Source organism: Actinomycetospora sp. TBRC 11914, assembly GCF_012933465.1.
Classification (GTDB): Bacteria; Actinomycetota; Actinomycetes; order Mycobacteriales; family Pseudonocardiaceae; genus Actinomycetospora.
The window spans coordinates 57,201-113,958 of record NZ_JABBND010000006.1 but is presented as its reverse complement, the minus strand read 5'-3'; the positions used below and the strand labels follow the sequence as shown (position 1 = coordinate 113,958).

Sequence of the window (56,758 nt, the reverse complement as noted above, 5' to 3'; positions counted from 1 at the left end):
AGCGTCGTGCCGCCGCTCTGGATGGCCGGCGCCGCCCTGCTGGGCGTGGCCAAGATCCTCGAGAACATGGAGATCGGCCACAACGTCATGCACGGCCAGTGGGACTGGATGAACGACCCCGAGATCCACTCGGCCACCTGGGAGTGGGACAACGTCTGCCCCGCCGAGCAGTGGAAGCACTCGCACAACTACCTGCACCACACGTACACGAACGTCCTCGGCAAGGACAAGGACGTCGGCTACGAGATCCTGCGGGTCACCTCGGATCAGAAGTGGAACCCGGTCAACCTCGCCCAGCCGGTGTTCAACACCCTGCTGATGCTGCTCTTCCAGCACGGGGTGGCCATCCACGACCTCGACATCGACGGCCTGCTCAAGCGCGACATCTCCGACCCCGAGGAGTTCAAGGCCAAGCTCGAGCAGGTCGGCCGCAAGATGCGCCGGCAGATGGGGAAGGACTACCTCCTCTTCCCGCTCCTCACCGGTCCGTTCTTCCTCACGACGCTGACCGCGAACATGACCGCGAACCTCATCCGGAACGTCTGGTCCTACGCGATCATCTTCTGCGGGCACTTCCCCGACGGCGCCGAGGTGTTCACCGAGGAGCAGCTGGAGAACGAGACGCAGGGCGAGTGGTACCTGCGCCAGCTCCTCGGCTCGGCGAACTTCACCGGTGGCCGGCTGATGCACGTCATGTCGGGCTCGCTCGGCTATCAGATCGAGCACCACCTCTTCCCCGACCTGCCGTCGAACCGGTACCCGGAGATCGCGGAGCGGGTGAAGGAGATCTGCGCGAAGTACGACCTCCCGTACAACATCGGGCCGTTCCCGAAGCAGTTCTGGCGCTCGATCCGCACCATCTGGCGGCTCGCGCTGCCGAACCGCAAGGCGGCCGCGGAGCAGGCGGCCCACGAGGCCGAGGGGCTGCGTCGCGACGGGGCGAGCACGTCGCCGGCGGCCGAGGCCGGCCGGGTGCAGGAGCCGGTGGCGGCCTGACCGCGCCACGGAAGGGCCCGCCCCGCAGCGCGTGCGGGGCGGGCCCTTCCGCGTGCGGCCGTCCGGCCCGGTGACGGCGCATGATCACGACTTCGGTGGCGACACGCCCAACGGGCGCCAGGACGCGCCGCCGAAGTCGCGATCATGGGTGGCGGGCCCGGCCGGGAGCGGCCGACGGGCTCGGTGACGGCCCCCGATCACCCCGACCGACGCCGACTAGCGTGGCGACCGTGTCGATCTCCGCCTACGGCTCCTGGCCCACCCCGGTGACCTCCGAGCTGGTGGTCACGGCCGCGGTCCGGCTCGACGAGGTCCGCCCCGACGGGACGGGCGCCCTGATCTGGGGCGAGGGCCGGGCGAGCGAGGGCGGGCGGACCGAGCTGGTCCGCCGCGCGGTCGACGGCACCGTCACCGACCTGCTCGGCGACGGCGGCAACGCGCGCACCGCGGTCCACGAGTACGGCGGCGGCGCCTGGTGGACCTCGCCGGCCGAGCCCGGCGTGGTGTTCGTCGTCGACTGGACCGACCAGCGGCTGCGCCGCCGGGAGACCGACGGCACCGTCACCGTGCTCACCCCGGAACCGGCGGTGCGCCGCGGTGACCGCTTCGCCGACGGCGACGTCGCCCCGGACGGCACCTGGCTGGTCTGCGTCCGCGAGCACCACCCGAGCGCGGGCGGCCCGGCCACCGAGGTCGTCAACGAGGTCGTGCGCCTCGACGCCCGCGGCCCGTCCACCCCCGAGGTCCTCGTCAGCGGCCCGGACTTCGTCGCCGCCCCCCGGATCTCCCGCGACGGCGGCCGGCTGGCCTGGGTGTCGTGGGACCACCCCTCGATGCCGTGGGACGACACCGTGCTCCGGGTCCGCGACCTCGGCTCCGGTGACGAGGTCGTCGTCGCCGGCGGGCCGGGGGAGTCGGTGGGGGAGCCGGCCTGGCACCGCGACGGCACGCTCACGTTCCTGTCCGACCGCACCGGCTGGTGGAACCTCTACCGCTGGACCCCCGCCCGCGGCGTCGAGGCGCTCGTGGTCCTCGACGCCGAGATCGGGGTCCCGGCCTGGCAGCTCGGCGGGTCCCGCCACGCCGTGCTCGACGACGGCCACGTGGTGTTCGCGCGCTCGTCGGAGGGGTTCGACGCGCTCGTGGTCCGCGAGCCCGACGGCTCGCTGACGACGCTGGACACCGGCTTCACCGCCATCCGCTCGGTGCGTGCCGACGGCCCCGACGCGGTGGTGTGCGTGGCGGGCTCGCCCACCAGCGAGCCCGGGGTCCACCGGGTCACGACGGCGGGTGCGGTCACCACCCTGCGCGCCCCGCGCGACCTCGGCCTCGACCCCGCGACGATCTCGGTGCCCGAGCCGATGGTGTACGCGTCCACCGACGTCCACGGGGCCGCGCGGGAGGCGCACGCTCTGTACTACCCGCCGTCGGGCACGGGACCCGACGGCGAGCTGCCGCCGCTGCTCGTCGTCATCCACGGTGGGCCGACCGGGGCGGCGACCCCGGTGCTCGCCGTCGGGCTGCAGTACTGGACCAGCCGCGGGTTCGGGGTGGTCGACGTCGACTACGGCGGGTCCACCGGCTACGGCCGCGCCTACCGCGAGCAGCTGCAGGGCGCGTGGGGGATCGTCGACGTCGCCGACTGCCTGGCCGCGGCCCGGGCGCTCGCCGACGCCGGGCGGGTCGACCCGGCGCGGATGGCGATCCGCGGCGGCTCGGCCGGCGGCTTCACGACGCTGGCCGCGCTGGCCCGCGCCGACACCCCGTTCTCGGCCGGGGCCGACCACTTCGGGGTGGCCGACCTCGAGGCGCTCGCCCGCGACACGCACAAGTTCGAGTCGCGCTACCTCGACGGCCTCGTCGGGCCCTACCCGGCCGACCGCGACGTCTACGTCGAGCGGTCCCCGCTGCACCACGTCGAGGACTTCGCCACCCCGCTCATCGTGCTGCAGGGCGACGAGGACGCGATCGTCCCGCCGAACCAGTCGGAGATGATCGTCGACGCGCTGCGCGACCGCGGCGTCCCGGTCGCGTACCTGCTCTTCGCCGGGGAGCAGCACGGGTTCCGCAAGGCCGAGAACATCCGGCGGGCGCTCGACGCCGAGCTCGCCTTCTACGCGCGGCTCTTCGGGTTCGACCTCCCCGCCGACGAGGGCATCGCGCCGGTCGAGATTCTAGGTGGGCGGAGCCCTCGTGAGCACTAAGTGTCGCTATACCGGCACTTTCTGCTCACGAGCGCGGAGCGCACCGGAGATCGCACCCCCGACGACGAGCGTGACCACCACCCCGATCACGACGAACCACGGGAACGCCAGCGGCTGCCCGTCGATCGAGATGCCGAGGGCGGCCCAGGCGGTGACGAGCAGCGTGGCGACGAACGCGACGACGGCGGCCACGCCGTCGGCATGCGGGACGAGGAGCCCGAGCAGGAACGCCCCCAGCAGCGCGCCGTAGGCGTAGGAGGCGATCGAGAGGCCGAGCTCGACCACCGGGTCGTTCGTCGAGGTGAACACCGACGCGATCCCGACCATCACCAGCGCCCAGATCCCGGTCATCCACCGGGCGAGGGTGAGCATCGTGCCCTCGGCCGGCCGTCACCGCGTCCACGACGTCACGAGGTCGGTGAGCGTGGAGGTCGACAGCGAGTTCAGCGCGGCGGACAACGACCCCATCGTCGCGGCGAGGATCCCGGCGACGAGCAGCCCCGAGAGGCCCGTCGGCAGGTCGCGCAGGATGAACTCGCCGAACACCTGGTCGCTCGTCAGGTGCAGTGCGGACAGCGGCGCCCCGCCGTTGCGGGCCCACAGCAGCGCCCCCACCAGCGAGAACAGCGCGAACTGCACCCCGATGGCGGCCGCCGAGCCGATCATCGCCCGGCGCCCGTCGGACAGCGACCGGCAGGAGAGCACCCGCTGGGCGATGAGCTGGTCAGAGCCGTGCGAGCCCATCGTCAGCAGCGCACCCCCGACGACCGCGGTCACGAACGCGTAGGGGCTGGTCAGGACGGGCTTGGCGAAGTCGAACACGGTGAACTTGCCGGCCTCCCACGCCGCGGCCCAGCCGGCCGCACCGACCTGGGTCGCGAGCACCACGACGCAGATGACCGCGCCGACGACGTAGAGCCCCATCTGCAGGAAGTCGGTCCACACCACGGCCTTCATCCCGCCGACGTAGGTGTAGGCGACGGTGACCGCGGTGATCACCAGGACGATGACGACGTAGTTCACGTCCAGCCCGAGCTCGGCGAGCAGCAGCTTGATCGGGATGGCGCCGGCGAAGAGCCGCACCCCCTCGGCGAGCAGCCGGGTGACCAGGAACGTCAGCGACGCCAGGCCCTGGGTCGGCCGCCCGAAGCGCTGCCCGAGGTACTGGTAGGCCGACACGACGTCCCGGCGGAAGTACAGCGGGAGCAGCACGAACGCCACCAGGACCCGGCCGATCAGGTACCCGACGGCGAGCTCCACGTAGGAGAACGACCCGCCGTAGGCCACCCCGGGCACGCTGATCACGGTGAGGGTCGAGGTCTCAGTCGCGACGATCGAGAACATCACCGCCCACCACGGCAGCGAGCGCTCGCCGGTGAACCAGTCGGTGGCCGAGCGCTGCCGCCCGGAGAGCTTCAGCCCGACGACGGCGATCGCGACCAGGTAGGCGACGATCACGGCGAGGTCCACGGCGTGGGTCACGCGGCGACCTCCTTCCCGGCGAGCAGCACGGTCGTGACCTGCAGCGCGTCGTCGAGCACGACGACGTCCGCGACCCCACCGGGGCGCAGCACGCCGAGGTCGGGGTGCGGGCGCCGGGCGGGCGGGACGAGGCGCGCGGGGGTGGCGGTGGCCGCGACGAGCGACGCGGCGGGGTCGATGCCGGCCGCGACGGCGGCGCGCACGCAGCCGGCGAGCGTCGCGGCGCTGCCGGCGAGGGTGCCGTCGGGGTTGCGGACGGCGCCGTCGGCGAGGGTGAGCTCGACGTCGCCGAGGGTGAAGCTGCCCTCCGGCATCCCCGAGGCGGCCGTCGCGTCGGTGATCAGCGCCCAGCGGTCCCGCGCCGCGGCGGCGACGACGCGCAGCACGTCGGGGTCGAGGTGGTGGCCGTCGGCGATCACCGTGACCACGGTGCCGGGGTGGGCGAGCGCGGCCGTCGCGAGGCCCGGCGAGCGGTGGGCGAACCCGCTCATCGCGTTGAACAGGTGCGTCGCGCCGGAGACCCCGGTGTCGAACCCGGCGTGGGCCTGCGCGGCGGTGGCGTCGGAGTGCCCGGCCATCACGGTGACCCCGGCCGCGAGCGCCCGCCGGACGAGGGCGAGGGCGCCGTCGAGCTCCGGGGCGACGGTGGTGAGCGCGACCTCGCCGGCGTCGAGGAGGGCCGCGAGCAGCGCCGGGTCGGGGTCGCGGAGGTGCCGCGGCGGATGGGTGCCGGCGCGGGCGGGGGAGAGGAACGGCCCCTCGACGTGGGCGCCGAGCAGCCGCGCCCCCGCCGGGTCGGGGCGGGCCCGGTCGAGGTGGGCGAGCGCGCCGGTCAAGGTGTCGGGGGCCGCGGTGATGATCGTCGGGCAGAGCGCCGTGACGCCGTCGGCGACGACGGCCCGGCGCAGCGCGCCGACCTGGGCCACGGCCTCGTCGGGCTCCGCGCGGCCGAGCGCGGTGAGGTCGATCCCCGTGTAGCCGTTGCACTGCACATCGACGAGCCCGGGTACCGCGAGCGCCCCTCCCCGGGCGGCCGGCAGCCCCACGGCCTCGACCCGGCCGTCCGCGATCGCCACGTCGCCGGGGTGCAGGACCCCGCCGACGAGGGCAGCGGACACCCCCAGCCGCCGGCTCACCGGTCGTCCCCGCCGCGCGAGGGGAACCCTCGTGCGGATAGAGCGGCCGGATCGTCCCCTCGGGGAGGGCTCATCGACAGCGAGCGCACCGCGCCGACCGCGGCGTCCAGCCCCTCCACCGAGGTCCCCGAGAGCAGCCCGACGACGATCATCCGGCCTGCTCCCCGCCGCCCGGCTCGACCGCGGCCCGCACCGACCCGGCGGCGGCGAGGCGGGCGCGGGCGGCCTCGCCGTCGAGACCCGCGAGGAGCACGACGAGGGCGGTGGCGACGTCGTCGTGGGCGGCGGCGAGGGCCTCGCGGGCCCGGGCGATGTCGACCCCGGTCGCGTCGCGCACGATCCGCTCCGCGCGGCGGCGCAGCTTCGCGTTGGTGATGCGCACCCCGACCATCCACGGTCCGAACGTCGCGCCGGCCCGGACCATGGCCGCCGTCGTGAGCGTGTTGAGCGCGACCTTCTGCGCCGTGCCCGCCGCCAGCCGCGTCGAGCCCGCCAGCACCTCGGGGCCGGTGAGGAGCTCCAGCGTGATCCCGGCGACCGCGGCAGCGGGGCTGGCGGCGGCGTTCACGACGGCGACCGTCGCCGCGCCCCGCTCGCGGGCGGCCCGCAGCACGCCGAGCACGTAGGGCGTCCGCCCGGAGGCAGCGACGCCGACGACGACGTCGCCCGGCCCGACCCCGATCCGCGCCGCGTCCGCCCACCCGGCCGGCTCGTCGTCCTCGGCGTTCTCGACCGCCGCCCCCGCCGCGCCCGCACCGCCGGCGAGCAGGGCGAGCGTCCGGGACGGGTCGATGCCGAAGGTCGGCGGCAGCTCGGCGGCGTCCTGCATCGCGAGCCGGCCGGAGGTCCCCGCCCCGGCGTAGACCAGGCGCCCCCCGGCGCGGAAGGCGCACGCCAGCACGTCGACCGCCGCCCCCAGCGCTCCCGCGACGGCGGCGACGGCGACGGGTGCCGCCGCCTGCCCGTCCAGCAGGCAGGCGACCAGGTCCGCCGTCGGGAGCGCGTCGAGCTCCTCGGACCCCGCGCGCACGCCCTCGGTGGGCAGCCGGTCCACCTCCGCGGCCAGGCCCGGCTCGGTCACCGGCTCGGTCACCGGCGCCGCGGCGGGCGTTCGACGGCGGACGACGGCCGGCTCGTGCGGCGTGCTCCGGTCGTGGCGCAGCCGCAGCAGCCCCGCGAGCGCGTCGCCCTCCGGGCCACGCACCGTGAGGTCGGGCCGGGCAGCCGCCAGCCGCGGCGCGAGGGCGTCCGCCAGCCCCCCGACGACGGTGAACTCGGTCGCGGCGAGCGCGCCGCCGGCGGCGTCGACGGTGGCGACGAGCGCGGTGACCGCCTCGTCGACGACGGCCCGCGCGACCGCGTCACCCCCCTCCGCGGCGGCGAGCACGGCCGGGGCGAAGCGGGCCAGCGCGGCGGGGGAGTCGGGGCGCGTCGCGAGGGTCTGTCGAGCCGGGCCGGCGAGCGCGGTCGGCGGGCCGGCACCGTCGAGGGCGCGCAGTGCCGCGCGCAGCCCCTCCTGCCCGAGCCGCGCCCCGCCGCCCGCGTCCCCGAGCAGCAGGCCGTGGCCGTCGACGCGACGGACCCGCCCGTCGGGGGAGACGCCCAGGGCGACCGCGCCGGTCCCGACGACGAGCAGCACCTGGCTCACCGACCCCACCCTCGGGAACGCCCCGGCGTGCCAGGCGACGACGTCGGACGTCACCGTCACCGCGTCGGGATCCGGGCCCGCCCAGCCCGCCACCAGCAGGTCGGCCAGCTCGCCGGCGGCCCCGGGGTGGGTGAGGGCGCCGGGCGCGCCGACCGCGAGGCTCCACGGCGCCGCGGCGGCTCGTCGACCGCGACCCGCACCGCCGCGGCGACCGACGCCGTCCCGCCCGCGTCCCCCAGCCCGCCCCCGGCCGTCGTCGTCCACCGGGCGTCCGCGCACCCGGGCGCGTGCCGCAGCACGCGCGCCCCGGAACGCCCGAGGTCGACGGCGACACAGGTCACGGCATCCGCTCCGCGACGTCTCCCGGCCCGATGGTCGAGCTCCGCTCCGCTGCGTCTCCCGGCCCGATGGTCGAGCTCCGCTCCGCTGCGTCTCCCGGCCCGATGGTCGAGCTCCGCTCCGCGACGTCTCCCGGCGGCATGATGTCCATCTCGATCAGGTACCGGTCCCCGCGCGCCAGCGAGTCGACCCGCTCGACGACCTCCCCGTGCTGGTCGCGGGAGGTGCGCACGAAGCGCAGCGCGGCGTCGCCGGGCTCGACCCCGAGCAGCGTCGCCTCCTCGCGACCCAGCACGACCGGGGCCACCGACTGCGTGCCCGTCCGGATGCGCCGCCCGAACCGGGTCGCGAGGGTGTCGTAGTAGGACGCCGCGCCCTCGAGGTCCTCCCCGCGCAGCCCGGGGACGCGGTGGGCCGGGACGTGCAGCGTCTCCAGCGTCATCGGCTCGTCGTCGGCGAGCCGCACGCGGCACACCCGCAGCACCGGTTCCCCGCCGGGCATCTCGAGGTGGGCCGCGAGCTCGGTGTCGGCGACGACCGTGTCCGACCACAGGAGCTTCGAGGACGGGACGAGCCCGCGACGGCGCATGTCGTCGCCGAACGAGGTCGCCATGAGCGGCTGCGCCACGGCCGGGCGGCGCACGAAGGTGCCGGCGCCGTGGCGGCGCTCGACGACCCGGCGGGCCATCAGTTCCTCGAGCGCCTTGCGCACGGTCGCGCGCGACACCCCGAACCGTCCCGAGAGCTCCCGTTCGCCTGGCAACATGGCACCGGGACCGAGGTCGTCGCAGAGCGCGGCGATCCGGGCGCTCACCTCGACCGATCTGGTGGCCCGCACGGGAGAGGTATAAACCTCTGACCTCGACCGAATCAAGAGGTACGGACCTGTGCGGATCGAACGCCTCGTCGTCTCGTCGCGCCACGCCTACGAGGGGCGGCCGTGGGACGGCCCGCGGCCGGTGGACACCTGGTCACCCGACGCGATCGAGCTCCGCGCCGGCGTCGGGGTCGTGGGGGACCGCTACGCCGGGCGCGCCGCCCACCGCGACGCCGCGCTGACCATCATCGCGGCCGAGGCGCTGGAGGCGGTGGCGGCCGAGCTGGGCGTGCCGCCGTTCGACCCGGTGCTGACGCGGCGCACCGTCGTGACCCGGGGTCTCGACGTCGAGGCGCTGCGCGGCACCGACGTCCTGCTCGACTCCGGCGACGGCCCGGTGCTGCTCGGCGGCCGCCGGCCCGCCGCACCTTGCGCGTGGATGGACGCGGTCCTCGCGCCCGGCGCCCACGCCGCCCTGCGGGGCCGCGCCGGGGTGCGGTTCGCCGTGCTCGGCAGCGGCACGCTACGGGTCGGCCCGCTGGCGGTGACGTTCCCGCCGGCGGACTCGCTGCTCGACGACGGGGACGACGCGGCCCTGCTGGCCGGACGGCTCGACCCGGCCCGGGCCGCCGTCGGGACCCACCGCCGCCGCTGAGGGGTGCGGGGCGGCGCGACCGCCAGGCAGTTGGTCATGCGCCGGCGCCGGCGGCGAGCAGGACCATGGCGACCGCCACGACACCCCCGGCGGTCCACGCCGCGGTGCGGTACCAGTTGGTGCGCACGAGGCGGTCGAGGACGACGTCGTCGTAGGCGAGGGCGAGCCGCCGGTGGCAGGGCACCGAGACGCCGACCGTCACCGCCACCGTCGCGGCCCCGCAGACCCCCGCCAGGAGGGCGAGCCAGAACGGCACGCCGTCCGGCCGCCACCCCAGCAGCACCGCGCAGGTCACGCCCTGCACCGCCCACGGCCCGCTGACCGTCCGGGCCATGAGACGGGTGTGGCGGTCGTGGTGCTCGCGCCAGCCGGTCCGGTCGGCGCCGCGGAAGCCCGGGTAGACGAGCACCTGCACCACCCAGACCAGCCCGGTGCAGAACCACACCGCGGCCAGGTGGAGGACGACGAGCAGCACGGCGGGGGAGTACCCGCCCTCACGCCCGCGGCGAGGCGAGCCGCGAGGAGAGCTCGCCCGCGGCCTCCACGGTCGCCGCGGCGAGGGCGGGCAGCACCGGGCGCACGCGCGCCGCGGGGCCGGAGACGTTGACGGCGGCCACCACGCCGCCGTGGACGTCGCGCACCGGCGCCGACGCCCCGGCCAGGCGCGGGTCGAGCTCGCCGTCGACCACCGCCATCCCGTCGCCGACCACCCGCGCGGCGAGGCGCGGGTCGAGGCCGCGGGTCGCGAGCCGGCGCGCGAGCCCGGCCTCGTCGCGGAAGGCGAGCAGCACCCGGCCGGCGGAGCTGACGACGATCGGCATGTCGGAGACGTCGAACCCGGTGCGTGGGGGCGAGCCGTCCCCGGCGACGGTGAGCACGGTCGCCACGGCCTCGCCGTGCAGCCGGCAGAGGTGGGCCCCGACGCCGAGCCGGTCGGCGAGCCGGGCGAGCACCCGGCCCGCGGTGCGCACCAGGCGCGCCTCGGTGGTCCGGGCGGCGAAGGCGTAGAGCCGCCAGCCCAGGGCGTAGCGCCGACTCGCGGGGTCGCGCTCGACGAGCCCCTCCTCGGCGAGCACAGCGAGCGCCCGCGAGACCTGGCTCTCGGTGCGCCCGGTCAGCGCGGCCAGCCGCGACACCCCCAGGCCGGCCGCCTGCGCCTCGGGGGCGGAGAGGGCCGAGAGCAGGTCGACGTCGCGTCGCAATCCCGCGCCGCCCGCCACCTGTCCACCTCACCAGAGTCCTTGCGCTCACCGCAAGACGTGCTTGTCGCGGCGAGCAGCGGCGGCGTGCACTCGGGACCGTGAAGATCACCGCGATCCGGGTGACCGAGCACGGGATCGAGCTGGACCCGCCGATGCACGCGGCGTGGGACCCCGACCCGCGACGGCGCTTCGCCGCCACCGTGGTCCGCGTCGAGACCGACGAGGGCGTGACCGGCGTCGGCTCGGGCGACACCATGGCCGGCTTCGCGCCGCACGTGGAGCACTTCCTGGGCACCGACCCGCTCGCGATCGAGCCGCAGGTGCGCCGCATCGAGTCGGTCGCCTTCCACGGCGGGCGGTTCTGGCCGCTCGAGGCGGCGCTCTGGGACATCGTCGGGCAGGTCGCGGGCCTGCCCGTCTCGGTGCTGTTCGGCGGCGTCGCCGACCGGCTGCCGGTGTACGCGTCGTGGTGCTCGGTGCAGGCCCCGCAGCGGCGGGCCGACGACGCGGCCGAGCTGGTCGAGCGGGGCTTCCGCGCGGTCAAGGTCCGCGTCGACCCGCGCGACCCCGAGCCCGGCGTCGCCTCGGTCGCCGCCGTCCGCGCGGCCGTGGGGGAGCGGCTCGACGTCCTCGTCGACCTCAACCAGGCGTGGCGCATGCCCGGCGACACCCGCCCCCCGGTCGAGCTGGCCGGGATCCGGCGCCTGGTCCGCCGGCTCGCCGAGTACGCGCCGGGCTGGATCGAGGAGCCGCTGCCCTACGCCGACGTGGCCGGGCACCGGCAGCTGCGCGCGGAGAACCCCGGGATCCGGATCGCGTCGGGGGAGATGCTCGACGACGCCGCCGCGGTCCGCGCGCTCGTCGACGGCGACGCCCTCGACGTCGTGCAGACCGACGTCGTGCTCGCGCTGGGCATGTCGCGGACGCGCCACCTCGCCGAGTCGATGGCGCGGCGGCACCGCCGGTTCACCCCGCACACCTGGTCGAACGGCCTCGGCCTGCTGGCGAACCTGCACGTCGCGGCCGGGGTCGGGGCCGGCCCGTACCTCGAGTTCCCCTACGACCCGGCGGGCGGCTGGACCCCGGGGCGGCGCGACTTCCTGCTCACCGAGCCGCTCTGGCCCGCCCCCGACGGCACCCTCGCCGTCCCCCAGGCGCCCGGACTGGGCGCCGCGCTCGCCGTCTGACCATCCGATCCCCGTCGAGGAGGCCCCGCCGTGAGCACGACCCGGACCACGCCGTGAACGCCGTCCAGCCGCGCCCGGCCGCCGACGGCGGGGCTTTCCTGCCACTGGATGCAAGCAACGCCGCTCCGCGTGCACCGGCCCCGTGCGCGTGCGCCGCGACCACCCCCTTCGTCCACGAGCCCGGGCCCGCCGTCGACTCCGGGCCCGGCGCGCTCGCGCGCCTCGGCGACCACGTCCTCGACGTGCACGCCGGCGCCCGGACCGGCGGCGCGGTCGTCGTGACCGACCCCGGCCTGCGGGCGGCGGGCATCCTCGACGAGGCGCTGACCGTGCTCGCGGCGGTCGGGTGCCCGACGGTGGTGGTCGACGACGTGCCCGGCAACCCGACGGTGCCGTCGGTCGAGGCGGGCGCGACCGTCGTGGCCGGCGCGTTCCCCGGGACCCGGCCCGTCGTCGTCGCCCTCGGCGGCGGCTCCGCGCTGGACGCCGCCAAGGGCATCGCCCGGCTCGCCGCGGACCCGTCCGGTCCCGGACTGCCGCTGGTCGCGGTCCCGACGACGGCGGGCACCGGCGCCGAGACCAACGGGTTCGGCGTGCTCGAGGACCCGGTCCGGCGCTGCAAGGTCTACTGCGGCGACGCGAGCACCACCCCGCGGGTCGCCGTCCTCGACCCGGTGCTCACCCACGGCCTGCCCGCGGGCCCCACGGCGGCCACCGGCGTCGACGCGCTCGTGCACGCGGTGGAGTCGCTGGTCAGCCGCGGGCGCAGCCCCGTCTCCGAGGCGTTCGCGACCGAGGCGCTGCGCCGGGTGTGGCGGTGGCTGCCGGTCGCGGTGGCCGACGGCGCCGACGCCACCGCCCGGGCCGAGATGCTCCTGGGGGCGCACCTCGCCGGGCAGGCCCTGACCCGCAGCGGGCTCGGCCTGGTGCACGCGCTGGGACACGCGCTGACCGCGCACCACGGCGTCGTGCACGGCCGCGCGCTGGGGATGGTGCTCCCCGAGGTCGTCGCGTGGTCGCTCGAGGACGGCCTCTCCGGCGCCGACGAGGGCGCGTGGGCCCGGGTGGCCGAGACGCTCGGCGTGCCGGTGGCGACCGTCCCGGGGGCGCTCGCGGACTGGTGCGGCGCGGTCGGGGTGGCGACCGCGATCGACGGCGGCGCGCTCGGCGTGGGGCGCACCGAGGTCGACGCGCTCGCCACCACCGCCGCCGCCGACCCGGTGGGCCGCAACGCTCCGCGGGCGGCCGACCGGGGGGCGCTCGCGACGCTGCTCACGCGCTCCCTGCGGTGACCGTCCCGATCAGTGCTTGCGCACCACGGTCTCGGGCCAGCCCTCGCGCCACGTCGTGATGTCGAGGTGCCCGTCGGTGACGGTCACCGCGGACGCGCCGACGAACCCGGCGCGGTAGCAGTGCTCGAAGGGCTCCCCGCGGATGTCGAGGCCGATCTCCTCGTACACCGCCTCGGCGAACCGCCGGTGCAGGGCCTCGTCGTGGACGTCGGTGACGGTGCCCCACACCTTGGCGTCGCCGTCGGAGACGTGGGTGTCGACGGTGGCCGTGTGCAGCGTGAAGCGGGGGTCGCGGGCGAGGTCGTCGAACTTGGCGGTCCGGGGCATGCCCACGAGCCACAGTTCGCCCTCGAAGAACCGCGGTTCCATGGGGCTGACGCGCGGGAAGCCGTCAGGACGCAGCGTCCCGAGCAGGCAGAGGTTCCCGGTCGCGGCGTGCCGCCGGACGAAGACCTCGGCGATCGACGGCGCGTGTGTGCGGAACGCCTCCCAACCGGCCACGGGTCGAGGCTGGCGCGGCGCGACGCGCGTCGCAAGGGAAACCGGACGAAACGGCAGGAACGGCCACGAACTCGCCGTGGTGGCGCCATGTCGGCGGAGTTTTGTGGAGATGCAACAGAACCGGTCGCCACCTCCTCGTTTCCGGCGTAGCAGGCACGGTGACCGCGTCCCTACCGTCGGTCGTGTGATCGCACGAGCACCGGTCCCGGTCCACCGGGAGCCCGTCGGCCCGTCGGTCCCCGCCCTGATCACCGGCGTCCCGGGCTGCGAACACCCCACCGTGGGCGTCACCGCGGAGCCCGACGCCGAGGCCGCCGACACGACGGCGGCCGCCGGCGCCCCCGCCCGGCCACGGCGGGCGACCCCCACCTCGACCCCCAGAGACCACCGCTCCCCAGCGCCCAGGAGGTCCTCATGACGATCCTCGCGAACCCCGAGACCATCCCCGAGCACGTCACCCGCATCAACGAGGCCAAGACGCCCACCGGGCCGGGCCGCCCCGGGGCCAGCAGGGCGCACATCACCGCCTCCACCGCGCACCTCTCGGTGGCCGACGTCGAGCGGATCGGCGCCGAGCTCGAGGCGATCCGCGACGAGGTCATGTCCTCGCTCGGCGAGGCCGACGCCCGCTACATCCGCCGCGTCATCACGGCCCAGCGCGGCCTCGACATCGCCGGCCGCGCGCTGCTGCTCGGCGCGCTCTTCCCGCCGGCGTTCGTGCTCGGCACCGCCTCGCTCGCCGTCGCGAAGATCCTCGAGAACATGGAGATCGGGCACAACGTCCTGCACGGGCAGTGGGACTGGATGCGCGACCCGGAGATCCACTCGACGACCTGGGAGTGGGACCACGTCTCCACCGCGGCCGGGTGGCAGCAGACGCACAACTACCTGCACCACACGTACACCAACGTGCAGGGCAAGGACCGGGACATCGGCTACAACGTGCTGCGGGTCGACCCCGACCAGCCGTGGCAGCCGATCCACCTGATCCAGCCGCTGACCAACCTGGGCCTCGCGCTGATCTTCGAGTGGGGCATCGGGATGTTCGACCTCGAGCTCGACCAGGTCCAGCGCGGCGAGGCCACCTGGGCGCAGAAGATGCCCGAGATCAAGAAGATGGCCCGCAAGGCCGGCAAGCAGCTGGCCAAGGACTACCTGGTGGGCCCCGCCCTGGCCGGCCCGGGCTTCGTCCAGGCCGCGATGGGGGCGTTCCTCGCCAACACCATCCGCAACATCTGGTCGCACGCGGTGATCTTCTGCGGGCACTTCCCGGTCGAGGTGGAGACCTTCGACGAGGAGCGCCTCGAGGACGAGACGCAGGCCGAGTGGTACGTCCGCCAGATGCTCGGCTCGGCCAACATCGAGGGCTCGTCGCTGCTCCACCTGATGACGGGCAACCTCTCGCACCAGATCGAGCACCACCTGTTCCCGGACCTGCCGTCCAACCACTACGCGCGGATCGCGCCGAAGGTCCGTGACCTGTGCCGCCGCTACGGGCTGCCCTACCACTCGGGCCCGATGTGGAAGCAGTACGGCGGCGTGCTGTGGAAGATCGCGCGTCTCTCGCTGCCCGGCGGGCACGAGACGATCGAGAAGCGTCGCCGCCGGGCGCTGCCGGTCGGCCGCAAGGCGGTGGCGACGCTGCGCCGGCTGCGGGAGCGCGCTGCGCCGGTCGCGGCCTGAGCTCGCTCTCGTCCCGTCCCTGCTTCCCCGGGATGCGATGATCCGTCGCGTGGGCGGCGGGGACAGGTGGCGGGAGGAGCGGGAACGGTTCGTGAACGACGATGTGGAGGCACTCGGGCCCCTCGCCGAGGAGTTCGTGTCGCTGGGCGAGGCCCTCACGATCGGTGAGGTCGGCCTCGGCGTGATCGAGGTGCTCGAGCGCATCGTGCGGTCCGCGCAGAAGGTGGTCGGCGCGGACGTGGTCTCGGTGACCCTGCGCGACGGCTCCACCTTCACGACGCCGGTCGAGACCGACCCGATCGCGAGCAAGGCCGACGCGGTGCAGTACGAGCACACCGAGGGCCCGTGCGTCGAGGCCACCCTCGACGCGGGCCTCGGTTTCGCCGCCTCGTCCGACCTGCGCCACGACACCCGCTGGACCCGGTTCGGTCCCGCCGCCGCGGACCTCGGCCTGCACGCGGTCTTCGCCACGGGCATGTTCCCCCGTGACGCCGGCCCGCGGATGGGCGCGCTGAACTACTACTCGCGCACCCCCTACGGGCTCGACCAGGCCGACAAGGACGTCGCGCTCGTGTTCGCCACCCACGCCGCCGTGGCGCTGCGCGGCGCGAAGGCGGTGGAGGCCGCGGAGCTGCGCGCCACCCAGCTCACCGAGGCGGTGCAGTCGCGCGACGTCATCGGACAGGCCAAGGGCATCCTCATGGAGCGGCGGGGGCTGACGGCCGACCAGGCCTTCGACACGCTGCGCCGCACTTCGCAGGACCTCAACGTCAAGCTCCGCGACCTCGCGCAGACGTTGGCCGATCGGCGCGCCGAGCTCTGATAGCGTGTGGTCCCGGTCACGTTTCGTGATGTACACGATCGGTGACCCCCGGTAGACCCTCCCGCCGAGACCGCTGCGGGCTCCGTTCGAGCAGAGCGGCTTCGCGGAGGTGCTCCATGACGTCGTCAGTCCACGCCACGAGCGAACCACGGCCGACCAGGTCGTCCCGACCGGTCGCGCCACGTCCCGCCCTGACGGGGACGGTCGACCAGCGCCGTCGGCAGGCGCGGGTCGCGGCCGTCCGCCGCGGGCAGGAACACCCCGAGGCGAGCGCCGGCGTCGGCCTCTGCCGCTACGACGACGGGTGCGTCGCGCTCGCCGCCGTGGGCGCCGGCGGGCCGGCCCAGGTGCGGGCCCTGCGCTCGCTGCGCGGCCGCCTCGCCCGCGAGGCGTGGGCCGAGCTCGTCATCGACCTCTCCGGTCTCGACGGCGACTGCGGGCCCGCGCTCGTCCGCGTCCTCGGCCAGCTGCGGGTGCAGCGACTGAGCTCGGGCGCCCGCGTCGAGGTGCACGGGGCGCCGCCCGCCCTCACCGCGGAGCTCGGCGCCCGCCCGGCGACCGCGTACACGGTCCACGACGCGCCGCCGGCGCGCTGAGGGCGCCCCGGTCCCGCCGTCAGCCCTCGACGGCGGGATCGGCGAACGCGGCGCCGAAGCGCAGCGCCAGGGACACCTCGAGGCGGGCCACCGGGTCGTCGAGGGCGCCCGCGAACGACTCCTTCAGCCGGGCCAGCCGGTAGCGGACCGTCTGCGGGTGCACGTGCAGGCGGCCCGCCGTCTCGGCGATGTCGCCGTGCGCGTCCAGCCACGCCCGCAGCGTCGTCACCGCGCGGTCGCGCGCCGAGGCGGTCATCCGGCGCAGCGGCTCGAGGCGCTGGGCCACCAGGTCGGCGGTCACCGAGACGTCGGCGTGCAGCAGCAGCGCGAGCAGGTGGTCGTCCGCGCGCACCAGGCCCGACGCGGGGCGCGCGTCGCGGGGCCGGTCGTCGTCGGGCTCCGGCCGGATGTCGCCGGACGTGACCAGCGGCCACGCCGCCCGCGCCCGCTCCACCGTCCGCGCCACCTGGTCGACCGGCACCGTCGGGCCGACCACCGCGGTGACGCCCGCGGTCGCCTCGAGCAGGGCGTCCGCGCGGCCGGGACCGTCGGGGTCGGGCACCACGAGCACCCCGAGCCCGTCGACCCGTGACCCGAGCACGTCGGCGGGCAGGCGCCGGCAGACGGCCTGCGTGGCGTCCTCGTCGCACACCACGACGGCGAGCGAGCGCGGCAGCGCCCACTCCGCCTCGCGGGCGAGCCGCTCCAGCTCGGGACCCTCCGGCGGGGGCGTACGCAGGAACGCCGCGACCAGCGTGTGCCGGCGGGCGTGCCGGGAGCCCGCCGTGAGGCTCTGTTCGTGCGCGTAGCCCGCGACCGAGGCCGCGGCGAGCTGCTCGGTGTACTCGAACAGCGCCTCGGCGAGCCGGAAGATGCCGTCGGGACCCAGCCCGTAGGCGTCGCTGCCCGCCGAGATGCGCCGCCACATCACGCGCGAGCCCACCCGGTAGGCGCTCTGCAGCGCGTCCATGGTGCGGCCGTGGCGGTGCTCGACGCGCCCGAGCTCGAAGTAGACGCGGGTGTCGGGGAGGTCGTCGTCGGTGCCGAGGAGCTGCAGGAACTGCTCCAGGGCCACCGACACGCCCTGCCGGATGTTCTGGCCGAACACGCCGTCCATCGACAGCGCGTACTCGGCGACCTCGCCCCGGACCTGCTCGATGATGTCGTCCCCGGTGTCGAGGACGACCGAGCGCATGCGGTCGGCCGCCTCGGCCGGCACGTCGGCCCAGGGGTGGCGCCGCGGGGCGGTGTCGGGGTCCCCGACGGCGCGCAGGCTCGCCCGGCCCACGCCGACCGGGCACCCCGGGGGAGCCTTCTCGGCCCTCACTCCGTCCGCCACGACCCTCATTGTGACCCACCCGGGCGCCGCCGTGGGGTCGGTCGCGATCCGCGCCACGCCCACGACGCGAAACCGCGCGTGTCGTGCGCGACGCGCAGGAGGCGGGCACAGTGCGCTCACAGCCGGGAGCGGCATGCTCACGGGGGGTCGGCGCCCGGGATCGGGCACCGGGGGCCGGGTCGGCGGCGGAGGTGGCGGGGTGACGGGCGAGGCGCCGGCGAGCGGTGCGGGCGGCCGACCGCGGGCGCGGGGCGTGCCGTGGGCCGCGACGCTGGCCGCGATGGCCACCGGCGCCGGCGCCTCGCTCGTCGCCGCGGCCGGGTTCCGGCCCCTGACCCGGCGCTGGCCCGAGGCGATCGGCGCCTCGCTGCTCGCGGCGTTCGCCACGGAGCTCCCGCGCCCCACCGCCGCGCTGACGGCGGCGACGGCCGTGACGGCGGTGCGCCGGGGCGCGGCCCGGACCGTGCCGGGGCGGCTGGGGCTCGGGCTCGCGACGGCCGCCGTCGTCGCCCTGCTGACGCTCGACCGCCGCGCCCGGGCCACCGGGCAGGTCCTCGCCGAGGCGCTCGGGTCCCGCAGGCCCGTCGCGGAGCCGCCGGCGTGGCTCCCGCCCCGCGCGGTCACCGCGCCCCGGCGCTTCCGCGCCGCCGGGGCCCGGGACGTCGCCTACGGCCCGCACGGGCGGGAGAACCTCCTCGACGTGTGGCGCCACCCGGACCTGTCCCGCGACGCCGGCGCCCCCGTCCTCGTCGAGATCCACGGTGGGGCGTGGTCCTCGGGCCGCAAGGAGGGCGACGCCAACCCGCTGATGAGCCACCTCGTCGAGCGCGGCTGGGTGTGCGTGACGGTGAACTACCGTCTCGGCCCCGGGGCGCGCTGGCCCGCGATGATCGACGACGTGCGCGCGGCGCTGCGGTGGGTGCACGCGAACGTCGACGCGCACGGGGGCGACCCCGGCTTCGTCGCGGTGACCGGCGGCTCCGCGGGGGCGCACCTGTCGGCGCTCGCCGCGCTGACCGGGGAGGGCGACACCCGGGTCGACGCCGCGGTCACGCTCTACGGCATCTACGACCTCACCGAGGACGACGGCAGCGGCACCCTCGACCTGCTGCTCGCCGAGACGATGATGCCGGGGACGCTGACCGACGACGGGGAGGCGTGGCTCGCGGCCTCACCCGCCCACCGCGTGCACGCCGACGCGCCCCCGTTCTTCGTGCTGCACGGCACCGGCGACGCCATCGTGGTCCCCGAGCAGAGCCGCGCCTTCGTGCGCGCGCTGCGGGCGGTCTCGGCCCACCCGGTGGCGTACGCCGAGCTCCCGCACGCCCAGCACGGGTTCGACCTGCTGCCCACGCCGCGGACGCTGCAGGTGGTGCGGGCGGTGGAGGCGTTCCTGGTCGACGTGCTCGGCCGCCGCCCCGCGCGCCCCGGGGCGTCAGGTGCCCGGTGACCCCGCATCGGCGTGATCAGCGGGACCTCATCGCCGCGGGGCGCTACCGCGGACGGCAATGACGTCCCGGTGGTCGCCCGGCACCGACCCCGGCCGCCCACCGCCACCGCACGACCGAGTCACGACGACCCGGTCGCTCCGCACCACGTCGACCTCCCGCCGCCGTCCCTCACCCGCAGCGCGCCCTGCGAACCCGGTCGCCGCCGATCGATAGGCTGGACGCACGAGGCGGAGACCCTCCGCCCACCCACACCCCGCACGATCCAGGAGTAGCGCCGTGTCCTCGCTCGCAGCCCCCGCGCCCGCCGCCACCGTCCGGGTCGGCGCGGGCACGACGGCGGGCGAGGCGGTCCGGGAGGCGGGGCTCTCCGGCAGCGGCCCGAGCACCGTCGTCGTCGTCCGCGCCCCCGACGGCGCCCTCAAGGACCTCGCCTGGCGCCCCGAGCAGGACGTCGACGTCGAGCCCGTGCGGGCCGACACCGAGGACGGCCGCGCGGTGATCCGCCACAGCGCCGCCCACGTCCTCGCGCAGGCCGTCCAGCAGCAGTTCCCGGAGGCCAAGCTCGGCATCGGGCCGCCGGTGACCGACGGCTTCTACTACGACTTCGCCGTCGACCGGCCGTTCACCCCCGAGGACCTCGAGTCGCTCGAGAAGGCCATGCGCAAGATCGTCAAGGCGAAGCAGCGGTTCGCGCGCCGCGAGTACGAGTCGCTCGACGCCGCCCGCGAGGAGCTCGCGGGCGAGCCGTTCAAGCTCGAGCTCGTGGACCTCAAGGGCACCGCGGACGAGGACGACAGCGAGATCATGGAGGTCGGGGCGGGGAACCTCACCGCCTACGACAACATCCACGCCCACACCGGCGAGCGGGTCTGGGGCGACCTCTGCCGCGGCCCGCACATCCCGACGACCGGCTACATCCCGGCCTTCAGGATCACCCGGTCCGCGGCCGCCTACTGGCGCGGCGACCAGCGCAACGCCCAGCTGCAGCGGATCTACGGGACCGCATGGGAGTCGCAGGAGGCCCAGGACGCCTACCTCGAGCGGCTCGCGGAGGCCGAGCGCCGCGACCACCGCCGTCTCGGGGCCGAGCTGGACCTGTTCAGCTTCCCCGACGAGATCGGCTCCGGCCTCGCGGTCTTCCACCCCAAGGGCGGGATCATCCGCAAGGAGCTCGAGGACTACAGCCGGCAGCGGCACTCCGAGGCCGGCTACGAGTTCGTCAACACCCCGCACGCCACCAAGGGGACGCTCTTCGAGCTGTCCGGCCACCTGCAGTGGTACGCGGAGGGCATGTACCCGCCCATGCAGCTCGACGCCGAGTACGACGAGGACGGCGAGCTCAAGCGGGCGCCCATCGACTACTACCTCAAGCCGATGAACTGCCCGATGCACAACCTCATCTACCGGTCGCGCGGGCGGTCGTACCGGGAGCTGCCGCTGCGGCTCTTCGAGTTCGGGACGGTCTACCGGTACGAGAAGTCGGGCGTGGTGCACGGCCTGACCCGCGCGCGGGGGTTCACCCAGGACGACGCGCACATCTACTGCACCCGCGAGCAGATGGCGGACGAGATCACCTCGCTGCTGACCTTCGTGCTCGGCCTGCTGCGCGACTACGGGCTCGACGACTTCTACCTCGAGCTCTCCACCCGCAACCCGGAGAAGTCGATCGGCACCGACGAGGAGTGGGAGGAGGCCACCCGGGCGCTGCGGGACGCCGCGTCGACCTTCGGCCTCGACCTCGTCGACGACCCGGGCGGCGCCGCCTTCTACGCCCCGAAGATCAGCGTGCAGGCCAAGGACGCCATCGGGCGCTACTGGCAGATGTCGACGATCCAGGTCGACCTCATGCTGCCCGACCGCTTCGAGCTGGAGTACACCGCCGCCGACGGGTCCCGGCAGCGCCCGGTGATGATCCACCGGGCGCTGTTCGGGTCCATCGAGCGCTTCTTCGGGGTGCTCCTCGAGCACTACGCGGGCGCGTTCCCGGCGTGGCTGGCGCCGGTGCAGGCGGTCGCGATCCCGGTGTCGGGGGACCAGGCCGACTACGTGGACGGCATCGTCGGGAAGCTCCGGGCCCGGGGGCTCCGGGTCGAGGCCGACCACTCCGACGACCGCATGCAGAAGAAGATCCGCACCCACACCCTGCAGAAGGTGCCGTTCCTGCTGCTCGCGGGCGGTAAGGACGCCGACGCGCACGCCGTGTCGTTCCGGTTCCGCGACGGCAGCCAGGTCAACGGGGTGCCGGTGGACGACGCGGTGGCGGCCCTGGCCGACTGGGTCGCGCGGCGCGAGAACGCGTCCCCGGACGAGGCGACCTTCGGCCCGCTCGTGACGCGTGCCTGACCCGACGAGCACGATGGGTCCGCGATGAACGACGACGGGGTCACCAGCGAGCAGGTACCGGGGACGGCGTCGCCCGGCCTGCCGGCCCAGCCCGGTCGGCCCGAGTCCGGGGTGCCCCTCGAGCACCCGCCGGAGGCCGACGAGCTCGAGGGGGCCGGCACCCCGGACGGCTTCCGCCGGCTCTGGGCGCCGCACCGGATGGCCTACATCGCCGGGGAGGCCGGGACCGGGGAGGTCGACGGCGGGTGCCCGCTGTGCGCGATCCCGGGGCGCTCCGACGACGACGGGCTCGTCGTCGCCCGCGGCGAGCTGGTGTACGCCGTGCTCAACCTGCACCCCTACAACCCGGGGCACCTCATGGTCGTGCCCTACCGCCACGTGGCCCTGCTCGACGAGCTCACCGACGCCGAGTCGGGCGAGCTCATGCGCTTCACCCAGCACGCGCTGCGGGCGCTGCGGGCGATGTCGGCGCCCCACGGGTTCAACGTCGGGATCAACCTCGGGCACGTCGCCGGGGGATCGCTCGCCGACCACCTGCACCAGCACGTGGTGCCGCGCTGGGGCGGCGACGCCAACTTCATCACCGTGATCGGCCAGACCAAGGTCATCCCCGCGCTGCTCGCGGAGACCCGGGCCCGGCTGGCCGAGGTCTGGACCGGGACGACATGATCAACGAGTGGGGGCGTGCGGCGATCAGCCGCAGCCTCGAGCCGGCCGGGAAGTGGCTCGTCGCCCGGGGCATCCACCCGGACGCGATGACGGTGTTCGGCACCGCGGGCGCCACCGGGTTCGCGATCTGGCTGATCCCCACCGGGCACCTGTTCGCGGCGTCGATGATCGTGTGGGGCTTCGCGATGCTCGACGTCCTCGACGGGGCGATGGCGCGCGCCCGGGGGGTGTCGAGTCCCTTCGGCGGGGTCCTCGACTCGCTGTGCGACCGGATCGTCGACGGCACGGTCTTCGCGGGGATCGCGTGGTGGGCCGCCGCGAACGACCGGTGGACCGTCGTGGCGCTCGCCCTCATCTGCCTGGTCAGCGGCCAGCTGATCTCCTACATCAAGGCACGCGCCGAGGCGGCGGGCCTGCGCGGCGACGGCGGGATCGTCGAGCGGGCCGAGCGCCTCATCCTCGGGCTCGCCGGGATCGGGCTCACCGGCCTCGGCCTCTGGTGGGCGGTCGACGTGACGCTGTGGCTGCTGACGGTCGGGTCGCTGGTGACCGTGGCACAGCGCATCGCCACCGTCTGGGTGAGCGCCCGCGAGCAGTACGGGGCGGCCACCGGCGTCACCGGCGGCCCGCACCCGCCGGCGGACACCACCGAGGAGCCGAGCAGCCCCGCGGGCTCGAGCGCCCCGCGCGACGCCGAGCGGTGAGGCCCGCCGAGCGCGCCGCCGACCTCGGCTACGCCGCGGGCTGGGGTCTGGTCCGCGGGCTGCCCACGCCGGTCGCGCGCGGGCTGTTCGACGCCGGGGCCGACCTCGCCGCCCGGCGTCGCGGGCCCGGCATCGCGCGGCTGCGGGCGAACTACGCCCGGGTGCGCCCCGACCTCACCGCCCACCAGCTCGACGAGCTCACCCGCGCCGGCGTCCGCTCCTACGCCCGCTACTGGCGCGAGGCGTTCCGGCTGCCGTCGATGGACCTCAAGGAACTGGCCGAGCGCGTCGACCCCGCCGTGCACGGCCGCGAGCACCTCGACGCCGCCCTCGCCCGCGGCCGCGGCGCGGTGGTGGCGCTGACCCACTCCGGCAACTGGGACGTGGTCGGGGCGTGGGCGGTGCAGCGCTACGGCGGGTTCGCGACGGTGGCCGAGCGGCTGCGGCCCGAGGCGCTGTTCCGGCGGTTCGTCGACTACCGCCAGTCCCTCGGCTTCGAGATCCTCCCGATGACCGGCGGCGAGACCCCGGTGCGCGGCCTGCTGCGCGCGCTGCGCGCCGGGCGGATCGTCTGCCTCGTCGCCGACCGCGACCTGTCCCACCGCGGCGTGCCCGTCGACCTCTTCGGCCACCGCGCGTCGATGCCGCCCGGCCCCGCCTCGCTGGCGGCGGCGACGGGCGCGGCGCTGCTGCCGCTGGGCTGCTGGTTCACCGGCCCGGGCACCCGCGACGACGACGGCGAGGGCTGGGGCTTCCGCATCCACCCGCCGGTGGAGGTCGCCTCCCGCGCCGACGTGCCCGCCGCCACCCAGGCCGTCGCCGACGCGTTCGCGACCGAGATCGCCGCGCACACCCAGGACTGGCACATGCTGCAGCGCATCTGGCCGGACCTGGGCTGAACCCGTCCCCGGGCGCATGGTCGCTCGTGGAACACGCAACGATCCCGCAGCCGCAACCGCTTGCGGCCCGGGAGGCCCCGTCCGCTCGTGGTAGGACCGGTGCCGTGCTGACGTCCCGCACCGCGCACGTCGAGGCCGAGGTCGAGCGGCTCTGTCGCGAGCTCGGCCCGGGCGCGCTGCTGCCGGGGGAGCGCGAGCTCGCCGAGCGCTTCGGGGTCTCCCGCTCGACGGTCCGCCTGGCCCTGGCCGAGCTCACCACCCGCCGCGTCGTCGAGCGCCGCCACGGGGCGGGGACCTACGCGCGCCGCACGGCGCCGGCCCAGCCGCTGGACGCGCTGTCGTTCCACGACGACATGACCCGCCGCGGGCTGCGGCCGTCGTCGCGGCTGCTGTGGAGCGACGAGATCGCCGCGGACGCCGACCTCGCGGCCCACCTCGAGGTCCCCGTCGACGACCCGGTGCGCCGCTTCGCCCGCCTGCGCCTGGCCGACGGCCAGCCCATGGCCCGCGAGCTGCTCCACGTGCCCACCCGGATCGTCCCCGGCATCCGCGGCGCCGACCTCGACGGCGAGGCCTCCTGGTACGCCCTCCTCGAGTCCCGCTACGGACGGCGGGTGGCCGACGGCGTCCAGACCGTCGAGCCGGTGCTGGTCGAGGGCGAGGACGCCGCCCTGCTCGGCATCTCCTCCGGCCGCGCGGGCTGGCGCTTCCGCCGGACCTCGCGCGATGACCGCGGCACCGTCGTCGAGCGCGTCGACGCGCTGGTCCGCGCCGACCGCTACCTCGTCGAGGTCGGCATCACGCGCCCGCGCCTGTCGCTGCGCTGAGTCGCGGCGCGGTCCCCCGATCGGGCCTCCGCCCCCGACCCGCGCTGTCGGAGATCACCACGGCGGCGCACGCCGTACCCTTCGCGCCCATGACGACGACCGCCCGCCCGCGGCGAGGGCGCGTGTCCGGGGCGGTCGCCGCCGTCGGGCTGGTCGTCGCGGGAGCCGCCGCGCTGGTGGTGCTGCTGGTGGCGCTCGGCGCCCTCGTCCCCGGGCTCGGGTCGCTCTCCGGGTACGCCACCCTGGTCGTGCCCGCGTCCGGGCCCACCCTCGTCGTCGTCGGGCTCGTCGCGGTGCTGCTGGCGGTGGCGCTGCGCCGTCGGCTGCGGCGCGCGGGCACCGTCGTCGCCGTCGGGGCGGGGGTCGCGACGGCGGCCCTGGTCGTGGTGGTCGTGCTCGTCGTCGCCGCCGTGCTCGGCGCGGGCGGAGCGGTGAACCCGGTGACGGCGGTCGCCCCGGGCACCGGCTTCGCCGCCCCCGACGGCGACCCGGTCTACGGGACCGGCCCCGACGGCGCCCCGCTGCACGCGGCGGTGTGGAACCCCCGCGGGGCCACCGGTCCCGCTCCCGTCCTGGTGTACGTGCACGGCGGCGGCTGGGTCGGCGGCTCCGAGCTCGGCAGCGCCGACGACCTGCGGGCCTTCGCCGACCACGGCCGCCTCGTCGTCAGCGTCGGCTACACCCTGTCCTCGCCCGGGCGCCCGACGTGGGACGTCGCCGGGCCGGAGGTCGCGTGCGCGCTGACGAAGGTCGCCGCGCTCGCCCCGGGGCTGGGCGGCGACCCGACCCGCATCGTGCTGGCCGGGGACTCCGCTGGCGGGCAGCTCGCGGTGTCGGTGGCCTACCACGCGGCCTCGGGCACGCAGACGTCGTCGTGCGGCGGCGTCGTGCCGGTCCCGCGGGGCGTGCTCGTGCAGTACCCGGCCGTCGACCTCGTCGACGGCTACGAGCACGGGTACGACCCGGGCCACCCCGGGTCCTCGGCCGCGTACCTGCTGCGCTGGTACCTCGGCGGCACCCCGCAGCAGGTGCCCGACCGGTACCGGGCGCTCTCCGGGGTCCCCGCGATCACCCCGCACGCGCCGCCGACGCTCGTCCTCGGCCCGACCCGCGACGAGCTCGTCCCGCCGGGCGGCGTCGCGCGGTTCGTGGCGACGGCCCGCGCCGCCGGCGTCGACGCGACGCTCGTGCGCGTGCCGTACGCGAACCACGCCTACGACACGCTGGGCACGGGGTCGCTCGGCAACCAGGCGAGCCTCTCGATCCGTGAGCACTGGCTCACCGAGCACGGCTGGTAGGTCTCGGCGGAGCTCCTCAGCGGAGGATCTCGACCAGCAGCACCCAGGCGCCGATCAGCCCACCGAGGAGCGAGAACCCGATCGCGGGGGCGAGCCAGAGGAGCCCGCCGAACCCGTCGGCGAGCAGCCCGACCCCGGCCAGGAGCGTGCCCACGGCGAGGACCACCGGGGGCACCAGCGTGGTGAACACCCACGCGAGGCGGGGCACCTCGGGGATCGGCCGGGGCAGCATCACGGTCAGGGCGCCCCCGGCGAGCACGGCCACCACGACGAGCACCACCCCGAGCGCCGTCGTGCCCCACGGCACCAGGAGCGCGAGCGCCAGGAACACGGGCGTGGCGAGCAGCACCAGCGTCGACCCGGCGCGAGCGGTGATGCGCGTCGAACCCAGGACCGACGAGATGTTGATCGACAGGGCCACGAACAGCAGGCCGGCGAGGGCGGCGGCGGCACCGGCGGTGGCGACCGCGAAGTCGCTCCAGGCCTCGGGGTCGGTCACGCCGGAGAGTCTCGGGGCAGCCCGCCGCGGTGCGCCAGGGGTGATCACTCCGAGGAGCAAAGGAGGCATGGCGGCGGGCTCCGCGGGGTGCCTCACGTACCCCTGATCACGCCGAGTCGGGGCCGGCCCCCAGCGCCGCGAGATCCACGACGGCGAGCGAGCCCGCGTCGCGGAGGGCCTTGGTGTCGGAGCCGGTGAGGTCGGCGAGCACCTGGTAGGTCAGCGCCATCGGGTCGATCCCGAGGCCCCGGGCGGCGTCGGCGTCGAGGCGCTCCAGGACGGTCTTCGAGACGAGCGTCTGGCCGCCCGACGCGACGTGCTCGATGCGGGCGCACTCGTTGACCTCGTCGCCGAGCGCGGTGACCTCCAGGCGCCCGCCGGTGACGATCTGGCCGATGTAGAGGTTCGCGCCCCAGTGCACGCCGAGGTTCACCCGGCAGTCCTCGAGCCGGACGCCGACGCCCTCCGCCGCGAGCTCCTCGACGATCGCCCGGACCGCGGGCGGGAAGGCCAGCGCGACGGCGACGGCGGCCGCCGCCGCGTCCGACTCGGCCGGGCCGCTGTCCTGCCCGGCCTGGGCGGAGAGGAAGAACGCGCTCGCCCCGTCGCCGGCGTGCTTGCCGACGATGCCGCCGTGCCGGGCCACGAGGTCGTCGAACGTCGTGGTGAACCGGCGGACCAGCTCGAAGTAGGCCGGGGTGGGCAGCAGGCGGGAGAGCCGGCCCGACGAGTCGATGTCGGCGAACACCACCGCCGTGGGCCGACGACGGGGCTCGGTGAGGTCGGCCATCCGCGCGAACATCGCCTCGTCGCCCTCGCTGACCAGCGCGAGCACCCGCGCGGGCAGCAGCGGCGCGAAGACCAGCGCGGTGCCGGCGAGCGACCCGTCCGCGGCGCGGACGGTCACCCCGAGCATCCCCACCGGACGCCGCCGCTTCGCCAGGTGGAGCTCCACCGGCGACACCCAGACCGGCGCCGGGTCGCTGTCGCTCGCGAGGCGCTGCTCGAGTTCCTCGCGCACCCCACGGCGGGCCTCCTCCGACAGCATCCCCGCCCACAGCGGCAGTTCGAGTCCCTCGTCGATGTGCCGGCCGTAGCCGACCTCGGCGGAGTCGTCGGCGCCGGCCAGCTCGAGCAGCTGCGGGGACACCCACCGCAGCCGCCCGTCGCCGTCGTAGACCTGCGACGCGGTGCGGCTCGCCTCGAGTGCCTCGATGACGGCCTGGCGGAGCTCGGAAAGCCGGTCGTCCACCGAACGGACGCTAGCGGTGCGACGCCGGGACGTGCCGCACGGGACCGGACGCGCCACCCGCGCGGGGTTGTCCGGGCGATGTAGTGACATGGACCACAGTGCCGCGCTACGTTCAACCGGTGAACGCGGCGGGGCCCGGATCGCCCGCGGGACTGCGGGAGGCGAACCGACGCCGGGTGCTGGACGCCGTCCTCGCGGCGGGCGAACCGACCCAGGCGGGCATCGCCGCGGCCACCGGGCTGGCGCCGGCCACGGTGTCGAACATCGTCCGCCAGCTCGTGGACGTCGGCAGCCTGACGGCGACGACGACGGTGCGGGGCGGGCGCCGGGTGCGGGCGGTGCGGGTGGTGCCGCCCGCGGGCCACGTCGCCGGGATCGACTTCGGGCACCGCCACGTCCGCGTCGGGCTGGCGCGCGCGGCGGACACCCTCCCGCGCACCACCGCGGAGGGTGTGCCCGGACCGCCGGTGCCCCTCGTCGCGGAGCGGGAGGCCGACCTCCCCGACGGCCACGGCGTCGACGACGGGCTCGACACGGCGGCCGTGATGCTCGACCAGGCGCTGGCCGCCGCGGGCGTCGACCGCGCGGAGCTCGTCGGCGTCGGGGTGGGGCTGCCGGCGCCGGTCGATGTCCGCACCGGCGCGGTGGGCGAGCCCGGCATCCTCCCGGGCTGGGTGGGGGTGGACGCCGCGCACCGGGCCGGGCGGCGGCTCGGCGTCCCGGTCGCGGTGGACAACGACGCCCTGCTCGGCACCCTCGCCGAGCAGGCCTGGGGCGCGCTGGCGGACGTCCGGGACGCCGTCTACCTGAAGCTCTCCGACGGCGTCGGCGCCGGCCTCGTCCTCGACGGGCGCCCCTACCGCGGCCGCACCGGGACCGCGGGCGAGATCGGCCACGTCGTCGTCGCCGACGACGCGGGCGGGCCCACCGGCGGGGTCGGCAGCACGGTCTGTCGCTGCGGCAACCGCGGGTGCCTGGAGACCTGGGCGTCGACGACGACCGTCGTCGGCCTGCTCGAGCCGCTCCTCGGGCGGCCGCTGACGATCGCCGAGGTGGTCGCCCGCGCCCGCGCCGGCCACGCCCCGTCACGGCGGGTGCTGGCCGACACCGGCGGCCACGTCGGTCGTGCGCTGGGCGGTCTGTGCAGCGTGCTCACCCCCGCCCGCGTCGTCGTCGGCGGCGAGCTCGCCCAAGCCGGCGACCTGCTGATCGAGCCGCTCCACGCGGCGCTCGTGCGCTGGGCACTGCCCGGGGCGGCGGAGGGCGTCGAGGTCGTCCCCGCGCGGCTCGGGGCCCGCGCGCACGTGCTCGGAGCCGTCGCGCTCGCGGGCGAACTCGCGCTCGGGACGCGTGGGTGATCGCCTCCGACGGGTAGGCCCGGACCGTGCCAAGATCACGACCGTGCGTTCATCCGTTGACCGCGGGAGCGCTCGGACCTAGCCTGTGAACCGCGTCACACGCCGACGTCGGTGCGGGCGCATGTCGACGGGGAGGTCGCACCGATGAGCGCGCGAGCGTCCGAGCTGCCCGACCCGGGGTCGGTGCTGGCCGAGCGCGGCGAGGACCGGACACCGGCGGTGTTCCTCGACTACGACGGGGTCCTCACGCCGATCGTCGACAACCCGTCCGACGCCGTGATGACCCCCGAGATGCGCCGCATCGTCTCCGACCTCGCCCGCCGGGCGAGCGTCTGCGTGGTGTCGGGGCGCGACCGCGGGGTGGTCACCGAGCTGATGGGCCTCGACGACCTCATCGTCGCCGGCAGCCACGGCTTCGACATCTGGGACCCGCGCTCCGGGGTGATCACGCACGACGCGTCCTCCGGGTTCGAGGAGCTCGTCGAGAAGGTCACCGCCGAGGTCTCCGAGCGCGCCGCGGCCATCGAGGGCACGCTCGTCGAGCCCAAGCACGCCTCGGTGGCGCTGCACTACCGCGGGGTCGACCCGGCCCGCCACGGCGAGGTCGCCGAGCTCGTCGACGCGGTGCTCGCCGCCCACCCCGGGGAACTGCGGGTGACCCCCGGCAAGCTCGTCCACGAGATCCAACCCAAGATCGACTGGAACAAGGGGCGCGCGGTCGAGCACCTCCTCGACGTCCTCGACCTGCGCGGGCCGGGCACCCTGCCGATCTACCTCGGCGACGACGTCACCGACGAGGACGCGTTCCGCGCGCCGAGCATCGCCGACGGCGGGCTCGGGGTGCTCGTCATCGACCCCGCCGACGCCGCGGGCCGCGACACCGCGGCCTCGGCCGTGCTGCCCGACGTCGAGCGCGTCGGCCGCTTCCTCGACGGGCTCGCCCGCTAGCGCCCGCGGACCCGCCGCCCCACCCGTTGCCCACCGACCGAACCGAGCCCCCGAGGAGACCGCGGTGGTCAGTCCCGCGACCGAGAAGGACCTCACCGAGACCAGTTCCGACGGTGACGGCTGGACGCTGAGCTGGGAAGGCGTCGATCCGGAGGAGGAGGGCCTGCGCGAGGCGCTGTCCTCCACCGGGAACGGCTACTTCTGCACGCGCGGCGCCGCGGAGTGGGAGGAGACCGACCCGCCCGCGCACTACGCCGGCACCTACGCCCACGGGGCCTACAACCGCGAGACGACGATCCTCGGCGGCCGGCCGGTGCTCAACGAGGACCTCGTCAACCTGCCGAACTGGCTCGTCCTCATGCTGCGCATCGAGGGCGAGGAGGCGATCACGCTCGACAACGTCGAGGTGCTCGAGTACCGCCACACCTACGACATCCGCACCGCCACCCTGAGCCGGCTCTTCCGCTTCCGCGACCGCGCCGGGCGCGAGACGACGCTGCGCAGCCGGCGCTTCGTCTCCATGGCCCACAGCCACCAGGCGGCGATCGAGTGGGTGCTCACGCCGGAGAACTGGTCGGGCAACGTCGGGATCGTCTCGGCGATCGACGGCCGCGTCGACAACAACATGGTGGCCCGCTACCGCGACCTCGAGGGGCGCCACCTCGACCCGGTCACCCCGCGCACGTTCGGGCCCGAGATCATCGCGCTGAAGGTGCGCACCCGGCAGTCGAACCTCTACATCTCCGAGGCCGCCCGCACCCGGGTGGCCCGCAGCCGCGGCCGCTCGTGGCAGGCCGTCGAGCCGAAGCGCACGTTGCACCAGATGAACGACTACATCCAGCAGGTCCTCGACCTCGAGGCCCACGAGGGCGAGTCGATCAAGGTCGAGAAGCTGGTCTCGTTCTTCACCAGCCACGACAACGCGATCACCGAGACGCTCACCGCGGCCGGCCGCCACGTCGAGCGCTACCCGGACTTCGCCGAGGCCTTCGCCGAGCACGAGTCGGCCTGGACCGAGCTCTGGGACGTCGCGGCGATCGACCTGCCGTCGGAGCCCCGCGTGCAGCTGCTGCTGCGCTTCCACACCGCGCACATCCTGCAGGTGTGCTCGCGGCACACCGCGCGGCACGACGCGGGCGTCCCCGCCCGGGGTCTCAACGGCGAGGCCTACCGCGGCCACGTGTTCTGGGACGAGCTCTACGTCTACCCGTTCCTGGACTTCCGGCTGCCCGAAGTCACCCGCGGTCTGCTCATGTACCGCTACCGCCGGCTCGCCGAGGCGCGGGCCGCGGCGGCGGAGGCGGGCTACTCGGGCGCGATGTTCCCGTGGCAGTCCGGGTCCGACGGCACCGAGGAGACCCAGGTGGTCCACCTCAACCCGCTCTCGGGCCAGTGGGACCCCGACCACTCGCACAACCAGCGCCACGTCAACGCGGCGATCTTCTACAACGTCTGGCAGTACTACCAGGCCACCGACGACCTGGAGTTCCTGCGCGACTACGGCGCCGAGCTGATGCTCGAGATCGCCCGCTTCTGGGCCTCGATCGCGCACCGCAACCCGCAGACCGGGCGCTACGAGATCCACGGCGTGATGGGCCCCGACGAGTTCCACGAGGCCTACCCCGGCGCCACCGAGGGCGGGCTGCGCAACAACGCCTACACCAACGTGATGGTCGCCTGGATCTGCTCGACGGCGCCCCGGGTGCTCGCGATGCTGCCGACCAGCCGGCGGCGCGCCCTGCGCACCCGGCTGGGCATCACCGACGCCGAGGTCGAGCGCTGGGGCGAGATGGCCCGCCTGATGTACGTGCCCACGCACGCGACGCCCGACGGGAGCCGCGTCGTCAGCCAGTTCGAGGGCTACGAGAAGCTCGAGGAGCTGGACTGGGACGCCTACCGGGCCAAGCACACCAACATCCAGCGCATGGACCGCATCCTCAAGGCCGAGGGCTCGGACCCGGACCGCTACAAGGTCGCCAAGCAGGCCGACGCGGTGATGCTGTTCTTCCTCTTCTCCGCCGACGAGCTGCGCGAGATCCTCGGCCGGCTGGGCTACGACGACATCGCGGGCGACCCCGAGCTGGCCCGCCGGACCATCGACTACTACGACCGGCGCACCTCGCACGGCTCGACGCTGTCGCTGGTCGCGCACGCCGCGGTGCTCGCCGGGATCGACCCGGCCAGCTCGTGGGAGCGGTTCCTGGTCGCGCTGGAGTCCGACGTCGGCGACGTCCAGGGCGGCACCACCAAGGAGGGCATCCACATGGGTGTCATGTCGGGCACGCTCGACCTCCTGCAGCGCGCCTACGTGGGGTGCAGCGTCCACGACGGGGTCCTGTACTTCGCGCCGCGGCTGACCACCCGGCTCGACGGCCTGCGCTACTCGATGGTCTTCCAGGGCACGAGCCTCCAGGTCTCGGTGGCCGACGGCGAGCTCGTCGTCGAGGTCGCCACCGAGGGGTTCTCGCACCCGGTGAAGGTCGGCATCGGGGGCGAGGTGCGCGAGATGGGGGCCGGGGACCGGGCGTCGGTGCGGCTGGCGGAGGACGCCGCGGACATCCCGGCGCCGACGGGTCCGTCCGGGCACGACGACGGGCAGGTGCTGATCGGGCACAACGGGAGGAGCGAGCAGTGAGCAGCCAGGACGTCAGCGGGGGCTTCAGGGGCGCGATCTTCGACGTCGACGGGGTGCTCGTCGACTCCCCGCACGAGGAGGCGTGGCGGCAGTCGCTGCAGGAGCTGATGGAGGGCCCCTGGTCCGACATCCGCGCGCAGACGACGTGGACCCCGGAGGCGTTCACCCCCGAGCTCTACCACCAGCGGATGTCGGGCAAGCCGCGCAAGGCCGGCGCCACCGCGGCGCTGGAGTACTTCGGCGTGCCCGACCTCGACCGCCGGGTCACCGAGTACGGCGAGCACAAGCAGGAGATGATCATCCGGCTGATCACCGACGGGAAGTTCTCGGCGTACGACGACGCCGTGCGCTTCGTCCTCGCGGTGAAGAACGCGGGCATCCCGGTCGCGGCGGCCTCGTCGTCGAAGAACGCGAAGCTGTTCCTCGAGCGGGTGGACCTCGGCAAGTACGGCGGCTCTGGGAACCTGCACGAGGCGTTCGACGTCGACGTCTCCGGGCGCGACTTCGCCCAGGGCAAGCCGCACCCGGAGATCTTCCTGACGGCGGCCAAGGAGCTCGGGGTCGACCCGCACGACGCGTTCGTCGCCGAGGACGCGACCAACGGCATCCAGGCCGCCAAGGCCGGGGAGTTCGGCGCCATCGGGGTCTCGCGGGCCGACGACGTCGACGCCCTCGCGGCCGAGGGCGCGGACATCGTCGTGACCGACATGGGCACCATCGACGTCGCCGCCCTGTCCTCCCACCGGCTCGCGACGACGTGAGCCGGCCATGAGTACAGACGCGATTCCCACCGACGCCCTGACCGTCGGGGTCGACGTCGGCGGCACCAAGATCGCCGCCGGGGTGGTCGACGGGACCGGGAAGCTGCTCGCGCACACCCGCCGGGAGACCCCGGCCCAGAGCACCTCCGGGGTGCTCTCGGGCATCGCCGACGCGGTGCGCGAGCTCGCCGTGACCCACGAGGTCGCGGCGGTCGGGATCGGCGCGGCGGGCTTCGTCGACGCCGGGCGCTCGACGGTCATGTTCGCGCCCAACCTCGCCTGGCGCGACGAGGACCTCCGCGCGTCGCTGACCGCGCAGCTCGGGCTGCCGGTCGTCGTCGAGAACGACGCCAACGCCGCGGCGTGGGCCGAGTCGCGCTTCGGCGCGGGCCGCGACCACGACGACCTGGCCGCCATCACGATCGGCACCGGCGTCGGGGGCGGCCTCGTCGTCGGCGGGCGGCTGCTGCGCGGCGGGTACGGGGTGGCCAGCGAGATCGGCCACATCACGATGGTCCCCTACGGCCGGCGCTGCGGGTGCGGGCTGCAGGGGTGCTGGGAGCAGTACGGCTCCGGGCGCGCGCTGGTCACCGAGGCCCGCGAGATCGCCCGTCACTCGCCCGCGTTCGCGGCCGGGCTCCTCGCCGACGCCGGCGGCGACCCGGACGGGATCTCGGGGGAGATGGTCACGGCCGCCGCGCAGCGCGGCGACGTGGGCGCCCTGCACTGCTTCGACGAGATCGGGCGGTGGATCGGACTCGGACTGGCGCAGCTCGCCGCCGTGCTCGACCCCTCGCTGTTCGTCATCGGTGGCGGCGTCTCCGCGGCGGGGGAGGTGCTGCGCTCCCGGGTCGAGGACGTCTTCCGGGGCAACCTCACCGGGCGCGGGCACCGTCCCGTGGCCGAGGTGCGCCTCGCCGAGCTCGGCTGGGAGGCCGGGATGGTCGGCGCCGCCGACCTGGCACGTACGCATTCCGACACTGCCGTCCCGGGGAGGGCGTCATGACCACCGATTCACCCGCCGGGTCATCCGACCCGGCCGCCGGCGCCGGCGGTACCGGCGCCAGACCGACGACGTCGGCCAAGGCGATCCTGATCTCGATCGTGGCCGCAGTCGGCGGGTTCCTGTTCGGCTTCGACTCCAGCGTCATCAACGGCGCCGTCGACGCCCTGAACAGCAACTTCAACCTGACGAACAGCCCGCTGCTGTCCGGCTTCGCGGTGGCCTGCGCCTTGCTCGGCTCGGCGGTCGGCGCGTGGTTCGCCGGGCCGGCGGCCGACCGCTACGGCCGTGTCCGGGTCATGCTGATCGCGGCGGCGCTGTTCGCGATCAGCTCGATCGGGGCCGGCCTCGCGTTCGCGGTCTGGGACCTCATCATCTGGCGCATCCTCGCCGGCGTCGGCATCGGCATCGCCTCGGTGATCGCCCCGGCCTACATCGCCGAGATCGCCCCGGCCCACATCCGCGGGCGGCTCGCCTCGCTGCAGCAGATGGCCATCGTGCTCGGCATCTTCATCGCCCTGCTCTCCGACGCCCTGCTGGCCGGGGTGGCGGGCGGCGCCGCCAACACCTTCTGGCTCGGGCTGGAGGCGTGGCGCTGGATGTTCATCGTCGGGATCATCCCGTCGGTCATCTACGCGATCCTCGCCCTGCGCATCCCGGAGTCGCCGCGCTACCTGGTGGCCCGCGGCGACCTGAGCCGGGCCGGTGAGGTCCTGCAGACGGTGGAGCCCGGCCGGACGGCCACGGCGACCAAGGCGAAGGTCGACGAGATCGCGGACACGCTGCGCCGCGAGGAGAAGCCGTCGCTGCGTGACCTCCGCGGCGATCGCTTCGGCCTGAAACCGATCGTGTGGGTCGGCATCCTGCTGTCGGTCTTCCAGCAGTTCGTCGGCATCAACGTGATCTTCTACTATTCGACGACGCTGTGGCAGGCCGTCGGCTTCTCCGAGTCCGACTCGTTCACGGCCTCGGTGATCAACGGTCTGATCAACGTGCTGTCGACGATCGTGGCGATCCTCATCGTCGACAAGGTCGGCAGACGTCCGATGCTCATCGGCGGCTCGATCGGCATGACGATCACGCTCGGCATCATGGCGATCGCCTTCTCGCAGGCGGTGCCGGCGGTGAGCCAGAGCGGCAAGTCGACCGTCGCGCTGCCGGGGGTCTGGGGGCCGATCGCCCTGGTCGCGGCGAACCTGTTCGTCGTGTCCTTCGCGATCACGTGGGGCCCGGTCGTCTGGGTCCTGCTCGGTGAGATGTTCCCGAACTACCTGCGTGCCGCCGCCCTCGCCGTCGCGGCCGCCGCGCAGTGGATCGCGAACTTCCTGATCACCGTGACGTTCCAGGCGCTGGCCAGTGTCGGGCTGACCCTCGCCTACGGGCTCTACACCTTCTTCGCGCTGCTCTCGCTGGTCTTCGTCCTGAGAGCCGTGAAGGAGACCAAGGGCAAGGAGCTGGAGGAGATGGTCGCCTAGGCCTTCGGCCATGTGAACGGATGTGGTCGCCCGGACGACCACATCCGTTCACATGGGACTCTGTCCCCCATGCGCGTCGGCCTCGTCTGCCCGTACTCGCTCGACGTCGCGGGCGGGGTCCAGGCGCACGTCCTGGACCTCGCCCGCGCGTTGGTGCGCCTCGGGCACCACGTCGACGTCCTCGCCCCGGCGAGCGAGTCCACCCCGGTGCCGGACTTCGTCACCCGGGCGGGCCGCGCGGTCGGGATCCCCTACAACGGCTCGGTCGCGCGGCTGACGTTCGGCCCGGTCTCGATGCACCGGGTCCGGCGCTGGCTGCGGGCCGGCGCGTTCGACGTGCTGCACCTGCACGAGCCGACCGCGCCCAGCCTGTCGATGCTCGCGCTCGCCGTCGCCGACGGACCCGTCGTCGCGACCTTCCACACCTCGACGCCGCGGTCGCGGACGATGATCGCGTTCCAGCCGGTGCTCCGCCCGCTGCTCGAGCGGGTCACCGCCCGGATCGCGGTCTCCCCGCTGGCCCGCCAGGTCTACGTCGAGCACCTGGGCGGGGACGCCGTCGAGATCCCCAACGGGGTCGACGTCGCCGCCCTGGCCGCCGGGGCGGCGGATCCGATCCCGCGCCCGGAGGGATGCACGACGGTCGGGTTCCTCGGCCGGTTCGACGAGCCCCGCAAGGGCATGGCCACCCTGCTCGAGGCGCTGGTGCCGCTGGCGGAGCGCCAGGACGTGCGGCTGCTGGTGGTGGGGCGCGGCGACGTCGCCGAGCTGCGCCACCGGCTGCCCGCCGTGCTCACCGGCCGGGTGGACGTCCTCGGCGCCGTCGACGAGGCCACCAAGGCCCGCGCGCTCGGCGCGATGGACGTCCTCGCCACCCCGAACACCGGCGGCGAGAGCTTCGGCATCGTCCTCGCCGAGGGCATGGCCGCGGGCACGCCCGTCGTCGCCAGCGACCTCGAGGCGTTCCGGCGGGTGCTCACCGACCCCGACTCCGGCGCCGTCGCGGGGCTCCTCCTCCCGCCCGAGGACGCCGCGGCGTGGTCGCGGGGTCTGGGCGCCCTGCTCGCCGACCCCGCACGCCGAGCGGCCCTGGCGCACGCCGGGCGGTCCCGGGTGGCCGCGTTCGACTGGTCGAGCGTGGCCGCGGCGGTCCTGCGCGTCTACGAGGTGGCGGTCGCCGCGGATCCCCGGCAGGTCGCGGCGCGGGAGGACGCCGCGGTGGCCGTCGCGGGCGTCGGCGGACACCTCGGCTCGGACCGCGGTCGTGTCGGCGCGCGGGACGGTCCGCGCCCGGCCGACGCCGCCCCCGGGCGCCTACCGTCGTCGTCGTGAACCTGTTCGGCCCGGGCGGCTGGCTCGTCGTGCTCCTCGTCGCCCTCGTCGTCGTGGTGCTCCTCTGGACCGCCACCGTGATGATCGCGCGGGCCCGCCGGCTCGACCGTCTCCACGTGCGGGTCGACGCGGCCCGCCACGGGCTCGTCGAAGCCCTCGACCGCCGCGCCGCGGTGCTCCGGGCGGTCGCGGCCAGCGCCCCGCCCTCGGCGCTCTCGCCGACCGACCGCCGCGCCCTGCGGGCCGCCGCCCGCGCCGCCGAGGCGGCCGAGGGCGCGGAGGCCCGGGAGGCCGCCGAGAACGACCTCGTCGAGCAGCGCGGCCGGCTCGACACCGACCTGCTGCCCCCGGACCTGTCGGCCGAGCTGGCCGACGCCGACGCGCGGGTGGTGGTCGCCCGGCGGGTCCACAACGACGCGGTCCGCGACACCCGCGCGCTGCGGGGCCGGCGGATGGTGCGGGTGCTCCACCTGGCCGGGACGGCGCCGTGGCCGCGCTACTTCGAGATCGCCGAGGTGGGGGAGGGGCCCGGTCCGGACCGGTTCGACGTGGCCGTGGCCCGCGACGCCGCGCGGGTGGTCGTGCTCGACGCGGACGACCGGGTGCTGCTGTTCGAGGGCGTCGACCCCGCGCGCCCGTCCGAGGCGTTCTGGTTCGCCCCGGGCGGCGGGATCGAGCCCGGCGAGGAGGCGGCCGAGGCCGCGTGGCGCGAGCTGACCGAGGAGACCGGGATGGCCGAGGGCAAGCCCGGGGTCGGGGAGCTCGCCGGGCCCGTGTGGGTGCGCGACGTCCTGTTCGACCACGACGGCGTCACCTACGCCGCGCGCGAGGTGTTCTTCCTGCTCCACGTCGACCCCGCGCCCGACGTCGACGTCTCCGGCTTCACCGAGCAGGAGCGTCGCACGGTGCGTCGCCACCGGTGGTGGACCCGGACCGAGCTCGCGGCCACCGTCGACGTCGTCTACCCCCGCCAGCTCGCCGAGCTGCTGGGCGACCCGGGGTCGTTGGCGCCGCTGAACCCGCCGGTGCCGATCCAGTAGGGGCCCCGTCCCGGTGCAAGCGGAGCGTCGTTGCTTGCATCCAGTGGCAGGAAATCCGCTTCGTCGAGATCGTTCGTACGGCCGTGACGTGGGCTGCGTCCCGGCCGCCTGACGACGTCGGGGGGCGCGTCTAGCATCGGGGGCGTTCCACTGCCGTGCCCGATGGAGGACCCGCTGTGACCCGCCCCGACCCGACCCCCGCCGCCGAAGCCCGGGGCGTCAAGCGCGGTCTCGCCGACATGCTCAAGGGCGGCGTGATCATGGACGTGGTCACGCCGGAGCAGGCGAGGATCGCCGAGGACGCCGGCGCGGTGGCCGTCATGGCGCTCGAGCGCGTGCCCGCCGACATCCGCGCCGACGGCGGCGTCGCCCGCATGTCCGACCCCGACATGATCACGGGGATCGTCGACGCGGTGTCGATCCCGGTGATGGCCAAGGCCCGCATCGGCCACTTCGTCGAGGCCCAGGTGCTGCAGTCGCTCGGCGTGGACTACGTCGACGAGTCCGAGGTCCTCACCCCGGCCGACGAGGCGCACCACATCGACAAGTGGGCGTTCACCGTGCCGTTCGTCTGCGGCGCGACCAACCTCGGCGAGGCGCTGCGCCGCATCGGCGAGGGCGCCGCGATGATCCGGTCGAAGGGCGAGGCCGGCACCGGCAACGTCGTCGAGGCCACCCGCCACATGCGGGCCATCCGCGCCGACGTCCGCCGGCTCTCGCGGATGGACACCCAGGAGCTCTACGCCGCGGCGAAGGACCTCCGGGCCCCGCTGCCGATCGTCACGGAGATCGCCGAGACCGGGAAGCTGCCGGTCGTGCTGTTCACCGCGGGCGGGATCGCCACCCCGGCCGACGCGGCGATGATGATGCAGCTCGGCGCCGAGGGCGTCTTCGTCGGTTCCGGCATCTTCAAGTCGGGCGACCCGGCGCGGCGCGCCGAGGCCATCGTCAAGGCCACCACCTTCCACGACGACCCGGACGTCATCGCCAAGGTGTCCGCCGGGCTGGGCGAGGCGATGGTCGGGCGCACGACGTCCGACATGCCCGAGGCCGAGAAGCTGGCGAGCCGCGGCTGGTGAGGCCTGCACATCCGCCTGACGACCGGGGTGGGAGGATCGCGACGATGACCGGGGAGCCGAGCGAGGGCGCACGCCGCGCCCGCGTGGTCCCGCGTCCGGGGCCCGGACGCCCGCCGGGAGGTCCCGGCGGCCCTGCGCGGCCGCAGCCCGGCCCCGGCCCGGTGGACGCGGAGACCGAGGTCCTGCCCCGGGTCGACCCGCCGGGGGCACCGGCCGGACGCCCCGCCCCCGCCCCCCGCGGTCGCGCCGGGCATGCCGCCGCGGCGGCGGTGGCCGCGGCGACGGGCTCGCCGACCGGTCCCGACGCCCCGGTCCGGACTGCGCCCGACGCCGGCCGCGCGGACGCTCCCGAGGATCCCGACGACGAGGCCGGGTCCGGCTCCGAGCGCCGCTACGGCATGGGCACCCCCGCGCTGGTCCTGGGGCTGCTGGCCGCGGGGACCTGCTGGACCGGCTGGGCCGGGGTGGTGCTCGGGCTCTTCGGTGTCGCCGCGGGCTACCTCGGGGCGCGGCGGGCCTGGAAGGGTCTCGCGACCGACGGTGCCCGGTCCCTCGGTGGGCTCGTGCTCGGCGCGATCGGGCTGGTGATCGGTGCGGTCGTCGTCTGGCCCACGCTCTTCGGCACCGGCAACTTCGGCGACGGCCTCACCCTCGACCAGTGCCTCCAGCAGGCCAAAGGGGCCTTCCAGATGCACATGTGCAAGTCCCAGCACATCACCGAGTTCAACCAGCGGTTCCCGAACGCCTCCACCTGACGGGCCCCGGGAGCGACCTGGCACCATCGGGCGCCATGACGACCTCCCGCCCCGCGGACGCGGGTGACGGCGCCGCCGCCGGCTCCACGCCGAGTCGCGGCCTCGAAGGCTGGGGCACCCCGGCCCTGGTGCTGGGGGTCATCGCGGCAGGCACCGCCTGGCTGTTCGGCTGGGTGGGGATCGTGGTCGGCCTCGCCGCCGTGGTCGTCGGCTTCATCGGCGCCCGCAAGGCGTTCCACGATCCGGACCGCTCCGGCGGCGCCGCCCTCGTCGGGCTCGTCCTCGGGCTGGTCGGGCTGGTGTGGGGTCTGGCGATCGTCGTCCCCGCCCTGCTCGGGGTCGGTACCTTCGGGGAGGGGATGACCCTCGACCAGTGCATGGCGCAGGCCACGGGCCAGCAGGAACAGCGCATGTGCGCCAGCCAGCACCTCGACGAGTACCGGGCCCGGTTCCCGGGCAGCACGTTGAACGAGTGAGCCGGGCCGGCCACCTGACAGGGGCGGCCCGCGGGACGGAGCAGCCATGACCGCCGCCGGGCCCCCGGTGGGAGTCCTCGCCCTCCAGGGCAACGTCGCCGAGCACCTCGACGCGCTGGGCGCGTGCGGGGCCGACCCCCGGCCGGTGCGCCGGCCGGGCGAGCTCGCGGAGGTCTCCGGGCTCGTGCTGCCCGGCGGCGAGTCCACCACGCTCTCGAAGCTCCTGGTGGCCTTCGACCTGCTCGAGCCGTTGCGTGAGCGGCTCGCCGCCGGGATGCCCGCGTTCGGGTCCTGCGCCGGGATGATCCTGCTCGCGCGCGAGGCCATCGATGCCCGGCCCGACCAGCACCAGCTCGGCGCCCTGGACATCGTCGTGCGCCGCAACGCCTTCGGCCGGCAGGTGCAGTCGTTCGAGACCGACCTGTCGGTGACCGGCGTCGGGGGCGGCCCGGTCCGCGCGGTGTTCATCCGGGCGCCGTGGGTCGAGTCGGTCGGGCGGGGGGTCGACGTGATCGCGCGCGTCCCGTCCAGCGTCGGGGGAGCGGCGTCCGGCAAGGTCGTCGCGGTCCGCCAGGGCCCGGTGATGGCGACCGCCTTCCACCCCGAGCAGACCGGCGACGCCCGCCTGCACGACCTGTTCCTGCGCCGCGTCCGCGAGTACGCGGCGTAGCGCGACGGCTGGGTGGCGCGCGGCCACCCAGGTATCGTGGTCGGATGAGCGAGACGAGCACCCCCGCCTGGCGCGAGCTCGACTCCGGCGCCTGCTCGATCGCCCGCACCATGGCCGTGATCGGCGAGCCGTGGACCGTGCTGGTGCTGCGCGACCTCCTCAACGGGATCCGCCGCTTCGACGAGCTGGTCGACCACCTCGGCATCGCGCGCAACGTCCTCACCCGCCGCCTGACTACGCTGGTCGACGCGGGCCTCGTCGAGACCCGCGAGTACCGCGAGCCGGGGCGTCGGGCGCGGCGCGAGTACCGCCCGACGACGGCGGGCCGCGACCTGCGGACAGTCCTCATCGCCCTGATGGCCTACGGCGACCGGCACCACGCCGGCCCGGCCGGGCCGCCCGCCGTCGTCGAGCACGAGTGCGGCGCCCCGGTGACGGTGCAGGAGGTCTGTGCCGACGGGCACGTGCTCGGCCCGCGCGACCGGGTCCGGACGGTGCCCGGGCCGGGGTCCCGACGCCGGGCGGAGGCGGTTCCCGCCGGCTAGGGCCGGATGATCAGGCAGCTCGACGTCGCCTCGCCGAGCAGGCGCCCGGCCGCGTCGGTGATCGACGCCCGCGCGAGCGCGGTCCGTCGGCCGGCCGACACGACGACGCCCTCGCAGTGCACCAGGCCGGTGTCGGCGGTCATCGGGCGCAGGAAGCGCACCGAGAGGTCGATGCTCGTGTAGCCGACGCCCGCGGGCAGCGTCGACTGCACCGCGCACCCGCAGGAGGAGTCGAGCAGCGTCGCGTAGACACCGCCGTGCACCGAACCGATCGGGTTGTAGTGGTACTCGGCGGGCTCGAGCGTGAACACCACGCGGCCCTCATCGACGGACTCCACCGCGGCCCCGATCGTCGCCATGATCGGCGGGGGCGGCAGCTCGCCGTCGCGCATGGCCTCGAGGAACGCCAGACCGCTGCGTTGCGGGGCCTGGGCGGCGAGCGCCCGCGGGTCCTCCCAGCGGTACGACCGTTCGCGGACGACGACGTCGGTGCTCACGCGGGGACCTCCTGGGTTGCGATAGAGAACCCAGACGCTAGGACGTCGCGCTGCCGCGGGCAACGGCGGCCGCGTCACACCGGTCGCGGCACGGCGTCCCACCGGCTGTGACGTCGTCGGTAGACTGGACGGTCGAGGCAGGCGAGCGCGACGGCCCCGGGTCGTCCGGAGGTCGGGTCGCGCCCCGTGCCGTCGTCGGAACGCCCCCGATGTGCGCCGACGCCGCACGGCAACGCGCGCGAGGACGAAGGGCGGGAGAGTCATGAGCGGCCACTCCAAGTGGGCGACGACGAAGCACAAGAAGGCCGCCATCGACGCCAAGCGCGGCAAGATGTTCGCGAAGCTGATCAAGAACATCGAGGTCGCGGCCCGCACCGGCGGCGGCGACCCGGCGGCCAACCCGACGCTCTACGACGCCATCCAGAAGGCGAAGAAGACGTCGGTGCCGAACGACAACATCGACCGGGCGGTCAAGCGCGGCTCCGGCGCGGAGGCCGGGGGCGCCGACTACCAGGCGATCACCTACGAGGGTTACGCGCCCGGCGGCGTCGCGGTGCTCATCGAGTGCCTCACCGACAACAAGAACCGCGCCGCCGGCGAGGTCCGCACCGCCATGAACCGCAACGGCGGGGCGATGGCCGACCCGGGCTCCGTCGCGTACCTGTTCAACCGCAAGGGCGTCATCCTGGTCCCCAAGGAGCAGGCCTCGGGCGAGATCACCGAGGACGACCTCCTGCTCGCCGTGCTCGAGGCCGGCGCCGAGGAGGTCAACGACTACGACGAGAACTTCGAGGTCGTCTGCGAGGCCGGAGACCTCGTCGCCGTGCGGACCGCGCTGCAGGACGCCGGGATCGACTACGACTCCGCGGAGGCGGCCTTCGTCCCGTCGATGAACGTCGAGGTCGACGCTGACGGGGCCCGCAAGGTGCTGCGGATCATCGACGCGCTCGAGGACTCCGACGACGTGCAGAACGTCTACTCGAACTTCGACGCCTCCGACGAGGTCATGGCCGAGGTCGGGTGAGCCGGGCGCCGGTGCCCTCCGGCGCGCCCGACTGCTCCGTCGGTCCGCTGCGCCCCGAGCACGCCGGCGAGGCGCTGACCGTCCAGTACGCGGCCTACCTCTCCGAAGGACGTCGCTACCGCACGACCGAGATCCCGCCGTTGGTCGAGACCGTCGAGGAGCTCGCCGCGGACCTGCGGCGGCCCGACGTCGTCGGCTTCGCCGCGTGGCTCGGCCCGCGGCTCGTCGGGTCGGCGCGCCTGCGCGGGGTCGGCGGCCCTGACCCGGTGGCCTTCGTGCGCTACTCCGTGGCTCCCGACGTCCAGGGCCGCGGCATCGGCTCGGCCCTGATCGACGCGGCGCACGAGGTGCTGCCCACCGGCACGACCTCGTGGCTCGTCACCGGGGTGGACAGCGCGGAGAACCTGGCCCTCTACCGGCGGCGCGGTTACGCCGAGCGCGGTCGTGAGGTGGACGCCGCGGGCGTCGCGGTGGTCCGGATGGAACGCCTCGCCCCCTGATCGGGGGAAGGATCGGCGCGCCTCCGTGCGTCGGACCGTCACCGGCGCGCCGCCCGCCCGTTGCGCTTGGCAGGTGGCGCCGCGCGGGCGCTCCGCGAGGCGGGAGCGAGGATGACGACGACGAGTCCGGGGCGTGGGGAACCGGCGCCCTGGTACCCCGCCCACGAGTCCTCGAAGGCGGCGACGTCGACGATGCTGGCGGCCGCGCTCGTCGCCGTGGCGGCGCTCCTCGCGCTGATCGCCCTGCTCGTGGCCGGCGACGAGGTGTCGGCGCTCGTCGCCGCGATGGTCATGCTCGTGGCGGGGGCGAACACGTGGTCCGCCCGCCGCAGCCGGACCTGGTGGCGGGGGAGCTCCGGGGCCACGCCGCGGGCCAAGGAGCCGGCGCCGGCGCCGGCGCCCCGGCCCTCGACGCCGCCCGCGCCGGCTCCTCGACGGACCGTGGATCCGGTGGTCGAGATGGGTGCCTCCGAGCCCGCGCGCCGGTCACCGGGGTCGGCCCGCCCGGCCGGGCGCCCGGCCACCCCTGCCGAGCCGGCGCGGCGGTCGCCGATCGTCCCCGACGCGGCTCGGCGGCCGGAGGCCCCGGAGGCCGGCCGTCACGCGGCCGCGCCGGAGACCGCTCGCATCGCCGACGCTGCTGCCCCGCCCGCGTCTGCCCCGTCCCCGGCTGCCCCGCCGGCGGCTGCCCCGTCCCCGGCTGCCCCGCCGGCGGCTGCCCCGTCCCCGGCTGCCCCGCCGGCGGCTGGCCCGGCCCCGGCTGGCCCGCCGGCGGCTGGCCCGGCTGCTCCGTCCCTGGCTGCTCCGTCCCTGGCTGCTCCGTCCCCGGCTGTCCCGGCCCCGGCTGCTCGGGTCGCGGCGCGCTCGACAGGGGCTGTTCCGTCAGCGGCTGACCCGTCCCCGGCAGCGACCTCGGTGCCGACGGGCCCGCGGCCGATGCCACGCCCGCGCCCGGCACGGTCCCCCGCGCCGGCTGCCCCTGCCGCCGCCGTGCTCGGCGCCGGGTCCGCGCCCACTGTCGCGACCACGCCCGGCGGCGAGGCGCCGACACCCGACCCGGACAGCGCCGACACCGATGTCCTGAAGCGTCCGGCCTACGCCGACCTCCCGCGTCCCGCCGCCCCCGCACGCGCCACGCTGGCTCCGGTGACGTCGGTCCCGGCGCCCCCCGCGCCGGAGTCCCGCCGGCCGGAGGTCCCGGAGCCCACCGACGGACCCGCGGAACCGGTCGAGGCGGAGCCCGCCGAGCCGGCCGCCTCGGCGACGTCGCCCCGGCCGGCCCGCTCGTCGGCGTCCGCCGCTGCGCGCGCCCGCCGTCGTACGGTCACCGTCCGTCCGGTGGGCCGCCGCGTCGCGGGGTCGCGGACCCGGAGCTGATCGAGCTCCCCGGGCTCGCGAGCGGCACCCGACCGATCGAGTGGACCGGGGTGGTTGCCGCGGGAGCCGTGGGAGCCCACTCGGGAGCGGCGGCTGGGCCCGGTGCTGGTCGAGTGGGCCGGGGTGGCTGTGGCGGGAGCCGTGGGGCCCACTCGGGGGTGTGGCTGGGTCCGGTGCTGGTCGAGTGGGCCGGGGTGGCTGTGGCGGGAGCCGTGGGGGCCCACTCGGGGGTGTGGCTGGGTCCGGTGCTGGTCGAGTGGGCCGGGGTGGCTGTGGCGGGAGCCGTGGGGGCCCACTCGGGGGTGTGGCTGGGTCCGGTGCCGGTCGAGTGGGCCGGGGTGGCTGTGGCGGGAGCCGTGGGGGCCCACTCGGGAGCTGCGGCTGGGCCCAGTGCCGGTCGAGTGGGCCGGGGTGGCTGTGGCGGGAGCCGTGGGGGCCCACTCGGGGGTGTGGCTGGGCCCGGTGCCGGTCGAGTGGGCCGGGGTGGCTGTCCCGGCAGCCCTGGGAGCCCACTCGGGGGTGTGGCTGGGCCCGGTGCTGGTCGAGTGGGCCGGGGTGGCTGTGGCGGGAGCCATGGGAGCCCACTCGGGAGCTGTGGCTGGGCCCGGTGCTGGTCGAGTGGGCCGGGGTGGCTGTCCCGGCAGCCGTGGGGGCCCACTCGGGAGTTGCGGCTGGGCCCGGTGCCGGTCGAGTGGGCCGGGGTGGCTGTCCCGGCAGCCGTGGGGGCCCACTCGGGAGTTGCGGCTGGGCCCGGTGCCGGTCGAGTGGGCCGTGGTGGTTGCCGTGGCAGCCGTGGGAGCCCACTGGGAGCCGGGGCCACCGGCACCGTCCCTCAGGCCTCGCGCGCCTCGGAGTGCGGCGTGATGGGCTGACGGCCGCCGAGCTCGGGCACGTGCTTGTACAGCGTCGAACGGCTGACGCCGAGCATCCGCGCGATCGAGGCGACCGAGTTCTCCGGCCGGGCGAGCATCGTGCGCGCCTGGTGGACCTGCTCGGGCGTCAGTGCGGGCGGACGTCCGAGGCGCTGCCCCCGGGCGCGTGCGGCGGCCAGCCCGTCACGGGTCCCCTCGACGAGCAGCTCGCGCAGGAAGTCCCCGAGCGCCTCGAACACGTCGAAGACCAACCGGCCGCCCGGGTCCGTGGTGTCCAGGCCCTCGTGCAGGGAGCGGATCCCGACGCCCCGGCTCCGCAGGTCGTTCACCAGCGTGACCAGCTGCGGCAGCGACCGACTGAGCCGGTCGAGCCGGGCGACGACGAGGGTGTCGCCGGGCTGCAGGGAGGCGAGGCACGCGTCCAGCTCCGGGCGGGCCGTGCTGCCGCGGCTGGCGGCGCGGTCGAGGTAGACCCGCTCGCAGCCCGCGGCGAGCAGGGCGTCGCGCTGTTGGTCGGGACTCCCGACGTCGGGCGAGTTCACGGAACCGCGCCCATAACCGATCGCGGCGCCGGACGGCGCCTCGGGCTCCGCCGCGAGGAGGACGTGGTCCGGCGCACGGTTCATGCCGGGAATAGTAGGAGAATGCGGACGGGGACGCGATTCCCCCCCCACCCCGAAACACCGAGGGCAGTTCGAGACGAGTTGTCGTCGCACTTTTCGTCACCGCGGCCGGGTGGACGGGCAAGATCGAATTCGTTCTCTCACTCAGTGATCGTCCGACGATGCCGGAGTGGCCGATCACGAATGTTCGTTAGGGCATCACAACATTCGTCGGATGGCGTACGCCATCGCGCACGAGAGTCCGGCGCGAGGAGACCACAGGGAACGGTGCAGGTCAGCGCGTCGGTGGGGTGGCGGGCCGACCGGGCGCCCGTGGCGGCGGGCGCGCGGCCGGGACGGGGCTCCGGGGAGGTGGAACCGTCGCCCACGGAGGAGAGTCGGGTCAGGGCCGATCGTGACGGCGTCCCGGGTCGATTGCGCCGATCCGGGTGGGGAGGGTGTCGGGGCGTGGAGATCGTTGAAGACGCAACCCCGCATTCCTGGGGTGTCATATCGATTGTGCACGTTCGGTCTGCACACCGCCGTTCCCGTACAAACAATTCGCTGTGCGTACCGGGAATGGTCAGGAACGTGGGCGGAGGTCCTTCTGCATCAGCACCGTGTCGACCCACTGCCCCTGCTTGTAGCCGACCGCCGGCATTCGTCCGACGATTTCGAAGCCCAGACGTCGGTGGAGCACGATCGACGGGGTGTCGTGGCGGGTGCCGGGCAGGGTCGCGATGACCGCGACCACCTGGCGCATCTCGGTGCGCTCGAGGTCGTCGACCAGCGCCGTGAGCAGTCGCCCGCCGAGCCCCTGGCCGGTCGCCTCGGGCGCGATGTAGACGGAGTCCTCGACGGTGTAGCGGTAGGCCGCGTGCGGACGGAAGGAGCCGCACGCCGCGAAGCCGGCGACGCGCAACCCGCCTGCGGGCGCGCTGGGGTGCCCGTCGGGGAGGTCGGCGACGAGGAAGGGGAGCTTGCGGTCCCGCGCGTCGGCCAGGCGGTCGCGCCAGACCGAGGCGGCGGGCGGGTCCTCGACGAAGGTGGCGATGGAGGCGAGCACGTAGCCGGCGAAGACGTCCGCGATCCGGTCGGCGTCCTCGTCCTCGGCCGGCCGCACCGTGATCCCGGGGTCGGTCATGCCGGGCATCCTCCCCCCGGGCCGGACGACCCCGCCACGTCCGCTACTCGAGGCGGACGAGCTGGAACTCCCATTCGCCGGACGCGTCGTTGTAGGCGGTCCGCTCGTAGACGGCGTGGCTCTGCCCGCCCACCATGCGCGACATCGTCTGCTGCACGCCCCGCTCCGGCGCCGGGAGCGGGATGCGCTGCAGCAGTGGGGGCTCGGCAGCCGCGCCGTCGGGGAGCGAGATGGTCCCCTCGCCCTGCAGCGGACCGTTGACGTAGCGGACGGCGAACTCCCTCACAGCACCCCTCCCGAGTGATCGTTGGCGTGCAGCCTACGGCCGCACTCCGCACCCGTCACGGTGCCCAAGACGACCCGAACAGACCAACCCGGAGCAACCGGTCGGCACCTAGCGTGGTGAGGTGCGTTCGGCTCTGCTCCTCCTCGTCGGCTTCGCCATGGTCGCGGGCGGCGTCGGGCTCGCCCTCGGGATGGACGGCGGCCTGCTGCCCGGCATCGGGCTGGCCGTCCTCGGTCTGCTCGTCAAGGGGGCTGGCCTGCTGCTCGGCGACCCGTCGGCGGGTCCGAGCGGGTCCGAGCGGGGCGCACAGACCCTCGCCGGCCGTCGGGTGGAGCGTCCGCGGGCGGGCATCCCCGTCGGCCGCGCGACGGTGCGGCGTCGGGTGCCCGGCCGGGTGCCGGCCGCCGTCGTGCGACCGCTGCACGACCCCCGCGGTCCGGCCGGTCGTCCGGCGCCCGTCCCGCAGGCCCACGCCCGCCGTCACCGCCGTGCGTCCTGATCTCGCCGCGGTGTGCCCCGTCGTGACAGGGTCGTGCGCGTGACCTCGTGGGAGTACGCCACCCTGGAGATCTCCGCGGTGCAGCTGTCCAGCGACGGGCTGGACCCCGCGGCGAGCAGCCACGAGACCGCGGAGTGGCAGGCCTACGCGATCGGTCCGAAGGACGAGCTCCTCTTCGAGGAGTACCGGCCCTACAGCGTGCCCTGGACCCGGCTGTTCGCCGAGCACCTCAACCGGCTCGGGCGCGACGGGTGGGAGCTCGTCGAGTTCGGCGGCCCCCACCACGCGCTCTACCCGACCGGCTACGTGCACTCGTCGGGGACCTACACGACGGTGGTCGAGAGCCGCTTCGTCCTGCGCCGCCCCGCCTGACGGCCCCGGACGCACGAACGCCCGCCCCGCCGGTGGCGGGACGGGCGTCCGAGGAGTCCTTGGAGGTCCTCAGCCGCGGACGGCCCCTCCGGAGCGGGCGAGCTCCCGCGCTTCCTCCGGGGTGGAGACGGCCGCGTTCGACCCCGGCAGCGGCTTGCCGGCGGGCTCCGTGAGCTTCGCGATCGCGGCGATGCCCACGATCCCCGCGAAGATCAGGTAGAGCGCCGGCCAGTACGCCCACCCCGTCGTCGGGACGAGGGCGGACATGATCAACGACGTGGTCCCGGCGAACGCCGACACGAAGATGTTGAACGAGATCGACAGCCCGCCGTAGCGGATCTCGGTCGGGAACAGCGCCGGCAGCGTCGACGGGCAGGTGGACGAGAACAGGATCAGGAGGATGGCCATGACGGCGAGGCCGACCGCCACCAGCCCGACCGATCCCAGCGTCAGCACGTAGATCATCGGGAACGCGAGGATGACGAGCCCGATGGCGCCGGTCCAGAGCAGCGGCTTGCGTCCGACCCGGTCGGAGAGCAGCCCGAGGGCCGGGATCACGAAGACCGCGACCCACAGGATGATGATCTGCAGGATCTGCGACGTCGTGGAGTCGATCGCCGTGCCGCCGGCGTCGGTGACGTTCTTCTCGAGGAACGTCGGCATGTAGCTGGTCAGCATGTAGTTCGTGACGTTCCAGGCGATGACGAGCCCACCGGCGGTGAGCATGGCCGGCCAGTAGCGCACGAACAGCATCTTGATCCCGGCCCCGGCCTGGGTGCCCTCGCGCTCCTCGGACTCCGAGAGCAGCGTCTGGAACGCCGGAGTCTCCTCGAGGCGGGTCCGGAGGTAGACCCCGACGATGCCCAGCGGCAGCGCGATGAAGAACGGGATGCGCCAGGCCCACGTCGCCGCGAACTCCGGCGAGGACACGAGCGGGATGACGGTCGCCACGGTGGCGCCGAGCGCGTAGCCGATGAACGTCCCGCACTCGAGGAAGCTGCCGAAGAACCCGCGCCGTCGGTCGGGCGAGTACTCGGCGATGAACGTCATCGCGCCGGCGTACTCACCGCCGGTGGAGAAGCCCTGGATGACGCGGCAGAGCACCAGCAGGATCGGCGCCCAGATGCCGATCGCGGAGTACGACGGGATGAAGCCGAGCAGGAAGGTCCCGATCGCCATCATGATGACGGTGATCGAGAGGACCTTGGTGCGGCCGATGCGGTCGCCGAGGGGGCCGAAGAAGAGCCCGCCGAGCGGCCGGACCAGGAACGACACCGCGAACCCCGCGAACGTCCCGACCTGCGCCAGCGTGGGGTTGTCCGGGGGGAAGAAGTTCGTCTCGATGGTGGTCGCGAGGTAGGCGTACACGCCGAAGTCGAACCACTCGGTGATGTTGCCGACCGCGGCGGCCCCGACCGCCCGCTTCATCGTCGCGGTGTCCGTCACCGTGATGTTGGGAGGTACCCCGTTCGATTCGACGTCCGTCGTGCCTGTCACGTCTCTGCCTCCCCGCTACATGGCCCCGCTGGAACCGTGCGAGTCTTTATGACTTCTTTGTCCGATTTACTACGTCCGTGTGGGGGAAACCGTAGTAGTTCGGTACCGGGCGTGCTCGTCGTGCTCCTGAGGGTGACATGGAACACGCGAGAGCACCGCGCGACACCGGAACATCACCCGAGATCGACGCGTCTCTAGGGACGGATGCAGCCAGCATCCGCCGATTCGCAAGCGTCGGCCTCCCGACCGGGTCAGCAGGACCCGCCCACCGGGTGCGACGCGTGCACGTGGTGAGGAGGAGCCACCAGATGGCGGCAGTGTTCGTGGCCATGGTCGTCGTTGCAGGAGCGGGTTTCGGTGTGGCGTCCAGCCTCGCCGCCTACGCGCAGCGCAACTGGCGGAACCGTGCCGAGGGCGGCGAGACGGTCCTCGTCGAGGCCTGAGGCCGACAACAGCTCGCGACGGCGGGCCCACCCTGCGGGGTGGGCCCGCCGTCGTCGTTCCGGGGTCCCCTCAGACCGGCCACCGCTCGCGGCGCCACGCGGCGTCCCAGAACATCCACTCGTAGCGCGACGTCGTGCGGTAGTGCCCGACGACGCGGGCCCGCTCCGCCGGGCCGAGCTCGTCGGCGACCCGGTCGACCAGGGCGATGGCCGCGTCGACCACCGCCTGGAACTCGTCGCCGCCGTACATCCCGATCCACCGCGCGTAGAGCGGGTCGGGCGACGACTCGGCGAGCAGGGCCTCACCGACCCGCGCGTAGATCCAGTAGCACGGCAGCACCGCGCCCATCCCCTCGGCGAACGAGGCCCCGTGGCAGGTCGCGAGCAGGTAGCTCGTGTACGCGAGCGTGGTGGGCGCCATCGGCGCGCGGGTGTCGGTCTCCCCGGCCAGGGCGTCGGAGAGCGCGGCGTGCATCTCCTGCTCGGCCGCGATCGCGCCGGCGGCGTGCTGGGCGAGCAGCGTCGTGTCGTCCTCGGTGGGTGCGCGGGCGGCGAGTACCGCCAGCGCCCGGGCGTATCCGCGCAGGTAGTGGCTGTCCTGCACCACGAAGTGCCCGAACGCCGCGTGCGGGAGGGTCCCGTCGGTGAGACCGGTGAGGAACGGGTGGGCGCGGACCGCGTCGTAGACGTCGGCCGCGGACTCCCAGAGCTCGTCGCTGAACGCCACGGCGGGGAGCCTGTCACGACCGGCCCGACGACGCTGCTGCGATGATCGGCCGGGTGCGGGGACGGGCGACGGGGCTGCTGGCCGGGGTCGTCGCCGACGCGCTCCTGGGCGACCCGCGCCGCGGCCACCCCGTCGCGGTCTTCGGGACGGGTGCCGCGCGGCTCGAGCGGGCGTGGTGGGCGGACTCCCGGTCCCGCGGCGCCCTGTACGCCGGGGTGCTCGTCGGTGGTGCGGTGCTCGGGGGAGCCGCCGCCGAGCGGGTCGCCGCGCGCTCCCCGGTGGCGACGGCGGCCGTGACGGCGCTGGCGACGTGGGCCGTCCTCGGCGGGCGCTCGCTCGCGGGGGAGGGGGCGGCGCTGGCGGGGGAGCTGGCGGCCGACGACCTCGGCGCGGCCCGACGGCGGCTGCCCTCGCTCTGCGGGCGCGACCCCTCGGCCCTCGACGCCGACGGCCTCGCCCGCGCCGCCCTCGAGTCCGTCGCGGAGAACACCTCGGACGCCGTGGTGGCACCGCTCGTGTGGGGCGCGGTGGCGGGGGTACCGGGGCTGCTCGGGTACCGGGCCGTGAACACCCTCGACGCGATGGTCGGGCACCTCTCGGCGCGCCACGCCCGTTTCGGCTGGGCGAGCGCGCGCGCCGACGACGTCGCCAACGCCGTCCCCGCCCGCCTCGCGGCCCTGCTCACCGCGACGACGGCGCCGGTGGTCGGCGGGCGTCCGGGCGCGGCGCTGACGGCGTGGCGCCGCGACGCGCGCCGGCACCCGAGCCCCAACGCCGGGCCGGTCGAGGCGGCCTTCGCGGGCGCGCTCGGCCGCCGGCTCGGCGGGCGGACCGTCTACCCCTACGGCGTGCAGGAGCGCCCGCTCCTCGGCTCCGGCCCTGCTCCGAGGGTCCCCGACCTGCACCGGGCCGTCCGGCTCTCCCGGGTGGTGACGGCGGGTGCGGCGCTCGCCGCCGCCGGGCTCGCCGCGGCCATCGACCGGGCGGTCCCGGAGGGGTTCCCGCGTCGCCGACCCTAGGCAGATGATCATGGAACTCGGCACGGCTGAGCGTGCCGGAAACCATGATCGACTGTCTGGGGAGCCGAGCGCGGTACCCCGCGCTCAGCGGCCGTAGCGGTCGGCGAGCACCTCGGAGGTCGGGCGGGCCGGCGCCGGCTCCGCCGGGGCGTCGCGCCCGGCGCGGTCGGGGGCCGGTGCGTCGTCCGGAACCGGCACCGCCTCGGCGTCGGGACCCTCGGCCTCGGCCCGGCGGGTGCGGTACTCCAGGCGCACGAAGTAGAACCACCCGCCGATCGCCATGACGCCGAAGATCAGCCACTGCCAGGCGTAGGAGTAGGACGGGTTGGGGTCGGGCGGGGGGAGCGGGACGGCGGTGACGACGCCGGGCTGGCCGGGCAGCAGCTGGACGTATCCCGGGGCCAGCGGCATCCCGACCAGCGGGCCGATCTGGGCGGCGTCGACGGCGTAGACCTGCCGGTAGCCGGCCTCGGTGACGGGGGCGCGGTCGGTGGCGGACTCGTCGGGGCGCTGGTAGCCCACGACGGCCACGACGCCGGCCGGCGGCGGCGCGATGGGCGGGAGCGTCTCGCCGTTCGGCGTCACGTAGCCCCGGTCCACGAGCAGGGTCTGGCCGTCGGTGGTGCGCAGCGGCGTCAGGATCTCGGTGGCGGCGTCGCTGTTGACCGAGCGCAGCCGGGCGAGGACCTGGCCGGCCGGCTCGTAGGTCCCGGTGACGACCACCTGGCGCCACGCGGCGGCCGGGCCGGGCTCCGCGCCCGGGGCGACGAGCGAGGACCGGGGCACCGCCGGGGTGCTGACGGCGCGGACGAGGGCCTCGTTGTTGCCGTCCCGCTCGGTGCTGCGGTGGAACTGCCACGGCGCGAGCAGGTAGTAGCACCCGAACGCGAAGGCGATGACCGCCAGCGTCAGGGCGATCCACCCGGGCCGGAGCAGGAAGCGCACGCCGCCCAGTATGGCCTCCGGCCCTGTGGTCGCTGTGCGGTCCTCAGAGCGATCGCGCCGCCCGGCACGCGGACGCGGCGTAGCCCCCGCCGAACAGCGCGGCGTGGACGAGCAGCGGGAAGAGCTGGTGCAGGCCGACGCGGTCGGACCGGCCCGCGGCGAGGGGGGACGCCTCGTCGTAGGCGCCGAGCACGGCGTCGAGCTGGGGGCAGCCGAAGAGCGCGAGCATGGCGAGGTCGGTCTCGCGGTGCCCGCCGTGCGCGGCGGGGTCGATGACCCAGGCGCCGTCGCCGGCCCACAGCACGTTCCCGGTCCACAGGTCGCCGTGCAGGCGTGCCGGCGGCTCGTCGGGCCCGGCGTCGGCGTCGCCGCCGGTGAGGCGTGCGCACCCGTCCTCGACCTGCGCGGCCTGGGAGGAGGACATCCCGCCGCGGTCGACGGCCAGCCGCACGTAGGGCAGGACGCGGGACCCGACGTACCAGTCGATCCAGCGGGTGCCCTCGGGCGCGGGGTCGTTGCGCATCGGGGCGCCGCCGATCCACGCGTCCGCGGGCCCACCGGGCGGCGGCGACCCGAAGGCGGGGGCGCCGGCCGCGTGCATCGTCGCGAGGCCACGCCCGAACGCCTCGGCGGCGCCCCCGGAGGGCGAGCCCTCGCCGACCGCGTCGCTGACCAGCCAGGACTCGTCGACGCCGAGTACCTCGGGCACCCCGGGCCCGCCGGGCACCGCCAGCCAGCGCAGCCCCGCGGCCTCGGCGGCGAGCGCGGTCGGCGCGCCGGTCTTGGCCATCACCTCTCGGTCGTCGTCGAGGGTGCAGCGGGTGACCGCGCCGAGGGAGCGGGCGCGGACGACGCCGTGCCCGGTGAGTCGCGCGACGGCGTCGGACGCGCTCACACCCGCTCCCGCGCCCAGGCGACGACGCCGGGCGTCGCGGCCTCGAGCATCGCGAAGACCTCGTCGAACCCCTCGGGCCCGCCGTAGTAGGGGTCCGGGACCTCGGCGCCTTCGGGGGCCGCGGGGTCGAACGAGCGCAGCAGCCGGACGCGGTCGGCCGGGACGCCGGCGCGGATCAGGTCGCGGGCGTGGTCGGTGGTGGCGGCGAGCACCAGGTCGGCCTCGGCCGTGGTCTCGTCGATCTGCCGGGCGACGTGGTCGGTGCCGTAGCCCCGGTCCGCGAGGGTGGCGGCGGCGCGGCGGTCCATCGGCTCGCCGACGTGCCAGTCGCCGACGCCCGCGCTGGTGACGACCACGCGGTCGGCCAGGCCGGCGTCGGTGAGCGCCGCGCGCAGGATCACCTCGGCCATCGGGGAGCGGCAGATGTTGCCCGTGCAGACGGTCACGACCGAGTAGCACCTTTCGCGGGGACCCATGGCCCGAGTCTGCCGCTGCAGCACGAGCGGCCGACGGTCGAGTCACCTCCGCTGACCGTCTCCGGATCCAGCGGCACGCCGAGCAGTTCCCTGCCCTCACCGGCGGTGGACCGAGCCGATTCCGGTGACGTGCTCGGTCACGGTCGGGTTGCCGAGGTACTCGATGCTGCCGACGCCGGTGACGGTCGCGTTGAGCGTGCGGGCAGCGTTGACGGTGGCCGTCCCGGTGCCGCCGACGTTGACGTCGGCGTCCTGTGTCGGGAGGGCGCTCGCGTCGATCTGGCCGAGGCCGATCAGATCGACGTTCTCGGTGGTCGTCCGGCCGGCGATGACGAGGCGACCGGCGCCGCTGTTCGCGAGCGAGACCTGGGGGGCGTCGATCCTCGTGGCATTGATGCTTCCGGCACCGGAGAGCACGAGGCCCCGTAGCTGCCGCGCGGTGACGTGGTACTCGATCGTGGTGGCACCTCCGATGGCCGCGTTCGGCTGGGCGCCGAGCCGGAGGGTCGTCCCGGCCACGGTCGTGGTGAGCAACGGGACGATGTTGTCGTCGGCTCGGACCTCCACGGAATCGGTGCCCGACTGCTCGACGGTGACCGTCCCGGCGCCTGAGAACTCGATCGAGTCGAAGGCCGGGACCGGGCGCGTCTGTGACTGGACGTTCCCGGAGCCCTGGACACCGCCGGCGTTGCCGCTGCTGCACGCGCTCATCACCAGGGCGCCGGCGACCAGTGCGGCCACGAGCGCGAGCTTTCGACGAACACCCCCCATGCTGGCGTGGTAGCAGGGGCCGGGCATCGCCACAAGACGCCGGTCGGGAATCGTTGCCCGCCCGTTCCTGATCGGCACGGAACGTGGGCGGGCGCACTCGTCTCCGTCGTCGGCTCGTCGAGGGCCCCGGCAACGACGGCGACCGCGATCGACCCGGGAGCGAAGCGAGCGGCATCGGGGGTCGGTCGTGGCTGCCGAGTGGGCCCGGACGGTGACGACGTGCCGGACGTCCGACAGGGTCACGTCCTCTCACCGCCCGTGGACCACAATGGCGCCCACCATGGACCCCTCCGTCGCTCCCCCCGACGTCGCGGCCGCCGTCGCCGCGCTCGAGACCGCCTACCCGCCCGGGCTCGCGCAGGACTGGGACGCCGTGGGCCTGGTCTGCGGGGATCCCGACGAGCCGGTGACCCGCGTGCTCGTCGCGGTCGACCCGACCGCGGCCGTCGTCGACGACGCGATCGCCGACGGCGTCGACCTGCTCGTGACCCACCACCCGTTGCTGCTGCGCGGCGTGCACGGGGTGCCGGCCGACCAGCCCAAGGGCTCGGTGGTGCACCGTCTCGTCCGGGCGGGCTGCGCGCTCTTCGCCGCGCACACCAACGCCGACGCCGCCGCGCCCGGGGTGTCCGACGCGCTCGCGGACGCGCTCGGCGTCGTGGTGGAGCGCCCGCTGGCCCCCGAGGGCCCGGACGGATCGGTCGGCATCGGACGGATCGGCCACCTCGAGGCCACGGAACCGTTCGGGGCCTTCGTCGAGCGGGTGGCCGCGGCGCTGCCGGCGACGGCGTGGGGGGTGCGCGGCGCGGGCGACCCGGAGCGCCCCATCCGGCGGGTCGCGCTGTCCGGCGGGGCGGGCGACTCGATGCTCGGCCTGGCCCGCGACGCCGGCG

The 56,758-nt window shown here is 75.2% G+C and carries 57 protein-coding genes (2 of these 57 only partly in view); 35 read left to right on the top strand and 22 right to left on the bottom strand.

The window, feature by feature from the left end:
• On the top strand, positions 1-996 hold the 3' portion of the coding sequence (locus tag HH311_RS12365) for an acyl-CoA desaturase (RefSeq protein ID WP_169183962.1). 189 nt of this gene lie to the left of the window's left edge; the window shows 996 of its 1,185 coding nt (coding positions 190-1,185); the start codon falls outside the window, past its left edge; it ends in the stop codon at positions 994-996.
• Positions 997-1,226: 230 nt separating this feature from the next.
• Positions 1,227-3,200, top strand: coding sequence for a prolyl oligopeptidase family serine peptidase (locus HH311_RS12360; protein WP_312030107.1), 1,974 nt, complete (start codon positions 1,227-1,229; stop codon positions 3,198-3,200).
• A gap of 6 nt (positions 3,201-3,206) precedes the next feature.
• On the opposite strand, the gene HH311_RS33265 is transcribed toward HH311_RS12360, so the two are convergent.
• The 5 genes from HH311_RS33265 to HH311_RS12340 form a co-directional block, all read right to left on the bottom strand.
• Positions 3,207-3,572, bottom strand: a complete 366-nt coding sequence (locus tag HH311_RS33265) for a hypothetical protein (RefSeq protein WP_312030106.1) — start codon at positions 3,570-3,572, stop codon at positions 3,207-3,209.
• Positions 3,573-3,590: 18 nt separating this feature from the next.
• Positions 3,591-4,682 (bottom strand): sodium:solute symporter, encoded by a 1,092-nt coding sequence (locus tag HH311_RS12355; RefSeq protein ID WP_312030105.1) that lies wholly within the window; start codon positions 4,680-4,682, stop codon positions 3,591-3,593.
• Positions 4,679-5,818 carry an N-acetylglucosamine-6-phosphate deacetylase gene (locus HH311_RS12350; RefSeq protein ID WP_169183960.1) on the bottom strand — a complete coding sequence of 380 codons (1,140 nt, stop codon included), beginning with the start codon at positions 5,816-5,818 and terminating at the stop codon, positions 4,679-4,681. The genes HH311_RS12355 and HH311_RS12350 overlap by 4 nt, the downstream gene beginning before the upstream one ends.
• Before the next feature lie 148 nt (positions 5,819-5,966).
• On the bottom strand, positions 5,967-7,730 hold the full coding sequence (locus HH311_RS12345; protein ID WP_169183959.1) for an N-acetylmuramic acid 6-phosphate etherase: 1,764 nt from the start codon (positions 7,728-7,730) through the stop codon (positions 5,967-5,969).
• Between the two features lie 73 nt (positions 7,731-7,803).
• Positions 7,804-8,643, bottom strand: coding sequence for a GntR family transcriptional regulator (locus HH311_RS12340; protein WP_312030104.1), 840 nt, complete (start codon positions 8,641-8,643; stop codon positions 7,804-7,806).
• 49 nt (positions 8,644-8,692) lie between these two features.
• On the opposite strand from HH311_RS12340, the gene HH311_RS12335 reads away from it, so the two are divergent.
• Complete coding sequence (locus HH311_RS12335) at positions 8,693-9,277, top strand: MOSC domain-containing protein (RefSeq protein ID WP_248292497.1); 585 nt, start codon at positions 8,693-8,695, stop codon at positions 9,275-9,277.
• Positions 9,278-9,311: 34 nt separating this feature from the next.
• Here the strand turns inward: HH311_RS12335 and HH311_RS12330 are convergent, their stop codons facing one another.
• Both HH311_RS12330 and HH311_RS12325 read right to left on the bottom strand, forming a co-directional pair.
• Complete coding sequence (locus HH311_RS12330) at positions 9,312-9,752, bottom strand: hypothetical protein (protein WP_169183958.1); 441 nt, start codon at positions 9,750-9,752, stop codon at positions 9,312-9,314.
• Positions 9,753-9,771: 19 nt separating this feature from the next.
• Positions 9,772-10,497: an IclR family transcriptional regulator C-terminal domain-containing protein gene (locus tag HH311_RS12325; RefSeq protein WP_169183957.1), complete on the bottom strand. Its 726-nt coding sequence runs from the start codon at positions 10,495-10,497 to the stop codon at positions 9,772-9,774.
• Positions 10,498-10,577: 80 nt separating this feature from the next.
• On the opposite strand from HH311_RS12325, the gene HH311_RS12320 reads away from it, so the two are divergent.
• Together HH311_RS12320 and HH311_RS12315 are read left to right on the top strand one after the other, a co-directional pair.
• Positions 10,578-11,666 (top strand): mandelate racemase/muconate lactonizing enzyme family protein, encoded by a 1,089-nt coding sequence (locus tag HH311_RS12320; RefSeq protein ID WP_169183956.1) that lies wholly within the window; start codon positions 10,578-10,580, stop codon positions 11,664-11,666.
• 53 nt (positions 11,667-11,719) lie between these two features.
• Positions 11,720-12,958, top strand: a complete 1,239-nt coding sequence (locus HH311_RS12315; RefSeq protein WP_211190151.1) for an iron-containing alcohol dehydrogenase family protein — start codon at positions 11,720-11,722, stop codon at positions 12,956-12,958.
• Between the two features lie 9 nt (positions 12,959-12,967).
• Here the strand turns inward: HH311_RS12315 and HH311_RS12310 are convergent, their stop codons facing one another.
• Positions 12,968-13,459, bottom strand: a complete 492-nt coding sequence (locus HH311_RS12310; RefSeq protein ID WP_169183955.1) for a pyridoxamine 5'-phosphate oxidase family protein — start codon at positions 13,457-13,459, stop codon at positions 12,968-12,970.
• Positions 13,460-13,978: 519 nt separating this feature from the next.
• Here HH311_RS12310 and HH311_RS12305 point away from each other — a divergent pair.
• The 3 genes from HH311_RS12305 (at position 13,979) to HH311_RS12295 (ending at position 16,561) form a co-directional block, all read left to right on the top strand.
• On the top strand, positions 13,979-15,142 hold the full coding sequence (locus HH311_RS12305) for a fatty acid desaturase family protein (RefSeq protein ID WP_396027439.1): 1,164 nt from the start codon (positions 13,979-13,981) through the stop codon (positions 15,140-15,142).
• Between the two features lie 37 nt (positions 15,143-15,179).
• Positions 15,180-15,965 carry a GAF and ANTAR domain-containing protein gene (locus tag HH311_RS12300; protein WP_169183953.1) on the top strand — a complete coding sequence of 262 codons (786 nt, stop codon included), beginning with the start codon at positions 15,180-15,182 and terminating at the stop codon, positions 15,963-15,965.
• A gap of 116 nt (positions 15,966-16,081) precedes the next feature.
• The gene (locus HH311_RS12295) at positions 16,082-16,561 is read left to right on the top strand and encodes a hypothetical protein (protein WP_169183952.1); all 480 of its coding nucleotides are present in this window, start codon (positions 16,082-16,084) and stop codon (positions 16,559-16,561) included.
• Between the two features lie 19 nt (positions 16,562-16,580).
• On the opposite strand, the gene HH311_RS33260 is transcribed toward HH311_RS12295, so the two are convergent.
• Positions 16,581-17,900, bottom strand: coding sequence for a CdaR family transcriptional regulator (locus tag HH311_RS33260; RefSeq protein ID WP_169183951.1), 1,320 nt, complete (start codon positions 17,898-17,900; stop codon positions 16,581-16,583).
• 199 nt (positions 17,901-18,099) lie between these two features.
• Here HH311_RS33260 and HH311_RS12285 point away from each other — a divergent pair, with 199 nt between their 5' ends.
• From HH311_RS12285 to HH311_RS12255, 7 genes are all read left to right on the top strand, one after another.
• Entirely contained in the window at positions 18,100-19,350 is a 1,251-nt protein-coding gene (locus HH311_RS12285) for an alpha/beta hydrolase (protein ID WP_169183950.1), read from the top strand.
• Positions 19,351-19,627: 277 nt separating this feature from the next.
• Entirely contained in the window at positions 19,628-21,694 is a 2,067-nt protein-coding gene (gene thrS / locus HH311_RS12280; protein WP_169183949.1) for a threonine--tRNA ligase, read from the top strand.
• A gap of 24 nt (positions 21,695-21,718) precedes the next feature.
• Positions 21,719-22,363 carry an HIT domain-containing protein gene (locus HH311_RS12275; RefSeq protein ID WP_248292496.1) on the top strand — a complete coding sequence of 215 codons (645 nt, stop codon included), beginning with the start codon at positions 21,719-21,721 and terminating at the stop codon, positions 22,361-22,363.
• On the top strand, positions 22,360-23,067 hold the full coding sequence (gene pgsA / locus HH311_RS12270; RefSeq protein ID WP_169183948.1) for a phosphatidylinositol phosphate synthase: 708 nt from the start codon (positions 22,360-22,362) through the stop codon (positions 23,065-23,067). The genes HH311_RS12275 and pgsA overlap by 4 nt, the downstream gene beginning before the upstream one ends.
• Positions 23,064-23,966: a phosphatidylinositol mannoside acyltransferase gene (locus HH311_RS12265; RefSeq protein ID WP_169183947.1), complete on the top strand. Its 903-nt coding sequence runs from the start codon at positions 23,064-23,066 to the stop codon at positions 23,964-23,966. The genes pgsA and HH311_RS12265 overlap by 4 nt, the downstream gene beginning before the upstream one ends.
• A gap of 104 nt (positions 23,967-24,070) precedes the next feature.
• Positions 24,071-24,793 (top strand): GntR family transcriptional regulator, encoded by a 723-nt coding sequence (locus tag HH311_RS12260; protein WP_169183946.1) that lies wholly within the window; start codon positions 24,071-24,073, stop codon positions 24,791-24,793.
• Positions 24,794-24,882: 89 nt separating this feature from the next.
• The gene (locus HH311_RS12255; protein ID WP_169183945.1) at positions 24,883-26,091 is read left to right on the top strand and encodes an alpha/beta hydrolase; all 1,209 of its coding nucleotides are present in this window, start codon (positions 24,883-24,885) and stop codon (positions 26,089-26,091) included.
• A 16-nt stretch (positions 26,092-26,107) separates the two neighbouring features.
• Here the strand turns inward: HH311_RS12255 and HH311_RS12250 are convergent, their stop codons facing one another.
• Positions 26,108-26,590 carry a hypothetical protein gene (locus HH311_RS12250; protein WP_169183944.1) on the bottom strand — a complete coding sequence of 161 codons (483 nt, stop codon included), beginning with the start codon at positions 26,588-26,590 and terminating at the stop codon, positions 26,108-26,110.
• Positions 26,591-26,696: 106 nt separating this feature from the next.
• Entirely contained in the window at positions 26,697-27,842 is a 1,146-nt protein-coding gene (locus HH311_RS33255; protein ID WP_169183943.1) for an adenylate/guanylate cyclase domain-containing protein, read from the bottom strand.
• Positions 27,843-27,961: 119 nt separating this feature from the next.
• Between HH311_RS33255 and HH311_RS12240 the strand changes: the two genes are divergently transcribed.
• From HH311_RS12240 to HH311_RS12180, 13 genes are all read left to right on the top strand, one after another.
• Entirely contained in the window at positions 27,962-29,200 is a 1,239-nt protein-coding gene (locus HH311_RS12240) for an ROK family transcriptional regulator (protein WP_312030102.1), read from the top strand.
• A gap of 144 nt (positions 29,201-29,344) precedes the next feature.
• Positions 29,345-30,148, top strand: a complete 804-nt coding sequence (gene otsB, locus HH311_RS12235) for a trehalose-phosphatase (RefSeq protein WP_169183942.1) — start codon at positions 29,345-29,347, stop codon at positions 30,146-30,148.
• Positions 30,149-30,212: 64 nt separating this feature from the next.
• Entirely contained in the window at positions 30,213-32,783 is a 2,571-nt protein-coding gene (locus HH311_RS12230) for a glycosyl hydrolase family 65 protein (protein ID WP_312030101.1), read from the top strand.
• A complete protein-coding gene (locus HH311_RS12225; protein ID WP_169183941.1) occupies positions 32,780-33,544 on the top strand; it encodes an HAD family phosphatase in 765 nt (254 codons plus the stop codon). The genes HH311_RS12230 and HH311_RS12225 overlap by 4 nt, the downstream gene beginning before the upstream one ends.
• 7 nt (positions 33,545-33,551) lie before the next feature.
• Positions 33,552-34,550 carry an ROK family glucokinase gene (locus tag HH311_RS12220; protein WP_169183940.1) on the top strand — a complete coding sequence of 333 codons (999 nt, stop codon included), beginning with the start codon at positions 33,552-33,554 and terminating at the stop codon, positions 34,548-34,550.
• On the top strand, positions 34,547-36,022 hold the full coding sequence (locus HH311_RS12215; RefSeq protein WP_169183939.1) for a sugar porter family MFS transporter: 1,476 nt from the start codon (positions 34,547-34,549) through the stop codon (positions 36,020-36,022). Before HH311_RS12220 ends, HH311_RS12215 begins: the two co-directional genes overlap by 4 nt.
• A 69-nt stretch (positions 36,023-36,091) precedes the next feature.
• On the top strand, positions 36,092-37,354 hold the full coding sequence (locus HH311_RS12210; RefSeq protein WP_169183938.1) for a glycosyltransferase family 4 protein: 1,263 nt from the start codon (positions 36,092-36,094) through the stop codon (positions 37,352-37,354).
• Positions 37,351-38,394, top strand: a complete 1,044-nt coding sequence (locus HH311_RS12205; protein ID WP_312030100.1) for an NUDIX domain-containing protein — start codon at positions 37,351-37,353, stop codon at positions 38,392-38,394. The genes HH311_RS12210 and HH311_RS12205 overlap by 4 nt, the downstream gene beginning before the upstream one ends.
• A gap of 176 nt (positions 38,395-38,570) precedes the next feature.
• On the top strand, positions 38,571-39,473 hold the full coding sequence (gene pdxS / locus HH311_RS12200) for a pyridoxal 5'-phosphate synthase lyase subunit PdxS (protein WP_169183937.1): 903 nt from the start codon (positions 38,571-38,573) through the stop codon (positions 39,471-39,473).
• Positions 39,474-39,517: 44 nt separating this feature from the next.
• A complete protein-coding gene (locus HH311_RS32630; protein ID WP_169183936.1) occupies positions 39,518-40,228 on the top strand; it encodes a hypothetical protein in 711 nt (236 codons plus the stop codon).
• Positions 40,229-40,263: 35 nt separating this feature from the next.
• Positions 40,264-40,704 (top strand): hypothetical protein, encoded by a 441-nt coding sequence (locus HH311_RS12190; protein ID WP_169183935.1) that lies wholly within the window; start codon positions 40,264-40,266, stop codon positions 40,702-40,704.
• A gap of 46 nt (positions 40,705-40,750) precedes the next feature.
• Positions 40,751-41,374 (top strand): pyridoxal 5'-phosphate synthase glutaminase subunit PdxT, encoded by a 624-nt coding sequence (pdxT, locus tag HH311_RS12185; protein ID WP_169183934.1) that lies wholly within the window; start codon positions 40,751-40,753, stop codon positions 41,372-41,374.
• Between the two features lie 44 nt (positions 41,375-41,418).
• Complete coding sequence (locus HH311_RS12180; RefSeq protein WP_169183933.1) at positions 41,419-41,919, top strand: helix-turn-helix domain-containing protein; 501 nt, start codon at positions 41,419-41,421, stop codon at positions 41,917-41,919.
• On the opposite strand, the gene HH311_RS31705 is transcribed toward HH311_RS12180, so the two are convergent.
• Positions 41,916-42,416, bottom strand: a complete 501-nt coding sequence (locus tag HH311_RS31705; protein ID WP_169183932.1) for a PaaI family thioesterase — start codon at positions 42,414-42,416, stop codon at positions 41,916-41,918. The two genes, HH311_RS12180 and HH311_RS31705, sit on opposite strands and share 4 nt — an antisense overlap.
• A 262-nt stretch (positions 42,417-42,678) precedes the next feature.
• On the opposite strand from HH311_RS31705, the gene HH311_RS12170 reads away from it, so the two are divergent.
• Together HH311_RS12170 and HH311_RS12165 are read left to right on the top strand one after the other, a co-directional pair.
• The gene (locus HH311_RS12170) at positions 42,679-43,440 is read left to right on the top strand and encodes a YebC/PmpR family DNA-binding transcriptional regulator (RefSeq protein WP_169183931.1); all 762 of its coding nucleotides are present in this window, start codon (positions 42,679-42,681) and stop codon (positions 43,438-43,440) included.
• On the top strand, positions 43,437-43,940 hold the full coding sequence (locus HH311_RS12165) for a GNAT family N-acetyltransferase (protein WP_169183930.1): 504 nt from the start codon (positions 43,437-43,439) through the stop codon (positions 43,938-43,940). The genes HH311_RS12170 and HH311_RS12165 overlap by 4 nt, the downstream gene beginning before the upstream one ends.
• A gap of 38 nt (positions 43,941-43,978) precedes the next feature.
• Here the strand turns inward: HH311_RS12165 and HH311_RS12160 are convergent, their stop codons facing one another.
• The 4 genes from HH311_RS12160 to HH311_RS12145 all read right to left on the bottom strand — a co-directional run bounded on the left by HH311_RS12160 (position 43,979) and on the right by HH311_RS12145 (position 48,221).
• Positions 43,979-44,464 (bottom strand): hypothetical protein, encoded by a 486-nt coding sequence (locus HH311_RS12160; protein WP_169183870.1) that lies wholly within the window; start codon positions 44,462-44,464, stop codon positions 43,979-43,981.
• Positions 44,465-46,149: 1,685 nt separating this feature from the next.
• Entirely contained in the window at positions 46,150-46,815 is a 666-nt protein-coding gene (locus HH311_RS12155) for a recombinase family protein (protein ID WP_169183929.1), read from the bottom strand.
• A 559-nt stretch (positions 46,816-47,374) separates the two neighbouring features.
• Positions 47,375-47,935, bottom strand: coding sequence for a GNAT family N-acetyltransferase (locus HH311_RS12150; RefSeq protein ID WP_169183928.1), 561 nt, complete (start codon positions 47,933-47,935; stop codon positions 47,375-47,377).
• Between the two features lie 43 nt (positions 47,936-47,978).
• Positions 47,979-48,221, bottom strand: a complete 243-nt coding sequence (locus tag HH311_RS12145; protein WP_169183927.1) for a hypothetical protein — start codon at positions 48,219-48,221, stop codon at positions 47,979-47,981.
• Between the two features lie 121 nt (positions 48,222-48,342).
• Here HH311_RS12145 and HH311_RS12140 point away from each other — a divergent pair, with 121 nt between their 5' ends.
• Entirely contained in the window at positions 48,343-48,720 is a 378-nt protein-coding gene (locus HH311_RS12140) for a hypothetical protein (protein WP_169183926.1), read from the top strand.
• A 39-nt stretch (positions 48,721-48,759) separates the two neighbouring features.
• Positions 48,760-49,092, top strand: coding sequence for a hypothetical protein (locus HH311_RS12135; RefSeq protein ID WP_169183925.1), 333 nt, complete (start codon positions 48,760-48,762; stop codon positions 49,090-49,092).
• 69 nt (positions 49,093-49,161) lie between these two features.
• On the opposite strand, the gene HH311_RS12130 is transcribed toward HH311_RS12135, so the two are convergent.
• On the bottom strand, positions 49,162-50,520 hold the full coding sequence (locus HH311_RS12130) for an MFS transporter (protein WP_169184068.1): 1,359 nt from the start codon (positions 50,518-50,520) through the stop codon (positions 49,162-49,164).
• Positions 50,521-50,897: 377 nt separating this feature from the next.
• Between HH311_RS12130 and HH311_RS32625 the strand changes: the two genes are divergently transcribed.
• Positions 50,898-51,032: a hypothetical protein gene (locus tag HH311_RS32625; protein ID WP_282439589.1), complete on the top strand. Its 135-nt coding sequence runs from the start codon at positions 50,898-50,900 to the stop codon at positions 51,030-51,032.
• Positions 51,033-51,102: 70 nt separating this feature from the next.
• On the opposite strand, the gene tenA is transcribed toward HH311_RS32625, so the two are convergent.
• Positions 51,103-51,759 (bottom strand): thiaminase II, encoded by a 657-nt coding sequence (gene tenA / locus HH311_RS12125; RefSeq protein ID WP_169183924.1) that lies wholly within the window; start codon positions 51,757-51,759, stop codon positions 51,103-51,105.
• Positions 51,760-51,800: 41 nt separating this feature from the next.
• Between tenA and HH311_RS12120 the strand changes: the two genes are divergently transcribed.
• Positions 51,801-52,778, top strand: coding sequence for a cobalamin biosynthesis protein (locus HH311_RS12120; RefSeq protein ID WP_169183923.1), 978 nt, complete (start codon positions 51,801-51,803; stop codon positions 52,776-52,778).
• An 84-nt stretch (positions 52,779-52,862) separates the two neighbouring features.
• Here HH311_RS12120 and HH311_RS12115 read toward each other — a convergent pair whose 3' ends face one another.
• From HH311_RS12115 to HH311_RS12100, 4 genes are all read right to left on the bottom strand, one after another.
• A complete protein-coding gene (locus HH311_RS12115) occupies positions 52,863-53,723 on the bottom strand; it encodes an SURF1 family cytochrome oxidase biogenesis protein (protein ID WP_169183922.1) in 861 nt (286 codons plus the stop codon).
• Between the two features lie 43 nt (positions 53,724-53,766).
• Positions 53,767-54,618 (bottom strand): fructosamine kinase family protein, encoded by an 852-nt coding sequence (locus tag HH311_RS12110; RefSeq protein ID WP_169183921.1) that lies wholly within the window; start codon positions 54,616-54,618, stop codon positions 53,767-53,769.
• Positions 54,615-55,094 (bottom strand): low molecular weight protein-tyrosine-phosphatase, encoded by a 480-nt coding sequence (locus HH311_RS12105; protein WP_169183920.1) that lies wholly within the window; start codon positions 55,092-55,094, stop codon positions 54,615-54,617. The genes HH311_RS12110 and HH311_RS12105 overlap by 4 nt, the downstream gene beginning before the upstream one ends.
• A 96-nt stretch (positions 55,095-55,190) precedes the next feature.
• Positions 55,191-55,835, bottom strand: a complete 645-nt coding sequence (locus HH311_RS12100; protein WP_169183919.1) for a head GIN domain-containing protein — start codon at positions 55,833-55,835, stop codon at positions 55,191-55,193.
• Between the two features lie 310 nt (positions 55,836-56,145).
• On the opposite strand from HH311_RS12100, the gene HH311_RS12095 reads away from it, so the two are divergent.
• Positions 56,146-56,758 carry the 5' portion of a Nif3-like dinuclear metal center hexameric protein gene (locus HH311_RS12095; RefSeq protein ID WP_169183918.1) on the top strand. The gene runs 308 nt beyond the window's last position, so the window shows 613 of its 921 coding nt (coding positions 1-613); the start codon lies at positions 56,146-56,148; the stop codon falls past the right edge of the window.

Bases quoted from the DNA above. Each gene is read 5' to 3' on its own strand.
- HH311_RS33265 (WP_312030106.1), bottom strand. From the start codon at position 3,572: ATGCTCACCCTCGCCCGGTGGATGACCGGGATCTGGGCGCTGGTGATG.
- HH311_RS12300 (WP_169183953.1), top strand. From the start codon at position 15,180: ATGATCCGTCGCGTGGGCGGCGGGGACAGGTGGCGGGAGGAGCGGGAA.
- HH311_RS12295 (WP_169183952.1), top strand. From the start codon at position 16,082: ATGACGTCGTCAGTCCACGCCACGAGCGAACCACGGCCGACCAGGTCG.
- HH311_RS12275 (WP_248292496.1), top strand. From the start codon at position 21,719: ATGAACGACGACGGGGTCACCAGCGAGCAGGTACCGGGGACGGCGTCG.
- pgsA (WP_169183948.1), top strand. From the start codon at position 22,360: ATGATCAACGAGTGGGGGCGTGCGGCGATCAGCCGCAGCCTCGAGCCG.
- HH311_RS12255 (WP_169183945.1), top strand. From the start codon at position 24,883: ATGACGACGACCGCCCGCCCGCGGCGAGGGCGCGTGTCCGGGGCGGTC.
- otsB (WP_169183942.1), top strand. From the start codon at position 29,345: ATGAGCGCGCGAGCGTCCGAGCTGCCCGACCCGGGGTCGGTGCTGGCC.
- HH311_RS12220 (WP_169183940.1), top strand. From the start codon at position 33,552: ATGAGTACAGACGCGATTCCCACCGACGCCCTGACCGTCGGGGTCGAC.
- HH311_RS12215 (WP_169183939.1), top strand. From the start codon at position 34,547: ATGACCACCGATTCACCCGCCGGGTCATCCGACCCGGCCGCCGGCGCC.
- HH311_RS12210 (WP_169183938.1), top strand. From the start codon at position 36,092: ATGCGCGTCGGCCTCGTCTGCCCGTACTCGCTCGACGTCGCGGGCGGG.
- HH311_RS32630 (WP_169183936.1), top strand. From the start codon at position 39,518: ATGACCGGGGAGCCGAGCGAGGGCGCACGCCGCGCCCGCGTGGTCCCG.
- HH311_RS12190 (WP_169183935.1), top strand. From the start codon at position 40,264: ATGACGACCTCCCGCCCCGCGGACGCGGGTGACGGCGCCGCCGCCGGC.
- pdxT (WP_169183934.1), top strand. From the start codon at position 40,751: ATGACCGCCGCCGGGCCCCCGGTGGGAGTCCTCGCCCTCCAGGGCAAC.
- HH311_RS12180 (WP_169183933.1), top strand. From the start codon at position 41,419: ATGAGCGAGACGAGCACCCCCGCCTGGCGCGAGCTCGACTCCGGCGCC.
- HH311_RS12170 (WP_169183931.1), top strand. From the start codon at position 42,679: ATGAGCGGCCACTCCAAGTGGGCGACGACGAAGCACAAGAAGGCCGCC.
- HH311_RS12155 (WP_169183929.1), bottom strand. From the start codon at position 46,815: ATGAACCGTGCGCCGGACCACGTCCTCCTCGCGGCGGAGCCCGAGGCG.
- HH311_RS12150 (WP_169183928.1), bottom strand. From the start codon at position 47,935: ATGACCGACCCCGGGATCACGGTGCGGCCGGCCGAGGACGAGGACGCC.
- HH311_RS12130 (WP_169184068.1), bottom strand. From the start codon at position 50,520: ATGAAGCGGGCGGTCGGGGCCGCCGCGGTCGGCAACATCACCGAGTGG.
- HH311_RS32625 (WP_282439589.1), top strand. From the start codon at position 50,898: ATGGCGGCAGTGTTCGTGGCCATGGTCGTCGTTGCAGGAGCGGGTTTC.
- HH311_RS12120 (WP_169183923.1), top strand. From the start codon at position 51,801: ATGATCGGCCGGGTGCGGGGACGGGCGACGGGGCTGCTGGCCGGGGTC.
- HH311_RS12105 (WP_169183920.1), bottom strand. From the start codon at position 55,094: ATGGGTCCCCGCGAAAGGTGCTACTCGGTCGTGACCGTCTGCACGGGC.